Source organism: Marinobacterium sp. xm-d-564 (assembly GCF_013283345.1).
Classification (GTDB): domain Bacteria; phylum Pseudomonadota; class Gammaproteobacteria; order Pseudomonadales; family Balneatricaceae; genus Marinobacterium_E.
The window spans coordinates 57,672-114,860 of record NZ_WBYO01000004.1 but is presented as its reverse complement, the minus strand read 5'-3'; the positions used below and the strand labels follow the sequence as shown (position 1 = coordinate 114,860).

The following is a 57,189-nucleotide window of genomic DNA, read 5'->3' as shown; positions in this document are numbered from 1 at the left end:
GTATAGTGGCTCTGGCTTGGGCGGCTTTTTTGCACAGCGCCGCAACCTCCTCTCTTTTAAACATTGGGGTCTACTTCGTGAGATCTTAGCTTTTTACAAAGATTCTGATCGACTCCATAACGACCCTAGTCTGGCCGAATTAACGCTTGGACAGCTTTTGGAGCGCGAGGGTTACAGTCAAACCTTCATTAATGAGCACCTTCTGCCCATGAGCGCTGCAATCTGGTCAACGCCCATGGATAAGATGCTGGACTACCCTGCAGAGACCTTTATGCGTTTCTGCATGAACCATGGTCTCGTTCAAGTGAAGGACCGCCCACAGTGGCGTACAGTGATAGGTGGTAGTCGCCAATACGTTAATAAAATCGCTGAGCAACTGGGTGATGGCGTCATCTTGAATGCTCGCGTACACCGTGTCGAACGCGATGCTGACGGAGTTACTCTGATCGATCACCACGGACAGAAGCGTCGCTTCGACCAGGTGGTATTTGCCTGTCATGCTGATCAGACCCTTGAGATGCTGTCTGACGCAACACCGGAAGAGCAGCGACTTCTGAGCGCCTTTCCTTACCAACGCAATCGTGCGCTGTTACACACTGACACTAACCAGATGCCAGTCCGTAAAGGTGCTTGGTCAGCTTGGAACTATCTGGCCTCAAGCGATCAAGGCGAAGGTGAGCTTGCAGTGACCTATTGGATGAACGCACTGCAGCCTCTGCAAACCAAACAAGATGTGTTTGTCACACTCAATCCTATCGAAGAACCTAAAGCCGATAAGATTCTTGGCAGTTTCCTATACGACCACCCTGCGTTTGATCAACGTTCCATTGAGGCACAGAAGGAGATTTGGGCCATTCAAGGTCAACAACGCAGTTGGTTCTGCGGTGCTTGGATGGGCTATGGTTTCCACGAAGATGGTATCCAATCAGGCCTCGCAGTTGCGGAACAGCTCGGAGGCGCTTTGCGACCTTGGACCGTCGACAACCCCAATGGACGTATTCATGTTCAAGAGCCCGTTAGAACAACGCAAACATCCGAGAGCGCAGCCTAATGTTTAGCTCCGCGCTCTATGAAGGCAAGGTGATGCATCACCGCTTCAAGCCTAAGCGTCACCGTTTCATCTACTCAGTTGCCTCAATGTTGATTGACCTTGATGAGCTAGATAGCCTCGACGCTAATCTGACTCTGTTCTCAAAAGAGCGTTGGAATCTATTTAGCTTTAAAAACCGTGATCATGGCGAAGGGAGCGACCGAGACCTCGCTGAACAGGTGAGAGAGCAGCTGCTGCAATACGAGCTGTCTGAGTATGGTCACAGTATCAAATTACTCTGCTACCCCAGAATGTTTGGGTACGTCTTTAATCCACTCAGTGTCTTCTACTGTTACGACTGTGACGGCAACCTTGGTGTCATTCTTTACGAAGTAAACAACACCTTCGGTGAACGACACAGCTACCTGATCCCAACCAACAGTAAGAGTGATCAGATTCGTCAAAGCAGTGAAAAGAGCTTTTACGTCTCTCCATTTATGCCTATGAAGGCGCCCTATCAGTTTCGCATGCTGGCACCCCATCAGCGAGTCTCTGTCTGCATTCGACAGTCCGACTCAGAAGGGTCCCTTCTGCACGCCACCTTTACTGGTAAACGAACTGAGCTGACGAACAGAACACTGCTAAAAGTCCTGTTTAAATACCCTTTGATGACCTTAAAAGTGATTGCTGGCATTCATTGGGAAGCGCTCCAACTCTGGCTTAAACGCGTACCACTTCAAAAACGAGTCAAAGGTACGACTCATCAAGTGGTTTTAATCGATAATAAAACGAGGGTTTCTGATGCGTCCTTCTGAATACACTACGACCCTTTCCAACCAGCAGCTGTCGTCTCTCGGTTGGTTCAACCGTCGCGCATTGAATCTGTTGCACAAAACACTCGATGGACAGATTAAAGGGCGACTGACTCTTGAGCTACCCAACGGCATGATTCATGACTTTGGCCAGCAGACAGATAATGAACATCACGCCATCATTAAGATTAATAGCTTTAAATCCTTGCGTCGTCTTGTCCGAGGTGGATCTATCGGCTTTGCAGAGAGCTTTATGGATGGCGAGTGGCAAACACCCGATGAGGTCAGCGTTATTCGCTGGGCTCTAGCCAACGAAAACTTAGTGAATGACATCCTAAAGGGCCACCCCCTTCTGCGTTTATTCAATCGTTTAAGCCACTTAGGCCGTGCGAATACGAAAAAGGGCAGCCGCAAAAATATTGCTTACCACTACGACCTAGGCAACGACTTCTATGCTCAGTGGTTAGACCCAAGCTTCACCTACTCCTCAGCTCTGTTTGAGAGTGATGAGACACTGGAAGAGGCACAACTCAACAAGTACCGAACCATTTGCCAGATGTTAGATCTTAAGGCCGGTGAGCATGTGCTTGAGATCGGATGTGGCTGGGGTGGTTTTGCTGAGGTAGCGACCAAAGAGTTTGGCGCCAAGGTAACAGGAATCACTCTATCAAAAGAGCAGCTCGCATTTGCCAAAGATCGAATGAGTCGCTTAGGTTTAAACAATCAGGCGGACCTACAGCTTATCGATTACCGTGACATCCAAGGTGAATACGATCACATTGTCTCAATAGAGATGTTTGAAGCGGTCGGCGAAGAGCACTGGCCAACCTACTTCGAGACACTCAAAAAGCGTCTTAAAAAAGGGGGAAGCGCGGTCCTGCAGATTATTAGCATTGCCGATGATCGTTTTGAACAGTACCGCAGCTCTGCCGACTTCATTCAGCGCTACATTTTCCCTGGCGGCATGCTGCCAAGCCCTACCGCGCTAGAGGGAGAAATCTTGTTAGCGGATCTAAAACTCTGTGAACAGAAGTTGTTTGGTTTGGATTATGCCAAGACCCTAGAGATTTGGCGCCGAAACTTCTTAAACGCTTGGCCAAGCATCAAGGCGACCGAAGCGTTCGATGAGCGCTTTAGACGCATGTGGGTTTACTATCTAGCTTACTGTGAGGGTGGGTTTAGAGAGGGTTCGATTGATGTCGGACTCTACAAAGTACAGCACTAAGCTATCGAAGAGCCAGATAGGATTTTATGCCCTTCCGGCTCTTCCGCTCTCACTTCCAACTCTAGCGCTCTATATCAACCTACCCACTTGGTACCACGAACACTGGGGCTTATCGCTTGGTCTGATTGCACTGATTCTGTTTTTTGCAAGAGTGTCAGACCTCCTCGTAGATCCCTTTATAGGGAGGTTGAACGACCGACTATCAGACACAACTCAAAGATCGGTCATCATCGCAGGTGGGTTGATTTGTATCCCGTCTGCACTGCTGCTGATTTACCCAGCTGAATCCTATACTGCCATCTCGCTGAGTCTGGGATTAATCGGTCTCTTTTTTGGCTGGACGCTGATTCAAATCCCCTACCTAAGCTGGCTAGTACGTCTAAGCAGCGATGCACAAGAGCGCATAACGATCGCTTCGTTTAGGGAGTTTTTGGGGTTGATAGGCCTTCTGCTCTCCGCGCTCATACCTGCACTGATGGTCTATCTTGGTTACTCAAGCACCGAAGCACTCAGAGCCGTTGTTTGGATTGCACTGCTACTGGGGGCCATCACACTGACACTATTGATGGCTAAGGTTCGTTTAAAACCCTTAACTAGAAAAGAGGATTCTCAAACAGATCCAGCCTCCAAATGGCGGCCGATTCAACGAAATCGCTTAGCCAAGAGACTAGCAATCTCTTGGTTTTTTAATGGTTTAGCGAATGGCGTTCCTGCGACGCTGTTTCCGCTCTACATCACAATGGTTCTGTTATTGCCAGAGAGTGACCGAACACTCTACATTGCGATCTACTTTCTCGCTTGTATCATCTCAATCCCAGTATGGATTAAGCTGACGCGAACCCTAGACCGAATAGACCTTTGGCGAGCTGGCATGTTTATCAGTGCCGTCGTATTTGTACCCGCCAGCCTGCTGGGTAGTGACACTGCTTGGTTGTTCGTTCCTATCTGTCTATTAACAGGTGCGATGCTGGGAGCTGATCTGGCGATACCCCATGCGATTCAGGCTGACGTCGCTGATTACCATCACTGGCGATTTGGACAATCACAAACGAATTTGCTCTTTGCACTGTGGAACATGATCACAAAACTGGCACTGGCACTTTCAGCCACCCTCGCCTTTGGTCTGCTTGAACTGGTGGGTCAAACACCCTTAGCGCTCGCATTGATCTACGCTCTTATCCCCAGCGTATTTAAAGTCATAGCCGTGTTAGTGGTTCGCGACTTTAGGTTGAGCGCCAACACACATAAGAGAATTAAAAAGCGTTTGGAGACCATCCGTTGAAAAAAGCGATAGCAGTTTTACTGATGGTTATGTTGAGTGGGTGTTCACAGATGCAGATCGATCAAATCAGTCAATCGCAGCCAGAATTGAAGATAGAGGAGTACTTCAATGGCAAAGTCTATGCTTGGGGTATCTTCGAAGATCGTTTTGGTACCATCAGACGTCAATTTCAAGTTGAGATTGATGGAAACTGGGATGGCCAAAGGCTCACCTTAGATGAACAGTTCCTCTATGATGACGGCGAGCGCGATCAGCGCATTTGGGAGATCACATCATCCAATCCAGGTCGTTATGAAGGCCGAGCAGATGACGTTATTGGTTCAGCAACCGGAACCAGCCAGGGGAATGCCTTGAACTGGCAGTATGACATCGATTTAAAAGTAGGTGACGGCAACTGGCGTGTCACCTTCGATGATTGGATGTTGCTGCAACAAGGCGGAGTACTGATCAACAGAGCCTATGTCAAAAAATGGGGATTCACGATTGGTACCGTCACCCTCAGCTTTATGCGCGGCGATGCTATGAAGGAAGCGCCATTCTCGCTCTGATCGAGCGCAGAATTCGACCTAACAGGGGTAGTTTCATGTACAAAGGTGCACTATCCCAATAGTCTAAATGCTCGGCAATCAATCCGCTCTCATTAATAGAGAGACGACTGACCCCCTCTGTTGTAAACACCCCCAATACTGGCAACTTCGCACGGAACTCCCAACGAACATAAGCCGCTCCAGGCTGTTCAAACCATTCAAAGACGGTAAACGATGGATCCTCTGAGCGCTCAAACATATCGGTCAGAATTTCACACATCTTCGAAAATCCACGAACATCATTAAACGGATCGGCGAAGCGAACATCTGGAGTCACCAGTGATTCAAACTGAGTGACACTGTCCGGTGTTAAGTTCTCAAAAAGCTCAACGTATTGTTGTACCGATGTTTGATTCATCGTTTAGTGACTCGTTTTACCAGAGGGAAATAGAGTTTGTAGGGCAAGTGCCGCAACAAGGCAAGTGTAGCAGCAAAGAGTTTAGGAAAGCGGATCTCAAAACTACGCCCTTTCAGCCCTTTCACAATCTCCGCAGCGGCTTGCTCAGGCGATATCAACGCGGGCATTTGAAATTGATTCTTGTCGGTGAGGGGCGTCTTAACAAAGCCCGGATTAATCAACCGTATATCGACCTTAGAATCCTCTAGCTCAACTCTCAAGGACTCGCACAAATTGATCAGCGCAGCTTTAGAAGCACCGTAGGATGATGCATAAGGGAGTCCTCGATAGCCTGCTAGTGAGGAGATGACACCAATTTGCCCACCTGATTTATGATAGGTAGGCAGTATCGCCTCCAGCAAGTAGACCACCCCGAAATAATTGACCTGCATTAGCGATTCACAGTTCTCTGCATTAAATTCAGTGGCGGGCATCTCTTGGTGCGTACCCGAACTGATGATGACTTTATCGGGCATGCACTCTTGGCAAATATCGGCCCAAGCCTTAATACAGGAATCGCGATCTGTCACATCCAATGGCATGGATTGGCAGCCAATAGACTCGGCTAAGGTAACTAAACGCTCTTCATTTCGAGCGCTGATTAGAACTTGATAGCCCTCATCTAGGTAAGCCTTAGCCAGCGCAGCGCCAATTCCAGTACTGCCTCCAATTATCCAAATTCGACTAGCCACGCTACTCCCTATTCTGAGCTAGAGAGGTCTCTTTAATCAGCTGACCTCCACTCCATATAACCTGAATATCAGACCCATCCTTGGCTCTAAACTCAAGGGCTCGCCATCGCCCATCGCTATCGTACCAACTGACCGTTCTATCCAGATCACCGCCAAGGCGATAGCCATCCAATTGAACGGTTTCACCTCGGGCATCTAACAGCGCAGAGCCCACAGACTGTGGTGCAATCTCATCCATATTACCGGTGATACTATTCAATACCTGCTTCTGATCAAGTATCTGTCGATACCAGTGATGGGTCGTCATTAACTCCGCTGGGTAGGCATGCACTCGCCCTTTTTTATCCACTGTCTCTAAAACATCGGATTTTTGGACGGCCGTGACCGATGACTCTTTTTTGTTGCTAACCGTTTTCACCTTTAGCTGCGTGAGTCGATCATTTTGCCAAACCTCTTTAGCCTGGTATCGGTACTCATAGTTAAAAAAACCAAAGACTTTCGCCGTTAACTCCATCTCGATCTCGGCGGCTACCCGATCGTCGGTGATATCACTGAAACGAAGTGTGTAGTGACCGACCGGCTCACCTTTGCGATAGACATCGTAAGTGATGACTTCTGGGTAGAGCTTGGCCTGACCAACCAATTGAGAGGCATTCAGGATAGGCGCTAAAAAAAGCCCCATCACAAAAACAGACTGTCTAATTATTAACATCATAGTCTGGATTACGACACCGAGAGAAAAGTGGTTCTCAGCCGGCAAGAAATTGGGTAGTCTTAGACTAAAGAATTAGTATAAAACGACTTGGAGATAATCGATGCGTTTCAAGAACAATCTGTTCATCGCTTCACTTGTTCTAACCGCTCCGCTGGCTTTTGCTGGTCCTAAGGTAGTGATGCAGACCAGCATGGGAGAGATCAAATTTGAACTCAACGATGAGAAAGCCCCCATCTCTACCGAAAACTTTCTGAACTATGTCGACAAAGATCATTATGAGGGTTTGGTTTTTCACCGAGTCATTCCAGGCTTCATGATTCAAGGCGGTGGTATGGATGCCGAGATGCGTGAGAGAAACACGGGCAGCCCGATTAAGAATGAGTCGATGAATGGGCTGAGCAATGTTCGAGGTTCCATTGCCATGGCCCGAACCCAAGCACCTGATAGCGCCACAGCGCAGTTCTATATCAACACAGTTGATAACTTAGGTCTTGATGGACGAACCAATCGCCCTGGATATGCGGTGTTCGGCAAAGTCATAGAAGGGATGGAGGTCGTCGATAAGATTTCCGCGGTACAAACCGGCAATGTCAGTTACTACCGGAATGTACCAAGAGAGCCGATCACAATTTTGAGCCTAGAACGTATCGATTAGCGCGATAGGTTCACTTGGTTCAGCCTGCGCGCATTGGCAACGACCGTCACTGACGACAGTGCCATCGCTGCGCCGGCGATCATCGGATTGAGTAAAAGACCAAACACGGGATATAGAATACCCGCAGCAACAGGAATCGCCGCGACATTGTAGAAAAATGCGCCGAACAAATTCTGTTTGATATTGTTGACCGTTAATCGCGACAACTGAATCGCATCCGCTACCGCATGCAAAGAGTTCTGCATCAGTGCTACATCAGCAGAAGCTAACGCCACATCAGTACCACCACCCATTGCATAACCAACATCCGCTTGCGCCAGCGCTGGGGCGTCATTAATACCATCCCCAACCATAGCAACCACCTCACCCTCGGCCTGAAGTTGGGCGATTGTCTGCAGTTTTTGCTCAGGCTGAACACCGGCAATGACTTCACTAATGCCTGCTTGTTTGGCGATCGCTTCAGCCGCCACTGAGTGATCGCCCGACAGTAGTACTAATCGAAGACCCATCACTTTGAAACGCTCGACGGCAGATTGACTATCATCACGAAGGGCATCATTCAAAGCAAACAGGGCTAAGACTCGGCTGCTATTAAACAACCAGACCAATGAGGCGCCCTCTTCACTCCACGCTTCTGCATCACAGACAAAATCGGATGAATCGATATCAAAGGTTTCCATCCATTGCCCGCTACCCAAACGATAGGTTTCATCGTCAATGACCGCTTCCACACCAGAACCAGAGATCGATCTGAATTGATCAACCTCGCAAGCGCCTCCCTCGAGTGAATGACTTAAGGCTTTAGAGAGTGGATGCTCAGAGTGTGAAGCAAGCGTTTTGGCGATTGCTGCATACTCAGGTGCAGCATGCTGATGAGTCAGTGAGGGTTTGCCTTGAGTCAATGTGCCGGTCTTATCCATGACGACACAGGTCAGGTCTTGTGATCGCTGCAGGGCATCGCCCTCTCGAATAAGCACACCCATTTTAGCAGCACGACCCACACCCACCATCACTGCCATTGGGGTCGCCAGACCCAACGCACAAGGGCAGGCCACAATTAATACGGTCATGCTGGCTAGAGTGGCATAAGACCAAGTCGGTTCTGGACCAACAAACCACCAAATTGTGAACACCAACAGAGCAATAAAAATGACGACGGGCACAAAGATAGAGGCAATTTTATCCGCCAACTTACCCAGTGCAGGTTTGCTGTTTTGCGCCTCTCTAACAGAGGATAGGATTTGAGCCAGACGAGTCTTCTGTCCAACTTCGGTCACACGAACCAGTAGAACCCCCTCACCATTGAGCGTGCCTCCGGTCACTTGGTCATCTATCTGACGTTGAACTGGAACAGATTCTCCGGTCAGCATCGATTCGTCAACATAGCTACTGCCTTCAACTACTAGTGCATCAACCGGTATCGTCTGTCCTGGTAGGACTCGGACCAGATCACCAGGCAGCAGGAGTTGAATAGAGACCTCTTTGGCTTCACCTTCAATCACTTTTAGCGCTGTTTTCGGTTGTAAATTCATTAGGTGACGCAAGGCTTCTGCGGTCTGATTTCGCCCCTTAGCCTCTAAGGCTTGACCCAGCAGGATGAAGCCAATAATCATAACTGAGGCTTCAAAGTAGAGGTGTCTGGCTTGCGTGGGGATCGACTCTGGAATCCATTGAATGAACATCAGCAGAAGTGCTGAATAGAGCCAGGCTACCCCGGTGCCCAAGGCAATCAGTGTATCCATATTAAAATCGAGACGTTTAAAACTCTGAAGCGCCCCTCGGAAAATATGGCCACCTGAGTGGAACATCACCATCGCGGAGAGTGTAGCCGTGATTAGGCCATTCACCAGACCCTCTGAACTCTCCACCGGCGGCATGAGGCCTGCCAACATCTGAACCATCAAAAATGCACCCAGGCCAATCGCAACCCAGGCATGAGTGAAGGTCTGTTTTAGCTCTTGTTGATTCTGTTGATCACGAGCCGCAAGATCCTCTTCATTCTCTATAAGAGCGGCACCGTAGCCAGCATTGATGATCAGTTGTTCAACCTCAGTGGTTGGAAGATTCGACTCAACAGTAGCTGTTCGATCGGCGAAGTTGATCGCAAAATCAGAGATATCATCAGAAGCATTCAAGGCCTTTTCGATTGATCGAACACAGCCGGCACAACTGACTTTTGACAAAGCATATTGATGGATCGTCATGACACACTCCTATCGCTGTATAGCGGCGTAATCACCCTGCAGTTCAAACACTGTCTGCTCATTACCCACGGCGACGCTGATTGGTAGCCGCGCACGCTGTTTCTCTTGAAAACGCTGCCAGAACTGCTCAACGACAGCGTCATCTGGCAGTGTCGCAACCGCTTTCAGGCGATCGGTGACAGGGGCTAAATAGCGCTGTTCGCTTTTGGCAATCATAACATCGGCATCAATCCCACGCTCTCTGAGCCATAAGGTCAGCAGACACCAACCGCTCAGTGTCGCGATGGAGGCTATGGAACCCGCAAAGCCCGTTCCCTTATCGTTCAGATTCGGTTCTAGCGGTGCACTAAGTTGAAGTTGATTGCCAGTGTAATCGATCTCATCAATCTGCATAGCAGCCGTTAATGGAATGGCCTGATGCAGCCAACTAAGAAACGCCTGATCACTCACCCGTCCACTCCGCAACATATAGGGACTGATCCATTTCTGGAGCTTGGCGATCTCGCATTGGTTGACCTAAATAGATGAAGCCGACGATCTCTTCATTGTCATTAAGACCCAATCCCTTCTGCACATTCGCATCAAACATCAGATCACCCGAACGCCACATAGCTCCGACACCTTGTGCGTAAGCTGCCTGAACCACAGCTTGCGCGGCACAGGCGGCTGTCATTACCTGCTCAATCTCAGGCACTTTAGGGTGCTGTTGTATCACCGCAATCGCGACCACGATCATCGGTGCTCGAAGAGGCATATTCAGTAGGCGATTTCGTTGCGCCTCTTCAATATCAGGATTCTTAACTAAGGATGCATCAAGGTAGAGCTGGCCTAAACGATCAAGCGCAGATCCTTGAATGGTTAGGAAGCGGTAAGGTCGAAGCAGACCGTGATCGGGCGCTCGCGATGCGGCCTGAAACATCAGCTCCAGCTGCTTTGCTGTAGGCGCAGGCGCTTCCAACATGCCACAAGAGGTACGCTGGGTTAACAGTTCAATCGCATCCATCACAGGGCTCCTTATTGTCGGCTTAATCGTGGATTTTTTGGCAAAGTATCGAGCGTACTACGGTAAGGGTTGATATCCAGACCGCCTCGGCGCACGTAACGCGCATAAACCGTCAACTCTTCGGGCTGACAACGCTCTAAAATATCCATAAAGATCGTCTCTACACACTGCTCATGGAAATCGCCGTGTTCACGGTAGGAGATCAGATAGCCTAGCAGACCCTCCTCATCTATTTTCGGTCCACTATAACTGATTTGAACGCTCGCCCAATCGGGCTGACCTGTCACTGGACAGTTGGATTTAAGCAGGTGAGAAATCAGTGTCTCGGTGACGTTTTCACCTTGACTTGATAGTAGCTCAGGAGCTGGTTCGTAGTGAGCCACCGTGATATCAAGATCATCAATGCAACGACCGTCAAAGGATTCAATCTGCACCGCATCTTGAGGAGAGGTCAACGTCACCCGAACCTGACCGCCCGCCGCGTCTGATAGATCTTTAGCCATCTGAGCAGCCACCTCATCAGCAGAGTCAAAGCGACTCAGATTGTAGGAGTTTAGGTAGAGCTTAAATGACTTAGACTCGACGATATGCGTCGACGTTGCTGGGATATGAAACTGAGCCAGTGCAACAATCGGTTTGCCCTTAGCGTTCAACCAACTGATCTCATAACTGTTCCAGATATCTTCCCCAAAAAAGGGCAAGGTGGAGCGATCAACGCCGCGCGCTTGCCAATTGATATCTCGCTCTATGGGGTAAAGCAGTGAGGGATCGTACTGATTGGCGTAGACCGTCTCTTTACCTAGGGGTGAGTGGAGGACCTTTTCTGGTTCGTTCATTAGCTTCGAATCCCCTTACCTGTGTTTAGAAGGTGCAGCGCAAAGCCACCTAACACTGCAATAAACAGAATGATCATGCCAAACGCAAAGGTGACGTCAATATCACTAACGCCCAAGATTCCATAACGGAATGTATTCACCATGTAGAGAATGGGGTTGAGCTGAGAGACCCCCTGCCAAAACTCAGGCAACAGTGAGATTGAGTAAAACACGCCACCTAAATAGGTTAGAGGCGTCAGAATAAAGGTTGGCACCACCGCAATATCATCGAACGAATTCGCGTAGATCGCATTGATGAAGCCACCCAATGAGAAGACGACAGCAGTCAAAAACAGAATGCTGAGCGTTACAAAGGGGTGCGCTAACGTCAGATCAGTGAAGAACAGCGACAATAGAGTGACGATGAATCCAACGGCTAAACCACGAGCAACACCACCGATGACGTAACCGGCCAAAATCACCCAGTTAGGCACCGGTGCGACGAGCAGCTCTTCAATGTGACGTTGAAATTTAGTACCGAAAAATGACGAGACGACGTTTCCGTAAGAGTTGGTAATCACCGACATCATAATCAGACCCGGCACGATGAACTGCATGTAGTCGAATCCATCCATCTCACCGATCCGAGAGCCAACCAGATTCCCGAAGATAATAAAGTAGAGCGTCATGGTGATCGCAGGCGGAATCAGTGTCTGAACCCAAATTCGAGTAAAGCGTCGAACCTCTTTCACTACGATTGTTGAGAAGGCAACCCAAAGAAGATTTCCGTTCATTATTTAGCCCCCTTGTGTTCAACCAGTTCGACAAACAACTCTTCAAGACGGTTGGCTTTATTACGCATACTAAGCACGGCGATGTTTTGCGCTGTTAACTGCGCGAATACGCTGTTGAGACCATGCCCCTTAGGCAGATCGACTTCCAGGGTATGCTCATCGACTAAACGCGCCTCCAAGCCATAGAGATCGGGGAGACTCTTAAGATCTCGATCAAGATCTAGAATAAAGGTCTCGTTATTCAGTTTAGCCAACAACGATTTCATTGAACTATTTTGAATAATTTCACCCTGATCGATGATCGCGATATTGCGACAGAGTGACTCAGCCTCTTCAAGGTAGTGAGTCGTCAGGATGATCGTCGTGCCCTCTTCGTTGATCTTGGTAAGAAACTCCCACATCGATCGACGTAGCTCAATATCCACGCCTGCAGTCGGCTCATCCAGAATCAGCAATTTAGGGTTATGAACCAACGCACGAGCAATCATCAGACGACGTTTCATACCACCTGAGAGTTGGCGTGCTCGATTGTCACGTTTATCCCATAAACCCAAGGCTTTTAGGTAGTGCTCTGCACGCTCTTTGGCGATAGAAGAGGGGATCCCGTAGTAACCCGCTTGAGTCACAACGATGTCTTCAACTTTCTCAAAGAAGTTGAAGTTAAACTCCTGAGGGACAATGCCCATGCAGAGCTTTGCTTGGGTCAGGTCAGAATCAATATTGTGGCCAAAGACTGACACACTACCATCCGTTTTATTGACCAAGGATGTGACGATACCCAAGGTGGTCGATTTACCCGCCCCATTGGGACCTAGCAGAGCGAAAAAATCGCCCTGCTTTACATCCAGATCGATCCCTTTAAGCGCTTTAAAGCCATTCCCGTAGGTTTTTTCCAACCCACGAATTTGAAGAGCAAGTTCCATTCAGTGCTAACCTTTGAGAAAATTAACTCAGTAACGTATTCATAGTTAAACGCAAATTATACAGACAAACAGGGACTATCCGTTGACCGATTTTCATCAATTTCATCTAAATCTACTGAAGCTTGGCTATAACAACCTGATAAAGCAGCCACCTTTCAACAGTGACGAAACCTTAACAACGGAGTCCGATGAGCTGCTTGCGCTGTTTGAACAGACAATCGCTGCCTACGAAGAGCACTCAGCGGACGCGTTTGAACTGGGCCAGACCCTAATGACGCGAATCGTGGGAGCATTCCCACAACACCTACCCCTGCTATCTCGCGATTTACTCTGGCTATTTGGCGGTGATTGTATTCACTATCTGGGCGATGAGGAGATTGCACAGTACCAAGCACTCGACGAAGCACGATTCGAGCAAGAGTCACAAGATGCAACAATCGACTATCTTCAGCTACGAAATATGATGATTACGCCGTTAGACGATAAGAGACATTAAGAAGAGGAGATTGGAGCGGGAAACGAGGCTCGAACTCGCGACCTCAACCTTGGCAAGGTTGCGCTCTACCAACTGAGCTATTCCCGCAAAAATGGCGTCCCATAGGGGGTTCGAACCCCTGTTACCGCCGTGAAAGGGCGGTGTCCTAGGCCACTAGACGAATGGGACGTCGTAGACAATACATTGGAGCGGGAAACGAGGCTCGAACTCGCGACCTCAACCTTGGCAAGGTTGCGCTCTACCAACTGAGCTATTCCCGCGGATGGCGTCCCATAGGGGGTTCGAACCCCTGTTACCGCCGTGAAAGGGCGGTGTCCTAGGCCACTAGACGAATGGGACAACACTTAATGTATTGCGTTCCTCTGTGAGGAGGCGCAAATAATACGGAGCACCCTATTAGCCGTCAACCCCTCATTTCGAAAAAATTACAATTTTCCTCGAATATTTGAGTCAACTGATTAAATTCTAGGCACCCTCCCCGTTAAAACCTCTAACCTGTCAAACGGTTGGCACGATAATCGGCAATCGCCTGCTCTATCTCATCCGTTGTATTCATGACAAACGGACCATACTGTGCAATTGGCTCACCGATCGCTTCACCCGCAATCAACATCAGTCTCGCCCCCTCTGCACCCGCTGTCAGTTGAATCGCATCACCGTCGGACAACTCGGCTGCCTCATGGATCTCTAGCTTATCATCAGCAAGATAACCCGTCCCTTCGAATAGATAGACAAAACCTGACAGGTTCTCAGCGACAGGCAGTTCAAGCTCGGCATTCGGTGATAAACGAACCTCCATAAAAATGGGCTGACGACTGATCCCTGACACTGGCCCAGTGTAGTGCTGACCATCAAACTCAAACGAACCCGCCACCAATCGAATGAAGGCATTAGGTAGTTGAATCTCGGTGATCTCCTCGGGTTCAATATTTTGATAAGCCGCCGGCTTCATCTTCTCGCTTGCAGGTAGATTGACCCATAACTGGAATCCGCGCATTAAGCCGTTCTCTTGCTGAGGCATCTCTTCATGAATCACACCGCGCCCCGCTGTCATCCACTGCACACTCCCTGGACGCAGGATCCCCTCATTACCCATATGGTCACGATGTTTCATTAAGCCATCGAGCATGTAGGTGACTGTCTCAAAACCACGGTGCGGATGGGCAGGAAAACCGGCAATGTAGTCATCAGGATCGTCTGACGAGAAGCAATCCAACATCAGAAATGGATCGATGCGAGCGAATTGGCTTTTGCCTACACTGCGACGAATCCGAACCCCAGCACCATCCATACTGTCGACGCCGGGCACTCGACGCTTAATCACTCGGTTCATAACGATTCTCCTTTTTATTGTCGTTTCAGCCGTTTACACAAACGCTGCTCGAGCCTGTTCTAGTGACTGATCTCGATGCGTATCCATCGCGAGCCCTTCAGCCAAAACAAGACGAGTATCTTTAAGCCCAATAAAGCCTAGGAACTGTTTTACAAAATCAACCTGGAAATCCTGACCCTGCTCTGCGTAAAGACCACCACGAGTTGCAACTAGGTATACGGGTTTATCTTCGATTAGACCTACTGGGCCTTGTTCTGTGTAATGGAACGTCACCCCAGCACGAGCCAGGTGATCAAACCAGGATTTAAGCTGACTTGGAATATTGAAATTGTACATTGGCAAACCGATAACAATCGTATCAGCCGATTTAACTTCAGCAAGCAGTGCGTCAGCAAACTCAACGATAGCACTCTGTTCAGCGTCACGCTCTTCAGCCGGACTATTCAATGCTGTTACTCGGTAAGCATCCAAATGAGGTACAGGATCACTAGCTAGATCACGCTCGATGACCACGCCATCACTGTTTTCATCCAGCCATTTATCAACAAAGCTTTTCGCCAGTTGCGCTGACTGACCATTGTCACCAAATAGAGAGGTTTTAATATGAAGTAGAGTCGCCATTTCAATATCCTTTTAAAAAATTATCTGTTTGATGAGGTGATAATCTCATCTATAATTTCGATGATAAATAGCAAAATTTAGATTTATATGATCGATATATTAGATGAAATGAGATGATATCTTTAGAACAGTGGCAAGCTCTGATTGCTGTAGCGGATAGCGAAACCTTTGCGAAAGCAGCCGAATCAATCAATAAAAGCCAATCAACACTAAGTTATGCCATCAAACAGATTGAGCAGAGTACCGGCGTAATACTTTTCACCACTCAAGGTCGGCGTGCGGTCTTGACCACAGAGGGTGAACAGTTAGTTGTTCATGCCCGCGAGCTGATCGCACGAGCAACCCGCATTGAGACTCTCGCCAGTCAGTTTGCATTGGGCGCAGAGGCTCGTATCAAACTTCGTATTGAGGCAATTTACCCGAACAGCATCATTCTCGAGGCGCTAGAACGTTTTTCAAAACAGCAACCGCAGACCAAGATTGACTATCAACGCTCTGTTCTTAGCGGTTCTGAGCAGGCTCTGCTAGAGCGGAATGCCGATATAGTCATCGGTGGTCGCGTGCCACCAGGGTTTGTCGGTCAGAGTTTAGGACGATTTAGGTTTGTAGCGGCCGCTGCCCCCTCTCACCCACTGCATCAAATTGAGACACCCATTACCCTCGAAATGCTTCAAGAGCACCGACAACTCGTCGTGAGAGACACAGGCGTTCGTAATATTGATGCGGGGTGGCTCGGGGCCAATCAGCGTTGGACGCTCGATTCGCCCGATCTCTCTATTGAGGCTGCTATTAAGGGTATGGGGTTCGCCTGGTACGCCGAAGCGCTGATTGCAAATCACCTCGCCAGCGGAGCGTTAAAACCCCTCAATTTAGCAGAAGGCAACGAGCGCTTTGCAGAGCTTTATCTAATACTGACGCATGGAGAAACATCCACTCCAGGAGTAAAAGCGTTAGCGCACCTGATCACCGAGGTTCAATCAGAGTTTTGTTGAGGCTCAATTCTTACTGGGTCAGATGTGTCTGATGCGCCTGCTGTATAGGGAGATTCTAATTCAAGCGAGGCTTTTTCAACCAACTCCGCCGGTAGCTCTTTCTGAACAGAAACACCCAGCTCTTTAAACTCAGCCGCCTGTTTGATGAGGTTCCCCTTACCTGAGTAGAGCTGACCCAAGGCTTTATCATAACTGGTGCGAGCACTATCAAGCTTACGCCCCACATCTTGCATACTGACAAGAAAAGAGCTGAGTTTGCTGTACACTTTTTCAGCGCGATCTGCCAGCTGAGCACTGTGTTTGGATTGATCTTCAAAGCGCCATAACTGACGAACGATATTCAAAGCCGTTAATAGCGTCGTTGGCGTTGCCACCAGTACCTGCTTTTCAATCGCCTCTTGGAATAGCATCTCATTGTATTTGAGGGCTTCAACATAAGCCGACTCAATCGGCACAAACATCACAACCACCTCTGGCGAGTTGAGCCCATTGAGCTTGAAATAGCTTTTGTCGGATAGCTCTTTAATGCGCGCCTGCATCGCTTCAGCATGCTCTTTCAGCGCCTGAGTCCGTTCATGGGGATCCTCGGCATTAACATAGCGTGTGTAAGCAGACAGTGAGGTTTTGGCATCAATAATCAAATGCTTGTTCTGTGGAAGATAGACCACAACATCAGGGCGCTGTCTCCCCTCTTCAGTATTGATGCTGACTTCACGCTTGTAGTCTTTACCTCGGCGCAATCCACTGGAATCGAGGACATTTTCGAGCATCAGCTCACCCCAGTTACCCTGCATCTTCTTCTGACCCTGAAGCGCGGAACTGAGTCGCTCAGCTTCCGTAGTAATTTTCGCATTGAGATCTTTTAGCTGCTGCAGTTCCGTCGTCAGCTTGGAGCGCTGCTCGTTATCAAACTGGTGTATCTTCTCGATGCGCTCTTTGAACCCTTTCATCTCAGACGTCATCGGTTTTAACAGAGCGTCCAAACGCTGTTGGCTCTGCTCCTGAAAGCTCTTCCCTTTCGCTTCAAGAATCTCTTGCGCCAGCGCTTCGAACTCCCTTTTTAAAAGGGTACGACTCTCTTCCAGCTGTTTGATCTGCTGAGCGAAATGCACCTCTTTCTGCTCAAGTTCAGTGTCACGACGCGCTTTCTCTTCACCCAACTGCATTAGCTGGTTTCGTAACTGAGCCGACTGCTGCCTCTCAACCTCCAACTCGCCTTTTAACTCAGATAGACGGGACTCCTTTTCTGCAATCAGGGACCCTTTATAGGTCAGTTGAGACTCGACCACCGCCAACTTAGATTCAAGCTGCACTTGCTGTTGAGCCACCTCTGAAAGTCTATGGGCAAGGGATGAGCGGTGCCATAGATAACCCACAACTATGACAACAACACTGAAACCTAACGCGACTAACAACTCCAAAACCCACTCCTAAAACCGATCAAACAGCTTGTTCAAATTAAGGACACAGATTAACCTGTTTCAATAAGTGGACCCAAGCCCCGAGTTAAGAAATAGAGCATTTAATGACGATAAAAACCGCCATCATTGGCTATGGATTTGCAGCTAAAACCTTTCACGAGCCTTTTTTAAGAACACTTGATGGCTATGAACTGATTGCAGCTAGCGGATCTAATGCAACCGAGACCAAACAGTACTGGCCTGAGATGATCGCCTATCGCCACTATCAAGAGATGCTCGAATCGAGCAGTGCGGAACTCTACATTGTCACCACTCCAAACGATTCCCATTTTGAGATCACTCAGGCTCTGCTTAAAGCCGGAAAGCGGGTTATCCTCGACAAGCCCGCCTGCACATCGAGTTCACAGTTGAACGAGTTAATTCGTTTAGAGAAGGAATCATCGGGCTCGGTCAGCATCTTTCAAAACAGACGCTGGGATGGTGACTTTCTCACCCTTAAAAAGCTACTTAGGTCAGGTCGATTGGGTGAAATCAGACGTTTTGAGTCGCACTTTGATCGTGCCAGGCCAATCCCTAAAACTCGCTGGCGCGAACTTCCCGGTGAGGGAGCGGGCATCTGGTTTGATCTTGGGCCTCACCTTGTTGACCAAGCCTTGCAACTCTTTGGTAAACCCTCAGCCGTCACCGCGGATATCAGGACGTTAAGGGAGGGAGCTTCTGTTGATGACTATTTTGATGTACTGCTTCACTACTCAAACACAGTCGTTAAACTGCACAGCTCACCCTTCTGCTTTGGCCGCCCTCTAAGATTCGATGTTCAGGGAACCCAAGGTCGATTTGTGAAATATGCTATGGATCCCCAAGAGGCTCAACTCATTAACGGCAAAGCATTCTCTACGCCAAGTTGGGCCGCAGAGGAGTTTGCTAACTTTGGCAGACTGCATAACGAACAAGGCGATGAGAGGGTCACAACAGAGCTAGGCAATTACGCCCAGTTTTTTGAGCAGGTTAAAGGCTTTATAGAGGGTGTTGCAGACAACCCCGTACCTTTGGAATCTGTTGTCGATCAAATCGCCATTATTGAAGCGGGATTTCTATCCTCACAGGAACAGAAGAGTATCGAGCTCATTTAGAATGTATCGGTAGGTCCTGCACCTTCACGCACAATAACAACTTCGTCATTTGTCAGGTTTAGCACCGTCGTTGGATCCATACCACAGTAGCCGCCATCAATAACGAGATCAACCGCATGCTCTAGCAAGTCGCGAATGTCATAAGGATCGGTCAGGGGCATCTCTTCATCAGGCATGATCAGAGTCGTACTCATGATAGGTTCACCCAAAGTTTCTGCGATGGCCATGGCAATTTTATTATCCGGTATGCGAATCCCTATGGTACGGCGCTTAGGGTGCATTAAGCGTCTAGGCACTTCCGTCGTCGCGTTGAGAATGAAGGTATAAGCACCAGGAGTATGTGACTTAATAAAGCGGAACATACTGTTACCTAACTTTGCGTAGGTTCCAATCTCTGAGAGGTCACGACAGACCAGCGTGAAGTTATGCTTATCATCGAGCCTGCGAATACGCTGGATACGCTCCATGGCGTTCTTATCACCAAGGTGACAGCCTAGTGCGTAGCCTGAATCCGTCGGGTAGATAATCACTCCACCCTTATTCAGAATTTCAACAGCCTGTGACACCAATCGCGCTTGCGGGTTGTCGGGGTGAATCGAAAAGAACTGGCTCATAATAACTCCGTGCCGTTAGGCACATAACTGCTCAACGATGACTCGTTGCGCATCAAAATGGGGATAACGACCAAGTGCAGTCCAACGTTGATCCGGAGAGTGGAAGTCACTACCTGCTGAGACCCAACATCCCGCCCTATCAGCCAACTTAATCAGTTCATGCTGATGACCCGGTGTCACACCAGGATAGCTCACCTCTAACCCATCAGCCCCCGCTGAAAGCATGTCTGCCATCAGTTCACGAAGCTTAGTGAAGGTCATCTTGTACTTGGTGGGGTGAGCCAGAATCGCCACACCACCGGCCTCTTTAATCAGAGCAATACTCTGCTCGATGGCAGGCCATTCCGCTTTAACATCGCCCGCACAACCTTGACCTAAGTATTTATCAAAGGCCTCTTGCATCGACTCGACTTTACCCAGCTCTAATAGCGCCTGTGCAAAGTGGGGGCGACCAATTTGACCCTCTCCTGCATACTGTTTAGCGAGGTCAAACAGACCTCGAGCAACACCGCGCTTCTCTAATCGCTCTGCAATCTTCTCTGCACGTTGGTACCTGAGCTGGATTAAGTGATCCATATAACCGTCAAACTTGTCAGAACTGGGATCGAAGCCAAGTCCCACCAGATGAATAACGCGACCACGCCAGTCACAGGTCAACTCAACACCGTTTATAAACTGGATGCCGTGGCGATCTGCTTCCGCTTTCGCTTCAGCCAATCCACCTAAGGTATCGTGATCCGTCAATGCCATGACCTTCACATCGGTTTTGGAGATGCGCTGCACTAACTCCGTTGGACTTAAGGTGCCATCGGAAACATTACTGTGCATATGAAGGTCAAATTGACCGATTGCTGGAATCATCATTTTTAACTTTGCGTTTGAGCTTTTATACTGTGGCAAATTTTTTCAGAGGTTCTTTATGAAGATACTACTCGATTTTCTTCCAGTTATCGTCTTTTTTGCGGTCTATAAGTTCACCAATGACATTTTGTTGGCGACCGCTGTTCTAATACCGGCAACCCTTTTGCAGATGCTCTACTCTTGGAAAGTTCAAGGCAAGATCGAGAAAATGCAGCTTGTGACACTGGTCTTAGTGGTTCTACTGGGTGGTGCAACACTCGCCTTTCAAGACAAAGCGTTCATCCAGTGGAAGCCGACCATCGTTAACTGGCTATTTGCGGTAGGCTTTTTAGCCACTCAGTTCATTGGTGACAAGACCGTCGTTGAGCGTCTGATGGGCTCAAGCATGGAGTTACCCAAAGCGGTATGGTCACGTTTGAATCTTGCTTGGGTCGTTTTCTTTGTTGCAGTCGGCATTGTCAATCTCTACGTTGCCTACAACTTCAGTGAAGAGATCTGGGTCGATTTCAAACTCTTCGGTATGCTCGGTTTAACCATCCTTTTCATCATTCTTCAGGGCCTCTATATTGCAAAACATGCAAAAGAGCCTGAAGCACCCACCGAAAAATAGAGGTGTTTATGTACTACGCTATTATCTCTGAAGATAAACCTAATTCACTGGATCGCCGATTGGCTGCTCGCCCTGAGCACTTAGAGAGACTTAAAGCATTAAGTGCTGAAGGTCGACTTCTGGTTGCAGGCCCCCACCCTGCGATCGATTCTGAAGATCCGGGTGAAGCAGGGTTCACAGGCAGCCTAGTGATCGCTGAATTTGCCTCTCTGGAAGATGCAAAATCTTGGGCAGATGCGGATCCCTACGTCGCCGCTGATGTCTACGCAGAGGTTAAAGTAAAGCCGTACAAAAAAGTTTTACCTTAAATCACATTTTTTTAAATCTTGGTCTACAGTTAAATTAGGGTTAAGACTAGCCCAGTTAATATAGGCATTAAGACTTAACAACAGGTCGAACAAGATAGGAATTAGATAATGAAAAAGATCGCACTCGCTACAAGTATGTTACTAGCTATTGCTAGCGGTTCAGCAATGGCCCATGGCGAAAATGCTGGCTACCTAGTCTCTGCAACCGATGGCTCGTTTGTACGTGACGGTAATGGAAACTGCATCATGACTCCAAACTCAACACTTATGGAGCCGGCTACAGAATGTATGACTGCAGCTCCTGCTGTAGAAGAGGAGATCGCAAAACCAGCAGAACCAAAAATGGTCGAAGTCGAAGCTAAACGTAAATTTGCTGTCTACTTTGACTTCAACAGTACCAAAGTGGGCTCGCTTAGCAGCGTAATTGATTTTATTAAATCACTTTCATACCTTGAGAGCGTTAAGCTAGTAGGCTACGCAGACCGCATCGGTTCAGACGCTTACAACCAGAAGCTATCACTAGATCGTGCTACCGCTGTTGCATCAGAGCTTAAAGGCGCTGGCGTTACGGATTGGAAACTACGAGTGGATGCTAAAGGTGAAACAGCTCCGGTAGCGAACTGTACTGGCAAAGGCGCTCAACTAATCGCCTGTCTTCGTCCAGACCGCCGTGTCGACATCGAAGTAGCAGGTGAAAAAACTGAGAAGCAGATGTAATCTAAGAGTTACACACGCTTCAAGAGCCGGCGCGTAGCCGGCTTTTTTGTATTTAAGGTATCTGAAGATGTTTAAGACTTTCGCTCTGTTTGCTCTTTTATCCAGCCCCCTAGTCATGGCCAACGACTATGAGCCGCAAAAGGTGGTGTATCACATCAACTATGGGGATGAATCACGCATTGGTCACACCTTCAGCAACATCTCAAATCATATTAATGAATTGGGTGAGGACAGTGTCGAGATCAAAGCGGTTATCCATGGAGAGGCTATCGAATACTTCATGTCGGCGGTTGACGATACCGCTAAACAGGGCGCCATAGATACGCTGAAGTTTATGGGGACAGAGTTTGTCATTTGCGGAAACTCACTGACCGGATACAAAATAGGCTACGACGCACTTTACGATGTCAGTGAAGAGGACGTCGTCAAAGCCGGACTCCCTGAAATCGTCCGACTGCAGCAACAGGGTTATATCTACGTTAGACCCTAGATGCCAACATAAGCTTTAGATACAAAAAAGCCGCTTCAAGTATGAGCGGCTTTCTTATGAGCAGTGTTAACCCTCTGTCTTGGGAGGTTCTACTCCAAGACGCTGTGCAGCGATGACAGCTTGGGTCCGACTGTGGACACCCAACTTACGAAGAATCGCCGTCACGTGAGCTTTGATGGTGGCTTCAGAAACGTTTAAATCGTAAGCGATCTGTTTATTCAATAGTCCTTCCGTCAGCATCGTCAGTACACGGAACTGTTGTGGCGTCAAAGAGGCAATCGCTTCAGCAAACTTCTGATCCTCGTCTGTAACAAGGTCATCCATTGACTCTTCTAACTCCTCTGGCAACCACTCATCACCTTGAAGAACAGCAACAATCGCTTCTGAAATGGTCTCTAGCGGAGATGACTTAGGAATAAAGCCTGACGCGCCGTAATCGATCGCACGCTTCATAACATGAGTCTCTTCACTGCCTGAGACGACAATCACTGGAACACCAGGGTGTTGACCACGAAGGAATACCAGACCAGAGAAACCCTGAGCACCTGGCATATGGATATCCAAAAGCACCAAGTCAGCATCACCATGCTCTTCAACGGCATTCTGAACAGACTCAAGAGTATCCGCTTCGATAATCTCCACTCCGGAAACCGCTTGGGAAACCGCCTGTTTCAGCGCTGCACGAAACAGTGGGTGATCATCCGCAATGATAATTTTTTGAGCCAGTTGCATAGTATTCTCCGACAAGCCTAGAAAGGCAGTATAGCGCTTTTTTGTAGGGTATAAGTTAATCGAATAATGGATTAGTTTCCAGTTCAAATGGAAATAAAAAAACCCACGACGAGTCGTGGGTTTTTTAATAAGAGTGTTTAGCTCTTACGATTCATGCGGTTTTCGATCAGGTCATCCACCACACTTGGATCTGCCAAGGTAGAGGTATCACCAAGAGCACCGAAATCGTCTTCCGCAATCTTGCGAAGGATACGACGCATGATCTTACCAGAACGTGTCTTAGGTAGACCGGGTGCGAACTGAATCAAATCCGGTGATGCAATTGGACCAATCTCTGTACGTACCCAGTTACGCAGTGTCACTTTAAGCTCATCAGAAGCTTCCATGCCTTCCTGCAGCGTTACGTAACAGTAGATACCCTGACCTTTAAGATCGTGTGGGTAACCTACCACCGCAGCTTCAGCAACCGCTTCGTGAGCGACCAACGCAGACTCAACCTCTGCGGTACCCATACGGTGACCAGATACGTTGATTACATCGTCTACACGACCAGTGATCCAGTAGTAGCCGTCCTCATCACGACGTGCGCCATCGCCCGTTGTGTAGTAGCCAGAGAAACTAGAGAAGTAAGTCTGACCGAAACGTTCGTGGTCGCCCCAGATTGAGCGAGATTGACCAGGCCAAGAGTCCTTAATGACAAGGTTACCTTCACCTGCACCTTCAATCTCTTTGCCATCGTTATCCAGTAGCGCTGGCTGAACACCGAAGAATGGACGAGTTGCTGAACCCGGCTTAGTCGCTGTCGCACCAGGTAGAGGTACGATCATGATGCCGCCTGTCTCAGTCTGCCACCAAGTATCAACGATTGGGCACTTACCAGCACCCATGACACGGTTGTACCACTCCCAAGCTTCTGGGTTGATTGGCTCACCAACCGAACCTAGCAGTTTAAGAGAGGATAGATCAGAGTCGCCTAGAACATCTTCACCTTTCTGCATCAAGGCACGGATGGCCGTGGGCGCGGTGTAGAATTGGTTAACTTTGTGTTTTTCGATAACGCGACCGAAACGGCTCATATCTGGGTAGCTTGGAACACCTTCAAACATCAGGGTCGTTGCACCGTTTGCTAGTGGACCATAAACAATGTAGCTGTGACCTGTTACCCAACCCACATCGGCTGTACACCAGTAGATATCACCCTCTTGGTAATCAAAGACGTACTGATGGGTCATTGATGCGTAGACTAGGTAACCACCTGTGGTGTGCTTAAGACCTTTAGGCGCGCCAGTAGAGCCTGAAGTGTAAAGAATGAACAGTGGATCTTCAGCGTTCATCTCTTCAGGTGGGCAATCAGCAGAGGCTTTTGCCATCTCCTCTTCATACCAAACATCACGGCTCTCATGCCAAGCAACATCTTGATCAACGCGGTTTACAACAACCACTTTTTCACAGAACTTAGCTGCACCAGGGTGAGTCAGAGCTTCATCAACGTTCGCTTTAAGTGGAACCGCTTTACCACCACGAAGTGAGAAGTTAGAAGTCACAACCAGTTTAGAGTTAGCGCCTTCTATACGAGCTGCAAGCGCTTCTGGAGAGAAACCACCAAATACAATCGAGTGAACGGCACCAACACGAGCACAAGCCAGCATAGCGACAGCGGCTTCAGGGATCATTGGAAGGTAAAGAGTGACTACGTCACCTTTACTAATACCCTGCGCTTTAAGCACGTTGGCAAACTTACATACACGCTCGTGAAGATCGCGGTAAGTGATCTTTTCATCTTCTTCTGGGTTATCACCTTCCCAGATAATCGCAACCTGATCGCCACGAGTCTCTAAGTGGCGATCCAAACAGTTTGCTGCAACGTTCAACGTACCATCTTCGAACCAACGGATATCAACATTATGAGTATCAAACGATGTGTGCTTAACCTTAGTGAAAGGCTTGATCCAGTCGATACGCTTAGCTTGCTCAGACCAGAACGCATCTGGGTTCTCAACTGACTGCTGGTACATCTCGTTGTATTTAGCTTCATCAGCATGGGCGTTAGCAGCAAACTCTGCAGATACTGGGTAGATCTTATCGCTCATTAGTTCTTTCCCTTAGATTGATTGGGTACGGCAATCATTGCCACACTCTATTTATTAAAGTGCGATATTTATAACCTGAGCTACCCTAAGTCAGAATTAGACATTGGTCTGTTCAAAAGGACTCTTTAGTCTAAGTAATTCAACAGAATCCTATTGCATAGTCGAAATGAGGCTTTAGAATTCACTGCCAGTGCCCCAGTAGCTCAGCTGGATAGAGCAACCCCCTCCTAAGGGGTAGGTCGGACGTTCGAATCGTCTCTGGGGTGCCAGTCTCCTATCTCTCATTTCACAATGAAAAACAGATTATTTTTACTGATCAATTTGACAGATCCCAGACCCTAAACTATACCTTAAGTCATATGACATAAATGACCCGAAGGACAGTTGTACTGATGAGCTCTTTAGACAATAGCCGATACCTTGATCGGACCGAAGCCGCTAAGATTTTATGCGTGGATGATGAGGAGTCTGTCGTTAACTCGCTTCGCAGGGTGTTACGTTCAAGCCACTACGAAGTTATCGGTTTCACATCGGCACCGGAAGCCCTGAAGTACCTTGAGTCCAATGAAGTTGATCTGATTGTTTCTGACATGCGAATGCCTGAGATGAGAGGTGATGAATTCCTGGCAAAAACCATGTCGATCACACCCAATACGGTTCGTATTCTACTGACTGGTTATTCAGATTTTGATATGACGGTGAGTGCCATTAATGAAGGTAGAATTCACCGCTACATGTCCAAGCCCTGGGACAATAGTGAACTGCTTGCGATCATTAACGAAGAGCTCGTTCAAAAACAACGTGATGATGAGAAACGTAATTACGATGAGCTAGTGAAAAGCCTAACTGCGACTGATCCACTGACCGGTCTACTCAATAGAACGGCTCTGATGGAGCAAGTAGAGGCTCAAGCGATTGTTGGCACGGCCTTGCCAGGCGTTGCACCCTCCTACCTAATTCTCTTAGATGTAGATAATTTTAGCTCTATTGTTGAGTCTGTCGGGCCTCAAACCAGTGAGGACGTTTTAAAATTGGTCGGCAGACTATTAAGCTTTAATCTTCGCTCAGGCGATATCATTGCTCGTACCGAGGACGATGAGTTTGGCATCATGTTGAATCAGTATGCTCCCGAGGACTGTATTAACGGCATTATGGAACGGGTCAGAATGAAACTGGCCTCACGTAGCTATCTAGTGCGAAACCAGAAAGTCGACATACAAATCACTCTAGCAGCCAAGGCAATCGATATCGGTGATGACCCTGAAGAGCTCTATAAAGCAGCGAAAAAAGCGCTGAAATTCGCAAAATCCGAGGGAAAGAATCGCTCAGAAATCGCTGACTAAACGGCTAATGACAAAAAAAGCCCGCTAACAAACATTAGCGGGCTTTATTGTGGTTTGCTGTCTGAATAGCTGTTAAATATCTTCAGCTTTCGCCGCTGTTCCAACCAACTTATTGATCACTTCGACCAACTCATGATTATCAAACGGCTTATTCAAAATCGCATCGGCTCCCAAATCGATCGCCTTTTGGAGGGCTTCACTGCCCAATGCCGAGATGACCAATATTTTGGTTGAAGCTATTTCTGGAGTTTCGCGAACAAAACTCAGTACATCGTAACCACTTAGGCCCGGCATACTGAGATCCAAGGTCACCAGAATTGGGCGATCTTTCATCAGCTTGGTACCCGCTTGAAAACCATCAGCGGCCACCTCTGCGACCAAACCATGCTTACGTAACACTCGTTGTAATGCACGTGCGATGGCAGGCTCATCATCTACAACAAGAACCTTTCGACTATCTTCCTGCAGTTCAGCAGGAATCGGGATCTCATGCTCAACCAGAAAGGCTAAGAAGTCCTCTACGCGAACTCTGTTATTCCCTCGACCTGGAAGTTTAAAGCCCTTTAAAGCCCCTCGCTCGATCCAACGAATGACGGTTCGTAAATTAACGTCGCAAAGCTTAGCGATTTCACCTGTACTGAGCGTCTTCATTCTTCAATTCCTAAAGCGCAGATACTGCCTTTATACTGCGGGTCTATTTTCTTTCTCTATACACAGCATAGACGATAAAAAATAAAACGAAGTCACTTTTGTAAAAAAAGTTAGAGAATATTCAAAATTCACAATTGTCAGGTAACAAAAAAGCGCCCGAGGGCGCTTTTTATAATGGTTAATCAAAGATTAACCAACAAACTTAATCATGACACCTGCAGCAACCGCAGAGCCAATCACACCTGCTACGTTAGGGCCCATGGCATGCATCAGCAAGAAGTTTTGAGGGTTAGCCTCTAAACCGATCTTATTGGAAACACGAGCAGCCATAGGAACAGCAGAGACACCCGCTGAACCAATAAGTGGGTTGATTGCATTACCACCCTCAAGCTTATTCATCAGCTTAGCCATCAAGACACCTGCAGCTGTACCGATACCAAAAGCAACGATACCAAGGAGCAAAATGCCCAGTGTGTTCAAGTCCAGGAACTTATCAGCGCTCAACTTAGAGCCAACCGATAGACCTAGGAAGATCGTCACGATGTTGATTAGAGCATTCTGTGCTGTATCACTCAGACGGTCCACAACGCCACATTCACGCATCAGGTTACCGAAACAGAACATACCCAATAGTGGGGCTGCATCCGGAAGCAACAGTGCGACAAGAATCAACAGCGCTATCGGGAACATGATCTTCTCAGTCTTAGAGACATGACGAAGCTGGTGCATTGCGATCTTACGCTCCGATTCAGTCGTCAATGCACGCATGATTGGCGGTTGAATCATTGGCACTAGTGCCATGTATGAGTAGGCAGCTACAGCGATCGCACCCAGTAATTGAGGGGCAAGCATGCTGGCAACGTAAATAGCTGTTGGACCGTCAGCGCCACCTATGATACCGATTGCAGCTGCATCTTGAACTGTGAAGTCCATGATACCCATCGCTGAAAGACCCACAGCACCCAATACCGTTGCAAAGATGCCGAACTGAGCTGCAGCACCCAAGAATAGAGTCTTTGGATTAGCAAGGAGCGGACCAAAATCAGTCATCGCACCAACGCCCATAAAGATCAGTAGCGGAGCAACACCCGAAGCAATGGCTACAGAGTAGAAGTTATAGAGCATACCATTGCTGTAACCCGCGTCAGCAGCAACCATAGTGGCTGCATGATGCGTAGACGGATTAGAGCCGTGGTAAGCATGCAGTATCTCGTGAGGATCCACACTGGTAATATTCAATGAAGCAGCCAAACCCTGAAGCACTTCAGGTTTTGCAAAGTGAACCGCATTCTCTACTGCAGAAAACGCGAGTCCAGCCTCGGGAATATTCGCCATGATGCCACCAAAACCGATTGGCACAAGCAGCAGTGGCTCAAAGTTTTTGCGGATTGCCAAAAAGAGCAACAACAAACCAACAGCGATCATAGTTACCTGACCGGCTGAGATGTTGTAGATGCCCGAGGCTTCCCACAGTTGAAGGATCTTTTCCATTAAACCGTCACCTCAAATTAGGCAAGAGATACCAGAGAGTCGCCAACCTGAACGGCATCGCCCTCTTTAACGTCAACTGAAGTCACTGTACCAGCACGCGCTGCACGAACTTCTGTCTCCATCTTCATCGCTTCCAAGATAACAAGCACATCGCCCTCTTGAACCGCTTGACCAGCAGAGACCTGAACTTTCCAGATGTTACCGGCCAGTGGAGCTGGCACAGGCTCACCTGAACCTGCAGGCGCAGCGGCTGGAGCGGCAGGTGCTGCAGCAGCAGGAGCAACGGCTGTAATGTCACCACCTTCAGCCACTTGAACAACGTAGTTCTGGCCATTGACTGTGATTGTGTAAACTTCTGGTCCTGATTTCTTAGGTGCTGACATAGCTAGCGCATCCTCTAAAGTGGGTACTGGTTCAAACGCGTCTGGGTTACCGCGATTTTCAAGGAATTTAAGGCCGATCTGAGGGAACAGAGCGTAAGTAAGCACGTCATCAATTTCACGCTCACCCGTTTCTAGCTCAATACCCTTTTCAACTGCGATCTCTTTAAGCTCTGCAACAAGCTTATCCATCTCTGGCTCGATGAGATCAGCTGGACGGCAAGTGATAGCCTCTGCTCCATCAAGAACTTTGGCCTGAAGCTCAGCATTGTATGGCGCAGGAGCTGCACCGTACTCACCTTTAAGGATACCCTGAACTTCTTTAGATATAGTTTTGTAACGCTCGCCAACGAGTACATTGATAACCGCTTGAGTACCAACGATCTGTGATGTTGGTGTCACCAGTGGAATGTAACCAAGATCTTCACGTACTCGTGGGATCTCAGCCAACACTTCATCAAACTTATCCGCTGCGCCCTGCTCTTTAAGTTGACTCTCCATGTTGGTCAACATACCACCAGGAACCTGAGCCACTAGAATGCGGCTGTCAGTACCACGCAGTGAGCCTTCAAATTTAGCGTACTTCTTACGAACTTCACGGAAGTAGGCTGCAATCTCTTCGAGTGCTTCTAGGTTTAGACCGGTATCACGATCCGTACCTGCTAGAGCCGCTACTACAGACTCTGTTGCTGTATGACCGTAGGTCATCGACATTGAAGAGATCGCTGTATCAACACGATCAATGCCCGCTTCGACCGCTTTCAGGATGGTCATATCAGACAGACCTGCCGTTGCGTGAGCATGCAGCTGAACTTCAAGCCCCGTCTGAGCTTTCAGACGAGATACAAGATCAAACGCACCGTAAGGGGTCAAAATGCCTGACATATCTTTGATGTTGATTGAATCAGCACCCATGTCTTCAAGGGTCTTAGCGTAATCCACCCACATGTCGATGGTGTGAACTGGGCTAGTAGTGTAAGAGATCGTACCCTGAGCGTGCTTACCAGTCGCTTTAACGGCCGCAATCGCTTTCTCAAGGTTACGAGGGTCATTCATCGCATCGAAGATACGGAATACGTCGATACCGCTCTCTGCTGAACGCTCAACAAAACGCTCGACCACATCATCACCGTAGTGGCGGTAACCTAATAGGTTTTGACCGCGCAGTAGCATCTGCTGGCGAGTGTTTGGCATTGCTGCTTTAAGTTGGCGAATACGATCCCAAGGATCTTCACCTAGATAACGAATACATGAGTCAAAAGTGGCACCACCCCAACTCTCTAGCGACCAGTAGCCAATCTTATCTAGCTTCTCAGCAATAGGAAGCATGTCATCGAGGCGAAGACGAGTCGCAAACAATGATTGGTGCGCATCACGTAAAACTACATCCGTGATACCAAGAGGCTTATTTGCATCAGACATAAACTTAAGTTCTCTCTTGTTAAAAGGCAGTGCCTAAAATTACTTACGGTATTTATGAACCGCTGCCGACAATACAGCCAACAACTCATCATTGTTGCCTGCAGCTTGAGGCGCAGACGCTTTGGCTTTTGGCTCTACAATCGGTTCTGGCAAAAACTTGTTTACCAGCTTAGACATCAATGTAGTGACAATGACCAGCAGCGTAAGGAATACGAAAACGAACCCCATACCATAGACCATAAGGTTGAGGCCTTCTGATATCAGACTATTCATCTACTCTACTCCAATAAAAATAATTCAAAGGGCTTGGCATAATCCTTGGATCTATGCGCAAAGTAACCCCTACCCAACAGCATAGGGAACAGTTATCCCATAGCCCCGCAGCCATATCAAGCCCACTTTGTATGTAGTGAATTTACAAAAAAGGTCGTTTTTTTAACTTACCAGTCAACTTACGAATGAAGCTGCAGTATTTACGCACTCTGTAACGGCGTATAAGTGTTAGTTTCGGAATGACTTTCATTGCGACTAAAGAATGAGAAAGTCTCAATTTGTTTTAAGGTGGGTAGTGGAGATGGTGCCCTGCGCTTCAGTCGAACGAGCACGCTGACTCGGCTGGACAAGTCCAGATCAAAAAAAATGCCACCATAAAGGTGGCATTTCTTTTGAATATGGCGCGCCCGGCACGATTCGAACGTGCGACCGCCTGGTTCGTAGCCAGGTACTCTATCCAGCTGAGCTACGGGCGCTGAAGTATTGCGTGATTCTGAAATGGCGCGCCCGGCACGATTCGAACGTGCGACCGCCTGGTTCGTAGCCAGGTACTCTATCCAGCTGAGCTACGGGCGCTTATTTCAGATGTTGGTCGATGAAAACACTAAAGAAGTGAAAACTCAAGATTGGCGCGCCCGGCACGATTCGAACGTGCGACCGCCTGGTTCGTAGCCAGGTACTCTATCCAGCTGAGCTACGGGCGCTTAATCTTGATGGCGGAGCGAGAGGGATTCGAACCCTCGATACGCGTAAACGTATACACCCTTAGCAGGGGTGCGCCTTCAGCCACTCGGCCACCGCTCCTGATCAACGGCGCGTATAGTACAAGAGAGGTGACTAAAGTTAAACCCTAAAAGGGAAAAACTTACGACTTTCCGCTATTTTCCTGCTCTTTTTCATCCAAGATCCTTTGGTAGATCTCTTCACGATGAATGGAAACATCTTTTGGTGCATTCACACCGATTCGCACCTGATTACCTTTGACACCAAGAACAGTGACACTGATATTGTCACCAATCATTAGAGTTTCACCAACTCGCCTTGTCAGTATTAGCATCAGCTTCTCCTAAATCCATTTAAGATAGGCGACCAAGTGATCGCCATGTGCGAATCCAATTATGCTAGATAGCGATTATTCAGCGACGCTGTCTGCTTGATCGAGTTCAAACGCACTGTGCAGTGCACGAACCGCTAGCTCCATATACTTCTCTGAGATTACTACAGAGACCTTGATCTCGGAAGTTGAGATCATCTGAATATTGATATTCTCTTTAGCCAGGGTTGTGAACATATTGCTTGCAACGCCTGCGTGAGAACGCATACCCACACCCACGATAGAGACTTTAGCAATCTTATTGTCGCCTTTCACTTCACGCGCACCTAGCTCGTTAGCCGTCTCTTCAAGGATAACCAAGGCTTTATCGTAATCATTACGGTGTACTGTGAATGTAAAGTCGGTAGTCTGATCGGCTGCTACGTTTTGAACGATCATATCTACTTCGATATTGGCAGACGAGACAGGACCTAGGATACGTGATGCAATACCTGGAAGGTCAGGCACACCCAACACCGTCAGTTTTGCTTCGTCACGGTTAAACGCGATGCCTGAAATAATTGGATTTTCCACGCTATCAGTTTCCTCTGTAGTAATAAGTGTACCGCCACCATCTTGGAAGCTAGACAATACACGTAATGGAACATTGTATTTACCTGCAAATTCAACCGAGCGAATCTGCAAAACCTTTGAACCGAGACTGGCCATCTCTAGCATCTCTTCAAAGGTGATTTTATCGAGACGACGGGCACCTTCTACCACGCGCGGGTCTGTCGTGTAGACGCCGTCGACATCCGTATAGATCTGACACTCATCAGCTTTTAAAGCAGCCGCCAGAGCAACACCCGTTGTATCAGAACCACCGCGACCTAGGGTCGTGATATTGCCGTCATCATCCATGCCCTGGAAGCCGGCTACAACTATGACGTTACCTTCATCAAGATCTGAACGCATTTTGCTGGTATCGATGCTTTGGATACGCGCTTTGGTGTGTGAGCTATCAGTATGGATACGAACCTGACCGCCAGTGTAAGACTTCGCACCTAGACCACGCTTTTTCAGAGCCATAGAGAGCAGTGAAATCGTCACCTGCTCACCCGTTGATACCAAAACATCGTATTCACGTGGATCTGGATTATCAGTGATATCTTTAGCAAGACCGATAAGACGATTGGTCTCACCGCTCATTGCAGAGACAACCACGACAATGTCGTGACCCTGATCCTTAAATCGTTTTACTTTGTCAGCGACTGCTTCAATACGCTCTACTGAACCTACTGAGGTACCGCCATATTTTTGTACAAATAAAGCCATCTATCTCTATTTCCAATTAACGCTGCACGATTAAAGTGCAGCTCTAACTAATTCCGGTACCGCAGCAATCGCCTGAGGAAGAGCCGCTATATCGGTGCCACCGCCCTGAGCCATATCGGGTCGACCACCGCCTTTACCGCCAAGTTGAGTGGCAAGCTCACGAATCAGATCACCCGCTTTTACTTGACCAGTAAGATCTTTCGTCACACCCGCGACAAGGCTAACCTTTTCACCATCGTGTGCTGCAAGCACAACCACACCGCTACCCAACTTATTCTTAAGCTGATCCAGCATGTCGCGAAGTGATTTAGGGTCAACACCTTGAACTTCTGTTGCCAAAACCTTGATACCGTTGATCTCAACCGCCGACGAGAGCAGCTCACCACTCTGGGCAGCCGCCAGTTTTGCATTCAATCGTTCAATCTCTTTCTCAAGGGAACGGCTACGTTCGTTCAATGCTTGGAATTTCTCTAGCAGTGAATCTCGAGAACCTTTAACCATTACGCCGAGTTCACCCAGTAGTGACTCACTCTCTTCAAACCAGTTGAGAGCAGCAAGACCGGTAATCGCCTCGATACGACGCACGCCTGATGCAATACCCGACTCAGAGACAATCTTCATCATACCGATATCACCCGTACGAGAAGCATGAGTACCACCACAAAGCTCTACTGAGAAGTCGCCACCCATGGATAGAACACGTACTTCATCATCGTACTTTTCACCAAATAGGGCTTGAGCTCCGCGCTCCTTCGCAGCATCAATCGCCATGATTTCGGTTTCTACTGACGTATTTGCACGAATCTGTTCATTGACCATCTGTTCAACGGTTTTGAGCTCTTCGTCAGTAACCGCTTCAAAGTGTGAGAAGTCAAAACGGAGACGTTCATCATTACACAGCGAGCCTTTCTGCTGCACATGCTCTCCGAGCACGCGACGAAGCGCTTCATGTAAAAGGTGCGTAGCTGAGTGGTTAAGAGCCGCAGCTTGACGACGAGCTTTGTTAACCAGTGCGTTAACTTGGTCTCCGACCTTTAAAACGCCCTCAGTCACAGAGCCGTGATGGACATGGCTCTTACCCTCTTTTGTACAGTTTGCCACATCAAACGTACCGCGATCCCAAACCAGCTGACCAGTATCACCGACCTGACCACCCGATTCAGCGTAGAAAGGTGTACGAGTCATAACCACAAGACCGGACTCTCCAGCAGATAGCTCTGTGACTGATTCGCCCTCTTTGAAGATCGCTTCAATCTCAACACGATCTTCCAGAAGCTCATAACCAGAGAACTCGGTAACGCCATCGATCTCTAGCTTATCGTTGTAATCCACATTGAAAGATCCTGATGCACGAGCGCGCTCACGCTGATCAGCCATTGCTGCTTCAAAGCCTTCCATGTCAATGGTCAGTTCACGCTCGCGCGCAACGTCGGCGGTCAAGTCAACCGGGAAACCATAAGTGTCATAGAGTTTGAATACTGCTGAGCCAGGAACGACCGTACCCTGAAGATTTGCAATCTCCTCTTCAAGAAGTGCCAGTCCTTTGTCTAGGGTACGAGCAAACTGCTCCTCCTCTTTAAGAAGCACTCGCTCAACCTGTTCCTGCATTTTTGCAAGCTCAGGATAGGCTTCGCCCATCTCTTTAACTAGGGGCGCAACCAATTTGTAGAAGAAGGTTCCTTGAGCACCGAGTTTATTACCGTGACGAATGGCGCGGCGCATAATACGACGAAGAACATAGCCACGCCCTTCGTTTGAAGGCGTCACGCCATCAGTGATTAAGAATGAACATGAACGGATATGGTCAGCGATTACGCGAAGTGATTTGTTATCGCGATCCTTGGTACCAATTACTTCAGCTGTCGCTGCAAGTAGGTTTTGGAACAGATCAATTTCGTAGTTCGAATGAACGCCCTGCATAACGGCAGCAATACGTTCAAGACCCATACCGGTATCAATTGAAGGGCGCTCTAGCGGTGTCATTTCACCATCAGCAGAACGGTTGTACTGCATAAAGACAACGTTCCAGATCTCGATGTATCGATCCCCATCTTCCTCTGGGCTTCCTGGTGGGCCACCCCAAACATCAGGACCATGATCGAAGAAAATCTCTGTACATGGACCACAAGGACCTGTATCACCCATCGCCCAGAAGTTATCTTCATCAAGCTTAGAGAAACGCTCTGGGTCGATACCCATGGTCTCTTTCCAGATACGTTCTGCCTCATCATCACTGTGGTGAACGGTTACCCATAGACGCTCTTTTGGAAGACCCAAGGTTTCCGTTAAGAAGGTCCAAGCAAATAGAATGGCATCTTCTTTAAAGTAATCGCCAAAGCTGAAGTTACCCAACATTTCAAAGAAAGTGTGGTGACGAGCAGTGTAGCCTACGTTCTCTAGGTCATTGTGTTTACCACCGGCACGAACACAACGTTGCGAGGTTGTTGCTCGAGAGTAGTTGCGTTTATCGCTACCCAGGAATACGTCTTTAAACTGAACCATACCTGCGTTGGTGAAAAGCAGTGTGGCATCGTTGCCAGGGATCAGTGGGCTTGAAGAAACCACCTCATGTCCCTGACTAGCAAAATAGTCCAGAAATGCGTTTCGAATTTCAGCACTGGTCATCTTTTTCATAGAATCAGCCGAGTCTCTATCATCTTAAATTGACACCAAAATAGCCGTACCTAAATTGATACAGGTACAACCTTGGCAAAATAGCGGCTAAGTATATACAAACTAGAGTGAAACTCGTAGGGGGTAGTGCGGGGGAATTGACCAAATTAACGGTGATTAGTCGTAATCGGGATCACTATTTTGATAACGAAATGCGTATTCGATTTCACCATAGTTGAAACCACGTCCAGCCATATGTCTAAACCATTTTGCTTTCACTTTCATATCTTCAGGAGGCTCTTCACCAAATTTGCGTTTTAGATACTCAAGCGCGACCTGCTTGGGATCGTCTTTGCGACTATCTAATAACTCTTCGATTAATTGCTTAGAAATTCCTTTACGACTCAGATCGAAAGCTATTTTCTTACCACCTTGCCCCTGATCGGATTTCACTCGAATGTAGCTCTCTGCAAAGCGGCTATCAGATTGATACCCCTCTTCAACAAGGTAAGTTAACACCCTCTCTATGAGTTCAGGTTTTTCACATCTTTTTGCAAGACGCTCACGTAATTGACTCTGCGAATACTCTTGCCTAGCCAAATAACTGAAGGCAAAGGACCTTAGCTCGGATTCTGTTTCTATAGGTCTCTTTTGTCGTTTTTGCATAGAAATAAAAAAGGGGCCGAAGCCCCTCTATTCTGTGATTAAAATTCTAACTCTGCATTAGTTTCAGAACCTTCATCACCTTTTTCAGGCTTGGCTGGTACAGATAGCAACTCTTTACGAATTTGTGACTCAATTTCGTTAGCGATCTCTGGATTTTCTTCCAGGAACTTGGCTGCATTCGCTTTACCCTGCCCGATCTTATCGCCATTGTATGCGTACCAAGCACCACTCTTATCAATCAGCTTTTGCTGCACACCTAGGTCGATTACTTCGCCCATGTGATAGATACCTTTGCCGTACATAATCTGGAATTCTGCTTGGCGGAATGGCGGAGCAACTTTGTTTTTAACAACTTTTACACGAGTCTCGTTACCGATAATCTCATCACCCTGCTTTACCGCACCAGTTCGGCGAATATCCAAACGAACTGAAGAGTAAAACTTAAGCGCATTACCACCCGTAGTCGTTTCAGGGTTACCAAACATGACACCGATTTTCATTCGAATCTGGTTGATGAAGACTAGCAAACAACCTGACTGTTTAACGGTACCCGTCAGTTTACGAAGTGCTTGAGACATCAAGCGTGCTTGCAAACCGACGTGCGAATCACCCATATCACCTTCGATTTCAGCTTTAGGCGTCAATGCAGCAACCGAATCGACAATGATCACATCAACAGCGCCCGAGCGAGTTAGCATGTCGGTAATTTCAAGTGCTTGTTCACCTGTGTCCGGCTGAGAAACAAGAAGCGAGTCGACATCAACACCAAGTTTCTCAGCATAAATCGGATCTAAAGCGTGTTCAGCATCCACGAATGCACAAGTTTTACCCTGCTTTTGAGCTTCAGCTATCACTTGCAGGGTTAGTGTTGTTTTACCAGAGGACTCTGGACCGTAGATCTCTACAACACGTCCGTAAGGAAGACCGCCTATACCTAGGGCAATATCCAATCCTAGTGAGCCAGTTGAAACTGCAGGGATAGCCTCACGAGGCTGCTCACCCATGCGCATGACTGCGCCTTTACCGAACTGTCGTTCTATTTGTGAGAGTGCTGCGTCTAATGCTTTCTTACGATTCTGATCCATGAGAAATTCCTTGAGCTGTCTACTGGCTAACTACTGTATTAATAACCAGTATTAAAGCACAGGTAAAAAATATGTCAAACAGGAATACGAAAATAATTTCACAAACGCTCTAAGAGCCCCGTAATAGCTGCACTTATGGTCGCCTGCCGAATTACGGAACGATCTCCATCGAACTTAAAACAGCGCGCTTCTGACTGTTTATTAGGTATCTTCCAGGCAATCCATACAGTACCGACAGGCTTATCTTTACTACCACCAGTGGGACCAGCTATACCAGTCACAGCGACCGCCAAATCCACGCCCTCTTGATTTGCCGCCCCTTCAGCCATCGACTTAGCAACGGGCTCACTTACTGCACCCCACTGATCAATCAATTCGTTTGGAACACCCAATAAACGCTGCTTAGCTTCATTGGAGTAGGTAACTAGACCACTATCAAACCACTGTGATGAGCCCGATATATCAGTGAGCGCCTGAGCAATACCACCGCCGGTGCAAGACTCTGCCGTCGCCATCATTAATCGTGCATCAATCAGCTTTTTAGCCAACAGATCAATTTGCTTATTCATCACTCTTCACAGTCAAAGCTTTCATTAAAATTTATTGTTCTCGTCACTCGATAATCAAACAGATTCAAGTAGAATCTGATCTTTAGCTCGCTTTAATAATTGTAAATTTTATGTCCAATAGTCCACAAGATCTTTCCCAGCACACGCCAATGATGCAACAGTATTTACGCATCAAAGCCGATCACCCACATGAATTTCTGTTCTATCGCATGGGGGATTTTTATGAGCTTTTTTACGACGATGCTAAACGAGCTGCCGAGCTGTTGGACATTTCGCTAACTGCACGTGGCAAATCGGGCGGTGAGCCCATTCCAATGGCCGGAGTCCCTTTTCATTCAGCCGAGGGCTACGTCGCCAGGCTGGTTAGACTGGGTGAGTCCGTTGTCATCTGCGAGCAAGTAGGTGATCCAGCCACCAGCAAGGGGCCGGTTGAGCGTCAAGTTGCTCGAATCATCACACCTGGCACATTGACAGACGAGGCGTTTCTAGAGGAGCGTCGTGATAATCTTTTAGCCGCCATTTATGAACATAAAAATCGATATGGCCTAGCAGTACTGGACATTAGCGCAGGTCGCTTTCATGTCTCTGAACTCGACACTTCAGCATTCGCACACTCCGAAATCGAGCGACTAAAGCCTGCAGAGCTGCTTGTCTCAGATGAGCTTGCTGAGCAAGAGTGGATCCAGTCGCTTCGTGGTCTTGGCCTGAGGCGCCAGCCACCTTGGGCGTTTGAGATTGAGACCGCACATCGAATCCTAAACGAGCAATTCAAAACTCGAGACCTAGTGGGGTTTGGCTGTGATGGCATGTCACTTGCTGTTGCGGCGGCTGGCTGTTTAATGCAATACGCTAAAGATACTCAGCGAAGCGCTCTACCCCACATCAACAGTTTAATCGTAGATAAGGGTAACGAGGCGGTTCATATCGACGCCGCTACACGTAAAAATCTTGAGATCGATGTCAACCTCAATGGTGGTAGCGAGCAAACCCTGGTCTCTGTTTTAGATAGAACTAAGACACCTATGGCTGCCAGAATGCTGCGCCGATGGCTGCACAGACCCCTTCGTAATATCACTGCTCTACAAGAACGACAGCAAGCCATCCAATGGATGCTGGATCAGTTCCGTTTTGAAGCCTTTGACGATGTCATGCGCTCAATTGGCGATATAGAGCGAATTCTGTCACGTGTTGCTCTGCGCTCAGCTCGACCAAGGGATCTAGAGCGTCTCAAATTGGCACTGAATGCGCTACCAGACATCCAAGAATTACTGACAGATTGCGAAGGCAATCGACTCATCCACCTCAAACAGGCTGTCTCTTCCTTTCCGGATCTAGCCTCGCTTTTGAGCCGAGCTATTAAAGTGAATCCTCCCGTTGTCATTCGTGAAGGCGGTGTCATTGCCAGTGGCTACGATGCTGAGCTTGATGAGCTTCAGGGCCTGAGTGAAAACGCAGGTAGCTATCTAATTGACCTCGAGGAACGTGAACGAGTTCGCACAGGCATCGCCACACTTAAGGTTGGCTACAATCGCGTGCACGGCTACTTTATTGAGGTCGGTAAAGCCCAACAGTTTGAACCTCCAGTAGAGTATCAACGCCGTCAGACTCTTAAGAACGCAGAGCGTTTTATAACACCGGAACTTAAAGAGTTTGAGGATAAAGCACTTAGCGCGAAAAGCCGTGCATTGGCCCGCGAAAAAGCCCTCTATGATGAGCTGCTCGATCTACTTGCCGAACAGCTTACTCCTCTTCGTTCATCAGCCGAGGCACTGGCAGAGTTAGATTTGCTCCGCAACCTCGCTGAACGCGCCTCTACTTTGGAATACAGCTGCCCAGCTTTGATTAATTCGGCTAGTTTAAGGATTACTGAAGGTCGCCACCCTGTTGTTGAACAGGTGTTAGACACGCCCTTTGTCGCCAACAATGCCGAACTCAATTCAGAACGACAGATGCTGATGGTGACCGGTCCAAATATGGGTGGTAAATCCACCTATATGCGACAAATAGCCATCATTACCTTAATGGCTCAGATTGGCTCCTTTGTTCCGGCCAGCAGCGCGGAAATTGGCATCGTCGATCAAATCTTCACTCGAATGGGTAGCTCCGATGACCTGGCGGGCGGACGCTCTACCTTCATGGTTGAGATGACCGAAACGGCTAACATACTGCATAACGCAACAGAGCGCTCTTTAGTTCTAATGGATGAGGTAGGAAGAGGCACAAGCACCTTTGATGGCCTATCACTTGCATGGTCCGCAGCAGAGTATTTAGCTAAAGAGTGTAAAGCTTTGACGCTATTCGCAACCCACTATTTTGAACTGACACAACTATCAGAGCTTATTGACGGCGTCGTCAATGTGCACTTAACGGCTGTTGAACATAACGACCATATTGTCTTTATGCATGAGGTCCAAGAGGGGCCTGCAAGCCAGAGTTACGGTCTGCAAGTTGCTCAATTGGCAGGTGTACCTCGCTCAGTGATTCAAAGTGCCCGATCAAAACTGATTCAGCTCGAAGAGGGGAGCCAATCTCAACCTCTTACTTCAACCAGCCTCAAAACAGCTGGAGCGGCATCACCACAACAAAACGATCTCTTTATCGCTCCTATTCCATCTGAGAGCGACTTAAAGTTAAAAGCATTGGATCCTGACTCACTCACACCCAGAGAGGCATTGGACCTAATCTATGAGCTCAAACAGTTAGTTGAGAAATACTGATCCGCTTAATCTATACTCAATAGAAAGCTGATGGGAGGTAACACATGACGTTTATCGTGACCGAAAACTGTATCAAGTGTAAGTATACGGATTGTGTCGATGTGTGCCCCGTGGATTGTTTTTACGAAGGCCCCAATTTCTTAGTGATACATCCTGATGAGTGTATCGATTGCGCACTGTGCGAACCTGAATGCCCTGCTCAAGCTATTAAACATGAGGATGACCTTCTCCCACAGGAGGATATCTACTACAAACTCAATGCCGAACTGAGTGAGCAGTGGCCAAACATCCGTTACCGGAAGGCACCACTCTCTGATGCTGAAGAGTGGAATGGAAAAACCGACAAGCTAGCGTTACTAGAGCGTTAGCTACAGCCTAAACAGCGAATCGACGTTAAGACCATTCTCTAAACAGATCGCTCTAAGCTTTTTGAGTCCTTCCACCTGAATCTGTCGTACCCTTTCGCGAGTCAGGCCGATTTCATTACCCACCATTTCCAGGGTCTGAGCATCAAAACCACGCAAGCCGAAGCGTCGAGAGATAACCTCGCAATGTTTTTCTGGAAGCGTGCCTATCCAATATTCTAGATTCTTGTGAAGGTCTTCATCGGCGTTATGGTCATCGGGGGACTTAACATTTTCATCCGAAATGACTTCCGTTAGCGATCGACCATCCTCTGTTGCCACAATATCCAAAGACCCAACGCGTTGATTCAACCGCATAATCTTTTCAACATTCTCCAGAGGCTCATCTAGATGACGAGCCACATCTTCTGGGGTCGGCTCACGATCCAGTGTAAGAGAGAGCTCACGTGCAACGCGAAGATAGTTGTTCAACTCTTTAAGAATATGGATGGGTAGACGTATGGTTCGCGTCTGGTTCATGACCCCACGTTCAACCGCTTGGCGAATCCACCAAGTGGCATAGGTGGAAAAACGAAAGCCTTTTTCAGGGTCAAACTTTTCTACTGCACGAATAAGTCCAAGATTACCCTCTTCAACGAGATCCATCAGTGATAAGCCGCGATTTTGGTAACGACGCGCAATGTTAACCACCAACCTCAGATTAGCCTCGATCATTCGCGCACGGGATTTCATGCACCCCTCTTGTTGGATCGCTCTACCCAAAGATTTCTCTTCATCGGGCGTCAACAGCGAGGCAGCACCAATTTCATTGAGGTAGAGTTGGGTCGAGTCCAGCTGAACTGCTGAGATTAAATCTTCATGAGCGACACCGTCTTTACCACGACGAGAGTCGACGACTGTCTCATGCTCATTTTGATTATTATTCTGTTCGCCATCTAAAAGATCTAAATCATCTGACAACTCATCATTGAACTCAATCTTGCTGTCTGAATTCATACTGCACTCACTTCATCAAGCTATTGGGTGAGGGCTTGTTGAAACGTTCGGGCTATCGTTTGGGTAGATAGCGCAACGGATCAACCGGCTTACCGTCTTTTCGAATCTCAAAGTGAAGCATGGGAACCGTTGCTCCGCTGCTTCCAAGCTCAGCAATCACTTGCCCCGCTTTTACCTGCTGATTCTCTTTAACCAGAATTTTACTGTTGTGCGCATAGGCACTCAAAAACTCTTGGCTATGACTGATAATGACAAGATTTCCGTATCCTAGCAAACCGCTGCCGGCATATACCACCTGCCCAGGTGCTGCTGCTTTAACTGCATCACCCAGTTTGCCAGAGATATCCAAACCTTTATTGCCACCCTCTTTAGCTGAATACCTAGCAAGAATCTTGCCAGAATGTGGCCAACCCCAAGAAAAATTTGTCACGACTGGCGCAACTCTCTTTTTAGGTGATGGGGTTTTGTTGACTGATTGCTTAGCAACCGCTCTAGAGGGGGGCTTTGAAGGAGTAGCAACAGGGCTGCCTTGAGTTTTTAAAACCTGGCCGGCGTATATTAGATCTTTATCTTTAATGCCATTGATTGCGGCCAATCTTCTGTGATCGATCCCTAATTTAAAGGCGATACCAATCAAAGTATCACCCGATCGAACACGATACTCACCCGCACCGATGGTGGGTCGCTGAAGACCTAGTGACTGATCTGAAACTGGGGCATACCCTGTGCTGCAAGCAGAGAGAAGTAGCGCAAATGCAAGTAAAGCAGTGAGCCGCAAACAGTTAGCCTCTCGATGGCAGTCTATCGATTAACAGAACAACCGCTAAGCCAAACAGCATCAATAGAATGGCCAACACTAATTGAGATGGTTCACCCGTAAGATCTGTAAAGGCTGTTGGGGTAACATTCTGCTCCACGAGCGGCACCTGATGCCCTTTAGAGTTGATGGTGTAAGAGAGTGTGTACTTCCATGGCCACACCTTATTGAGTGAACCCAGCAAAAAACCTGACAACAGCGCTAAAGTCATTGAGCGATAATGATTGAAAGCCCAACTCAATACTCGAGAAAACGCCAATAAACCAGAGGCCGCACCAGCGGCAAACAGTGCGATAACAGCAAAATCAAACTCTTTAATCGCTGTCAGAATGGTCGTATACATCCCTAATAGAAGCAGAATAAAGCTACCTGAGATACCTGGAAGAATCATGGCACAGATGGCAATCATCCCTGCAAAAAAGACCATCAGCGCCGAATCAGGCACACTACTGGGCGACATGGAGGTCAACAAATAGGCCAACACCGCGCCAAGAACAAAGACGGACATCCGATTGGCGCACCAACCTGCAACATGACGAGCCACACTCCATGTTGACGCAAGAATCAAACCAAAGAAGAACGACCACAACAGAACCGGGTACTCGTCTAGGAGAAACAGAACCGTCTTCGCCAATAAGATGATACTGAGCGCGATACCGGCTACAAGGACCAACAAGAAGGTTCCGTTAACCTGTTTCCAGGCAGCCACTAAGCCTTTCTTAAAAAGAACATTCAGTGCTTTCAAATCGAAGCGACGAATCGAGTGAATGAGCTCTTCATAGATACCGGTAATGAAGGCAATAGTTCCACCTGAAACACCAGGAACAGCATCAGCCGCACCCATCAACATCCCTTTCAATAACAACTTAAAATATTGAAACGCTGTGCGCTGCTTATTTAAATGATCCATTGTCTATTAACTTACCAACCCATTGAGTAGAGGAACAAACTTAACCGGCTCTATCACTTTGGTCTCAAAATGCGAATCACTGCGTCGCAAAATGCGAACCAGTTTTTGCTCTTCATCTCCAACAGGGGCCACTAAAACGCCACCCACCTTCAATTGCTTCTTCAAAGATTCGGGAATAACTGAGGGGGCTGCCGTTACCATAATGGCATCAAACGGTGCCTCATGCTCGAGCCCCATTCCACCATCAGTGTGAAAAAGAGAGACATTACTCAATCCCAAGTAGCCCAGTACAGATGCAGCTCGCTCTTGTAACGGAAGAATTCTTTCTACACTGAAAACCTGCTGACAGAGCTGAGCAAGAACTGCTGTCTGATAGCCAGATCCCGTGCCAACTTCTAACACCTTATCTTTAGCACCAAACTCCAACAGCAACTCGCTCATTCTAGCGACAGTGTAGGGTTGAGAGATGGTTTGGTTATATCCAATTGGCAGCGCGGTGTCTTCATAGGCTTTATGCGATAGCGCTTCATCAATGAAGAGATGACGGGGCGTTTCAACGATCGTCTCTAATACCGCTTTATCGGTGATCCCTTGATCCTGCAAGCGATTGAGAAGCCTCTCTCTTGTTCGGCGTGAAGTCATTCCGATCCCTTCACGTAAAAGCTGTTGGGACACTATTACTGCTCCAACCAATCAGCCACCTGATCAAGATCAGAGTAGCGAGTCATATCCAGCTGCAGAGGGGTGACCGCAACATAGCCATTTTCAACCGCATAGAAATCGGTACCTTCAACACGATCTTTGGCTTCACCGACGGCGGCAATCCAATAGCGAGTTCGACCTCGTGGGTCTTGAGTAGGTAGTGGCGGTTCGCCAGCACTGCGGTGGCCCAAACGGGTAATTTGCACACCCTTTAATTGATCCATAGGGAGATCAGGAACATTCACATTAATGACGGTTCTCGGTGCAACCTTCAAGGATTCAATATTCGCGACCAGATCAGCCACTACCTGTGCGGCCGTTTCATAGTGTTTAGGGTGAAAATTGCAGGTCGATACTGCTATAGGTGGTAGTGTCAAATGACGACCTTCGGTTGCCGCAGCCACGGTACCTGAATAGACAATATCGTCACCCAAGTTTGCACCCGCATTGATACCGGAAACGACGATATCAGGGATATCACCATCTGAGAAAATCCCAGAAACCCCTAAATGCACACAATCGGTTGGCGTTCCATCGACTCCAAAATAACCACTACTATGCACAATTGCATCAAGAGGACGATCCAAGGTTAACGAGTTACTAGCACCGCTTCTATTACGATCAGGTGCTACAACCGTACAGCGGTGACCTGCCTCTTTTAGACGTTCAGCAAGAACCCGCAACCCCGGTGCGTAAACACCATCATCATTGGAAACCAAAATATGCATCTAGTTATCTCTTATCTATTATTGGCTCAATCCTAAGTGGAAAGGGTTACCAGACACACAGCTCACGCAAAACACTCGTGGCAAACGAGCCTGATGGAAGAGAGAAACTGAGTTTTACGACCTGCTCTTCTAGCACTTCCACATGCAAATCTCTTGGGACCAATCGCATACTGCGACGCTCTTGTCTAAGCCCAAGCGTTTCCAACCCCTCAGATATTTGAGGATACCCCGCGACGACCGACTTTTCTATCATCTGAGCCTTATCCAGGGAGTATAATTCGCCTTTACCCCACATCGGCGCAGTCAAATGCAGATCGCACTGATCGAAACGGGCTTTTTGATCAGGATCATTAGCGTCGTAACGATGAACTTTTTGCGTGAAGTCTTCGATCAAGACATCCCCATCGAGAGGGCTATCCCAGGTGCCTTGATCTATACGAGTGGAGATCACTCGATTGAATAGATAGGAACGCAGTGCCGAAATGTACATGCTGCGTTTGTTGCGCTGACGTTCAACCAACTCACCCGACAGGATAGCCAATCCTGAGTGAAGATTACCGAACGACTGACCAAATCGCTGCTCACCAAAGTAGTTAGGAACCCCTGATTCAAGAGACGTCGCTTTATGCAGAAGTCGATTTACATCAGAGACCTCTCTGAGGGTAATCTCAAATCGGTTACCCTTAAGATGACCGAGTTTAATCTTGCGACGATGTTTACTCGACTTGAGAACATTGATCGTATCACCACCGAATAACGCCCAGTTAAGCACACGTCGAGATCCGGGCAGATGGACACTGAACCACTGCTCAGTTACGGCATGGCGATCTTTTTTACCTGCGTAGGCCACATCTCTGGGGCTGACCTGGCAGAAGTTAGCTAGCTGACGCGCCACCCAATCGGTGTTTTCACCGCGTTTCTGAATGTATAGGTAGTGATGTTCGCCTTCACCCTCTGGTTCATACCCCAAATCTTCAACAACACGAAAATCCTCTGGTGCAGAACGAAGCTGTGCCTTCACATCGGGTTGGCCGTTCACATAGCTGAAAGGCTCTACAACAAATTCAGTCACTATCCATCTCCGATGGTGTCAAAGGCTTAACCACCTGATAAAAAGTCTCCTCTTTACCGATCATTCCCATTTCAGATCGGGCTCTCTCTTCGAGTGCTGACAAGCCGCGTTTTAGATCTTGCACTTCAGCTTCCAGCTCTGAGTTTCGCTCCAACAGCCTCTGGTTAATCTTGCGCTGCTCTTCAATATCGCTCTGTACCTGCCAAATTTGAGGCAAGCTTGGCTCTCCGAACCAGAGTCGATACTGAAGCGCCACTGCCATTAGGAGCAGAATTAACCAAAACCAACGCAAGCTGTTTTTCTCCACAAAAAAAGGGCCTAAGGCCCTTTTATATCATGTTTCTATTAACCCTGGCCTTTAATCTCAACTAGGCCTCGGTATGCTGCTGCAGCACCCAACTCCTCTTCGATACGAATGAGGCGGTTGTACTTAGCAACACGGTCCGAGCGACAAAGTGAACCGGTCTTAATTTGCCCAGCGGCTGTTCCCACTGCAAGGTCAGCAATGGTTGTATCTTCAGTTTCGCCAGAACGGTGTGAGATAACTGCCGTGAAGCCAGCATCCTGAGCCATTTTAATCGCATCCAAGGTTTCAGACAGTGAACCGATCTGGTTGAACTTAATCAAGATCGAGTTACCGATGCTCTGTTCGATACCACGAGATAGAATCTTAGTGTTGGTTACGAATAGATCGTCACCAACTAGCTGAACCTTATTGCCGATCTTGCTTGTCAGGCTCGCCCAACCATCCCAATCAGACTCATCCATGCCATCTTCAATAGAGACAATTGGGTAGTTTTCAGTCAATGCTTTAAGGTAGTCACCGAATCCTTCTGAATCAAACTTCTTACCTTCACCCGCAAGATCGTACATACCCTCTTTATAGAACTCAGACGATGCACAGTCTAGAGCCAGAGTAACATCTTTACCTAACTCGTAACCTGCGTTAGCGATCGCCTCTTTAATAACAACCAGAGCCTCTTCGTTAGACGCAAGGTTTGGCGCAAAACCACCTTCGTCACCAACCGCTGTATTAAGGCCTTTAGCTTTAAGCACCGCTTTTAACGCGTGGAAAATTTCAGCACCGCAACGAAGTGCTTCGGCAAAACTTGATACGCCAACCGGCTGCACCATGAACTCTTGGATATCAACGTTGTTATCCGCGTGCTCACCACCGTTCAAGATATTCATCATTGGCACAGGCATAGAGTAGCGACCTGGAGTACCATTGATCTCTGCGATGTGTTGGTAAAGTGGAATGTTTTTAGCTTGCGCAGCCGCTTTAGCAGCAGCAAGTGAAACAGCAAGAATGGCGTTCGCACCAAATTTGCTCTTATTCTCAGTACCGTCAAGCTCAAGCATCTTGTTATCCAGAGCGCGTTGATCAGTCACATCCATACCAACAAGGGCATCTTTGATTTCGCCGTTCACGGCAGCGACAGCTTTAAGCACGCCTTTGCCTAGGTAGCGAGATTTATCACCATCACGTAGCTCTAGTGCTTCACGTGAACCAGTTGATGCACCCGATGGCGCACAAGCAGACCCCATGATGCCGTTCTCAAGAACAACGTCCGCTTCAACCGTTGGGTTACCACGTGAATCCAATACTTCACGAGCTTTGATGTTTGCAATTGTAGTCATTTCCCTAACTCCTAATTAGCTGTTCGCTTGGTACTCAAGCGCAGCGCCAATAAATCCTTTAAATAGACCGTGTCCATCACGTGGCGTAGAGGTGAACTCTGGGTGGAACTGACAAGCCACAAACCACGGATGATCTGGTGCCTCCACAACCTCGACTAACTCACCATCCGTTGAACGACCTGAGATAACAAGTCCGGCAGCTTCTAGCTGGGCAACGTAATTATTGTTCACTTCATAACGATGGCGGTGACGTTCAACAACTTCAGTTGAACCATAGGCTTCAGAAACATGCGTGCCCGCTTTAAGATGACATAACTGAGCACCTAGGCGCATAGTGCCACCTAGATCTGAATCATCAGTACGCTGTTCAACTTCACCGGTGTGATCGGTCCACTCAGTAATCAAACCGATAACAGGGTGTTCAGCTTCTGTGTTGAACTCCGACGAGGTTGCACCCGCCAAGCCAGCAACGTTACGTGCATACTCAATAACAGCAACCTGCATGCCTAGACAGATACCTAGGTAAGGGACTTTGTTTTCACGAGCGTAACGTACCGCCTCGATCTTGCCCTCAACACCACGCTCACCAAATCCACCAGGTACTAGAATCGCGCTGAAGTCCTTAAGGATCTCAACCCCTTCACGCTCAACACGTTCAGAATCGATGTATTCAATTTTTACTTTCTTACGATGTGAGATGCCTGCGTGTGAAATCGCTTCGATAAGAGACTTGTAGGCATCCAGAAGCTCCATGTATTTACCGACCATCGCGATGGTCACTTCACCCTCTGGATTCAAAAACGCATCAGCTACCGCATTCCATTCACCTAGATCAGCCTTAGGGCAATCCAAGTTGAATCGTTCAACAACGATCTGATCCAAGCCTTGTGCTTCAAGCATCGCAGGAATTTTGTAGATGGTATTTGCATCAGGCAATGAAATAACAGCGCGCTCTTCTACGTTGGTAAACATAGAGAGTTTTTTAGCTTGTGATTCAGGCAGCGCAAAATCAGAGCGGCATACCAGAATATCAGGCTGAATACCGATAGAGCGCAGCTCTTTCACGGAGTGCTGTGAAGGTTTAGTTTTAATCTCACCGGCCGTAGCAATATAAGGTACAAGTGTGAGGTGCATGAACATAGCGCGGTTTGAGCCCAGCTCCACTTTCAGCTGACGAACAGCTTCCAAGAACGGCAAGGACTCAATATCACCAACGGTACCGCCAATCTCACAGAGAGCGATATCAGCATCACCTGCACCTTCGATAACGCGGCGCTTAATCTCATCAGTGATGTGAGGAATAACCTGAACAGTTCCGCCTAGGTAATCACCACGGCGCTCTTTACGAAGAACGTGTTGATAAACACGGCCTGTCGTAAAGTTGTTTCGCTTGCCCATGGTCGTACGAATAAAACGCTCGTAGTGGCCAAGGTCCAAATCGGTTTCAGCACCATCTTCGGTGACAAATACCTCACCATGCTGAAACGGACTCATGGTACCCGGATCCACGTTAATGTATGGATCGAGCTTAAGCATGGTGACTTTAAGACCACGCGCTTCCAAAATTGCCGCGAGAGAGGCCGAAGCAATGCCTTTGCCCAATGAGGAAACAACACCACCGGTGACGAAAATATAGCGCGTCATGCAGAACCTGTCAGATAGAGTTTGTAGGGAGTTCTAGCGAACTCAAGATGGGAAATCAGTCTACCAAAAGAGCGCTTTGGTAACAAACATCAAACGACCCAATTTAGTAAAAATCCGTCTTTAACGCAGACTTTTTCATCCAGCCATATTTCAGGAATCGCCACCACCTGACCCGATGAACAGACAATTGGCCAACACTCTCTTAACCAAGGCGGGATTCGATGCTCATTCATCAGTTTTTTAATACTGACATGCCCCCCGCGAGACTCAATGTAAACAGACTCACCTGGCTCTCGAGCTCGAAGAGTTAGTTTCATATCTACCGGCAGACCAGCCTCAGATCTAATGGCGCTCAACTGACCAGGACCAAATGTCACTGTCTCATCAGAGACCACCCACTCAATGGACTCACAGGGTTGACGTTCAATATCAGGTGATAAAAATAACTTCTCATCATAGGCGCGCAAAATCACTGTGGAAAATTGCCACTCACCCTTTGCCTTAACATCCAGCTTTGCAATCGATTCCAGCTGTTTCTCCGAGCCTACCCTCTGGCCAGCAGAACTTAACCAGTGATAGAGAAGATTTTTCTTACGTGCCAGTGAGAGCTGCAACAGGAGTGCTAAGGAGAGAACCCCCTCCTCTAGCTGACAACGTTCAAGATCCATCTGCGCCAGCGCTTCATGCAATTGACTCGCTTCGCTCAAGCGTGACGCTGTTTTAGCCAGCGTAGATTTCCAGTCAGGCCATTGAGCGCTCAAAACAACCGACAAATCTCTACGAATCCAGTTTCTGGTAAAGCTTGTATCGAGATTACTGGGATCATCCACCCAAGCAATCTGCAACTCTTTGGCCGCTGACTCGATATCAGACTTTGTCGTATTCAGAAGCGGTCTGAAAAGTTCTCCTTCCCCAACTCTCCTATTTGAAGCAATTCCCGAAAGCCCATTAACACCTGAGCCTCTAAAGAGGTTAAAGAGGACCGTTTCGGCTTGATCATCTTGGTGGTGGGCTAGCAGCAAAGCCTCTTTGGGCTTTAAACGCTTGTTAAATGTAGAGTAACGCGCCTGCCTTGCGCTCTCTTCAGACGAGGAGTCACAGGTCACTTTTTCTGATTCAAAAGAGACACCCCATTCGGATGCTGATTCAGCACAAAATCGCTCCCAGCTATCAGAGCCGCTTTGCAGCTGATGATTAACATGCAGTGCTGACAAGCGATCAGGAGGGAGTATGTCAGAGCAGAGCTTAAGAAGCAGACTTGAGTCTAGACCGCCGCTGTAGGCAACGACCCAATGCTCAATATGGGGATGTTGTAGAAAAAAAAGCCGCAGACTCTCTCGAATATCTGCGGCTGTTTTATTGCTCATTAACGACCAATGGCGCCGTAAGAGAGAATTCGCTGATAACGTTGATCCAGCAACTCTTGATCAGCTAGGCCAGTCAGTTTTTTCAGTGAGGCTTGCAACTGCTGCTTAAGACTAGCGGCCATCAACGCGGGATCACGGTGCGCACCACCCAGCGGTTCAGCAACAATCTGATCAACCAGACCCAGTTCGTGGAGACGCTCAGACGTGATACCCATCGCTTTAGCTGCGTCTGAAGCACGCTCTGCGCTTTTCCATAGAATTGAAGCACAGCCTTCTGGAGAGATGACTGAGTAAGTTGAGTACTGAAGCATTAGTAGCTCATCGCAGATACCGATAGCCAATGCACCACCAGAACCCCCTTCACCAATCACTGTTGCGATAATAGGCGTCTTCAACTTAGACATTTTCGCAAGGTTGAATGCAATCGCTTCGGATTGACCACGCTCTTCAGCATCGATGCCTGGGTAGGCTCCTGGAGTATCGATAAAGGTAAGAATCGGCATGTTGAATCGCTCTGCCATCTCCATCACACGGAGTGCTTTACGGTAACCTTCTGGACGAGGCATACCAAAGTTGCGACGAACCTTCTCTTTGACTTCACGACCTTTCTGATGACCAATCACAGCAACAGGCTGACCATCCAAACGACCAATACCACACACAATCGCCTGATCATCAGCAAAATGACGATCGCCATGAATCTCTTCAAACTCATCGATGATGTATTTGATGTAGTCCAGAGTGTATGGGCGTTGCGGATGGCGAGCTAATTGAGAAACCTGCCAAGCACTCAGGTCAGAGAAGATTGAACGAGTCAGAGAGTGACTTTTTTCACGAAGGCGCGATACCTCGTCAGAGAGATTGATACTCTCATTATCTTCGCCAACGTGTTTAAGTTCATTGATCTTTGCTTCCAGATCAGCAATTGGCTGTTCAAAATCAAGGTAGTTGGGGTTCATACAATTCGCTTCTAAAAGATAAAACTGATTGTTGAATTCTACCGCGCACGCAAAAAAGTAGCCACCCTAGGTGGCTAAATACTGTCAGGAAAACTAGTAGATCAGCGAGACGCTCTGATTACCAAACTGCTCGCGAAGTGATTGCATCAGGTCGTCATCAGGAGAGACAATCCACTCTGAGCCAAGCTCAATCCGACCCTTCGCCTCAGCACAGCTATAGTCAATCACAACAGGCATACCCTGCTGATAAGCGCGTGCTTTTTTCAAAGAGTCCTGCAACATTCTCAAGCTTTGTTGAGTTAATCCCTTTGCGTCGGCCTTAATCGTTAACGACTTCGCATAACGAATACGGGCATCCGCGACACTTAATACCTGCTGCCCACGCACCTTGAGGCCACCGTTATAGTCGTCTTGAGCCACCTCTCCTTCCACCACAATCACCTGATCTTTTTGAATCAGACGACGCGCTTCATCATAGGTTTCACCAAACAGACTCACATCGATACGAGCAGATCGATCATCCAAGGTTACAAAGCAGAGATTTTCGCCTCGCTTGGTCTTTTTAACACGCAGGTCGACAACCAAGCCGGCCATTTTTTGAGCTCGCCCTCTAGCCGGTTGAAGCTCTTGTAGTTTGCGAGAAACAAAGTGTTTTAATTCAGACTCATACTCATCAATAGGATGGCCCGTCACGTAAAGACCGAGGGTATCCTTCTCGCCATTCAGACGCTCTTTGTCGCTCCACTCGCGAGCATTCATGAACTGCTCGAAAGGATCGGCATCGACAACCTCTTCGGACTCACCAAACAGGTCGAACATTCCCGCATCTTGATTGCGCGCATCTTGATCGGCCGACTGTAAAGCTGCAGGTATAGCGGCCCACAACACCGCTCGATTGGGACCTAAGGCATCAACAGCACCAGAGCGTACTAAGGATTCAAGCACTCGCTTGTTGAGTTTTTTAGACCCTACTCGCTTACAGAAATCGAACAGATCTTTAAACGCTCCCGATTTCCGAGCCTCCATGATCGCCTCAACAGGACCTTCACCTACGCCTTTAACCGCTCCAAGCCCGTAGACAACCTCCTGATTTGGACCCACCGTAAATTTGAACTCACTCAAATTAACGTCGGGAAGCAGTACTTTAAGCTTCATCTGACGACACTCTTCAATGAAGATCACCACCTTGTCGGTGTTCTGCATATCAGAGGACATAACAGCAGCCATGAATGGCGCTGGGTAGTAGGTTTTCAGCCAAGCTGTTTGGTAAGAGACCAGTGCGTAGGCAGCGGAGTGGGATTTGTTAAATCCGTAACCCGCGAATTTTTCAACCAGATCAAAGATATTACCGGCCAGCTTTTCATCAATGCCCTGAGCGCTTGAGCCCTCAATGAATAGATGTCGCTGTTTCGCCATCTCCTCTGGTTTTTTCTTACCCATCGCTCGACGCAGCATATCCGCTCCGCCCAGCGTATAACCCGCCATCACCTGAGCGATCTGCATGACCTGCTCTTGATAGAGAATAATGCCGTAAGTCGGCTCCAATACCGGTTGAAGAGAATCCAACTGGTAATCAGGGTGAGGCCAAGCCATCTCAGCGCGGCCATGCTTACGGTTAATAAAGTCATCAACCATGCCCGATTGCAAAGGACCGGGACGGAACAGTGCCACCAGTGCGACGATATCTTCGAAACGTGACGGCAAAAGACGACGAATCAAATCTTTCATACCACTGGATTCGAGCTGGAAAACCGCCGTAGTCTCTGCACGCTTGAGTAGAGCGTAGACCTCAGGATCCTCTAAATCGATCGCTTCAATTCGCAGCGGCTCTTCACCTTCAATCTCTTTCTGTTTATTGATGGTCTCAAGTGCCCAGTCAATGATAGTCAGGGTTCTAAGGCCCAAGAAGTCGAACTTAACGAGACCCGCCTCTTCAACATCATTCTTATCAAACTGGGTCACCAAGCCCTGACCTTCAGCATCACAATAGGTAGCCGAGAAATCGGTCAGTTTGGTTGGAGAGATCACCACACCACCGGCGTGCTTACCTACATTTCGAGTAACCCCCTCGAGTTTGTAGGCCATCTCCATAATCTCTTGAGCCTCTTCACTGCCTTCAACGAACTCGCGAAGCGCCTCTTCCTGCTCCCAAGCTTTATTGAGTGTCATTCCCACTTCAAATGGGATCAATTTAGAGAGGCGGTCAGCAAGACCGAAGGGCTTACCTTGAACACGCGCCACATCTCGAACCACCGCTTTAGCCGCCATGGTACCGAAGGTAATGATTTGCGAAACGGCATCGCGCCCATAGGTTTGAGCGACGTAGTCAATGACTTGATCTCGATTATCCATACAGAAATCGATATCAAAGTCCGGCATCGAAACACGTTCCGGGTTAAGGAAACGTTCGAACAGAAGATCGTACTCAAGTGGGTCAAGGTCGGTAATTTTAAGGACATAGGCGACCAATGAGCCGGCACCCGAACCACGCCCTGGCCCTACAGGAATACCATTCTCTTTAGCCCATTTAATGAAGTCCATGACGATCAGGAAGTAACCTGGGAAACCCATCTGGATGATGATATCCAGCTCAAACTTCAACCGCTCATCATAAGCCTTACGAATCTCAGCAAACTCTTCTGAGTTTCGATCAAAAAGAAAATCGAGGCGCTCTTCTAAACCGACTTCAGACACTCTCCTGAAGTAGTCATCCATCAACACCCCTTCAGGTATTGGGAATCTTGGCAGGTAGTAAGTTCCAAGTTCAATCTCGATGCTGCATCGTTTGGCGATTTCAACGCTGTTTTCGATCGCTGAGGGAATATCAGAGAAGAGCTCAATCATCTCCTCAGATGATTTGAAATACTGCTGATCAGAGTAATCTCTTGGACGCGTCGGATCATCCAAAGTGCGCCCCTGGTTAATACAGACTCGCGCTTCATGAGCATCAAAGTCATCCTCGCGGACAAACATCACTTCATTGGTTGCAACGACAGGACAACCCAGCGACTGGGCAAGCTCGATACTTTTATGGATGACCGTCTCTTCATCAGAGCGCCCTGTTCTAACCAATTCCAGATAGAAGGCATCTGGAAAAAGATCCATCCAATATTGCAGACGAGCCTCTAAATCCGCCTGACCTGACAGGATCGCCTGACCTATCTCCCCACGACGACCACCCGAGAGCGCGATTACACCCTCAGACTTTTCAGCAACCCAGCTTTTGTAGATCAGTGCCCGTTCAGGGTCGAGTGACTGACCTTCGGCATAGGCTCTAGAGACCAGTTCGGTGAGATTACGATAACCCAAGCCGTTTTTAACAAGCAGTGTCAACTGGGTCGGTGGCGACTCCGGATCGGCATCATCTACAACCCAAAAATCGACCCCACAGATAGGCTTAACACCCGCCGCAGTTGCCGCTTTGAAGAACTTAACTAAAGCATAAAAGTTGGTCTGATCGGTTAACGCAACAGCGGGCATCTGCGCCTGTGCAGCATGCTTAACCAGCTCTTTAACACGAACCAGACCATCATAGAGTGAGAACTCAGAGTGCGCACGAAGATGGACGAACGATGCGTCAGTCATTCTACTGATTCCCCTCTATTAGGCGCCTTACCGGCGCAAATGAACGACGATATTCCGGTAATACCCCGTGCTCTTGTATCAATTGAAGATGAGCCGGCGTCGGGTAGCCTTTATGTTTGGCAAATTGATACTGCGGAAATTGTGCGTCCAATTCTAGCATTTGATGATCACGATGTACCTTAGCAATGATAGAAGCCGCACTGATCTCTGCGACTTTTGAGTCACCTTTCACTACCGCTTCAACAGAGTAAGGAATCTCGGGGCATCGATTACCGTCCACATAGACATGATCAGGCACTTGGGATAAACCCAACACCGCTCGCTTCATCGCCAGCATTGTCGCGTGCAAAATATTCAATTCATCAATCTCTTGCGGCGTTGCAACCGCGATTGACCAGCACAACGCTCGCTCTTTAATTTCAATGGACAAAGCTTCACGACGCTTTTCAGACAGCTTTTTCGAATCCATCAACCCCTCAATAGGATTGTTAGGATCGAGAATCACTGCTGCTGCAACCACATCGCCAACAAGCGGTCCTCGCCCTACTTCGTCCACACCGGCAAAGAGAGAGTGCTCAGCAAAGTTAAATTCTTGAGGCTGCATCAGCTTCTAAACTCCAATAGTGTGGATACAGCTTCTGCCGCTTGCTCATCGGCATCTTGGCGAATTAGCCCAGACAGATCAGAAAATTCCTGCTGCAGCGATTGAATGTAATGGCTATCCGTCAGACTTTGTAAAACCAGAGGCTCTAATACCTCGACCCTCACATCAGACTGAAAAATCTCGGGAACCAATGCTCTGCCTGCCAATAGGTTAGGCAGGGATACATAGGGAGTTTTTAGCATTCGAGAAATAATCGCATAACTCAGCGGGGCCATTTTGTAGGCCACCACCATAGGCGTTGAACAGAGCATCGCTTCCAGTGTTGCCGTACCGGACGAAATCAAAACTGAGTCTGCCGCCATCAAACACTCCTGCGAGGAGCCTTGAACAAGTTTAATCTTACTCTCTGCCTGAGCCTCTCGAATTAACAGGGCTATCTGCTGATAACGGGCTTCGTTAGCGGCTGGAAGGATGACCTGAAGATTGGGAATCTTACTGCAAAGCGCGAGTGCCGTTTCAATGAACGGGGGTGCCAACTTACCCACTTCAGAACTGCGACTTCCTGGCATCAGAGCCAATACGGGACTCGCATCACTCAGACCAAGAGCCGTTTTGGCTTGGCTTTGACTAATAGAGAGTGGCAGCTGAGTGGCTAATGGATGGCCAATA

Annotated in this window: 56 protein-coding genes and 9 tRNA genes (2 of these 65 running past the window's edge); 17 read left to right on the top strand and 48 right to left on the bottom strand. The window is 48.0% G+C overall.

The genetic code is table 11. The features are described from left to right. The 5 genes in view from XMD564_RS06165 to XMD564_RS06145 are tightly spaced (each overlapping or abutting the next) and all read left to right on the top strand, a layout consistent with a single transcriptional unit that may run on beyond the window. Positions 1-1,051, top strand: the 3' portion of a protein-coding gene (locus XMD564_RS06165; RefSeq protein WP_173484610.1) for an NAD(P)/FAD-dependent oxidoreductase. Its footprint begins 308 nt before the window's first position; 1,051 of the gene's 1,359 nt are visible here — the last part of the coding sequence; its start codon lies beyond the left edge, outside the window; its stop codon occupies positions 1,049-1,051. Then, complete coding sequence (locus XMD564_RS06160; protein WP_173507994.1) at positions 1,051-1,845, top strand: DUF1365 domain-containing protein; 795 nt, start codon at positions 1,051-1,053, stop codon at positions 1,843-1,845. The genes XMD564_RS06165 and XMD564_RS06160 overlap by 1 nt, the downstream gene beginning before the upstream one ends. Beyond that, positions 1,832-3,067 carry a cyclopropane-fatty-acyl-phospholipid synthase family protein gene (locus XMD564_RS06155; protein ID WP_173481381.1) on the top strand — a complete coding sequence of 412 codons (1,236 nt, stop codon included), beginning with the start codon at positions 1,832-1,834 and terminating at the stop codon, positions 3,065-3,067. The genes XMD564_RS06160 and XMD564_RS06155 overlap by 14 nt, the downstream gene beginning before the upstream one ends. Then, positions 3,039-4,349: an MFS transporter gene (locus XMD564_RS06150; protein ID WP_173498382.1), complete on the top strand. Its 1,311-nt coding sequence runs from the start codon at positions 3,039-3,041 to the stop codon at positions 4,347-4,349. Before XMD564_RS06155 ends, XMD564_RS06150 begins: the two co-directional genes overlap by 29 nt. After that, positions 4,346-4,897: a DUF3833 domain-containing protein gene (locus XMD564_RS06145; RefSeq protein WP_254445592.1), complete on the top strand. Its 552-nt coding sequence runs from the start codon at positions 4,346-4,348 to the stop codon at positions 4,895-4,897. The genes XMD564_RS06150 and XMD564_RS06145 overlap by 4 nt, the downstream gene beginning before the upstream one ends. Here the strand turns inward: XMD564_RS06145 and XMD564_RS06140 are convergent. From XMD564_RS06140 to XMD564_RS06130, 3 genes are read right to left on the bottom strand one after another with little or no spacing between them, the layout of a single operon-like run. Then, positions 4,869-5,294 (bottom strand): nuclear transport factor 2 family protein, encoded by a 426-nt coding sequence (locus XMD564_RS06140; RefSeq protein ID WP_173507993.1) that lies wholly within the window; start codon positions 5,292-5,294, stop codon positions 4,869-4,871. The two genes, XMD564_RS06145 and XMD564_RS06140, sit on opposite strands and share 29 nt — an antisense overlap. Beyond that, positions 5,291-6,025 (bottom strand): SDR family NAD(P)-dependent oxidoreductase, encoded by a 735-nt coding sequence (locus XMD564_RS06135; RefSeq protein WP_371740253.1) that lies wholly within the window; start codon positions 6,023-6,025, stop codon positions 5,291-5,293. Before XMD564_RS06135 ends, XMD564_RS06140 begins: the two co-directional genes overlap by 4 nt. Position 6,026: 1 nt before the next feature. Then, a complete protein-coding gene (locus XMD564_RS06130; RefSeq protein WP_173507992.1) occupies positions 6,027-6,740 on the bottom strand; it encodes a DUF6134 family protein in 714 nt (237 codons plus the stop codon). Between the two features lie 100 nt (positions 6,741-6,840). Between XMD564_RS06130 and XMD564_RS06125 the strand changes: the two genes are divergently transcribed. After that, a complete protein-coding gene (locus XMD564_RS06125) occupies positions 6,841-7,395 on the top strand; it encodes a peptidylprolyl isomerase (protein ID WP_173481386.1) in 555 nt (184 codons plus the stop codon). On the opposite strand, the gene XMD564_RS06120 is transcribed toward XMD564_RS06125, so the two are convergent. From XMD564_RS06120 to XMD564_RS06095, 6 genes are read right to left on the bottom strand one after another with little or no spacing between them, the layout of a single operon-like run. Beyond that, positions 7,392-9,599 carry a heavy metal translocating P-type ATPase gene (locus tag XMD564_RS06120; RefSeq protein WP_173507991.1) on the bottom strand — a complete coding sequence of 736 codons (2,208 nt, stop codon included), beginning with the start codon at positions 9,597-9,599 and terminating at the stop codon, positions 7,392-7,394. The two genes, XMD564_RS06125 and XMD564_RS06120, sit on opposite strands and share 4 nt — an antisense overlap. A gap of 9 nt (positions 9,600-9,608) precedes the next feature. Beyond that, positions 9,609-10,049 (bottom strand): YiiD C-terminal domain-containing protein, encoded by a 441-nt coding sequence (locus XMD564_RS06115; protein WP_173481388.1) that lies wholly within the window; start codon positions 10,047-10,049, stop codon positions 9,609-9,611. Next, complete coding sequence (locus XMD564_RS06110; protein ID WP_173481389.1) at positions 10,042-10,602, bottom strand: nitroreductase family protein; 561 nt, start codon at positions 10,600-10,602, stop codon at positions 10,042-10,044. The genes XMD564_RS06115 and XMD564_RS06110 overlap by 8 nt, the downstream gene beginning before the upstream one ends. Positions 10,603-10,613: 11 nt before the next feature. Next, positions 10,614-11,438 carry an NADPH-dependent 7-cyano-7-deazaguanine reductase QueF gene (gene queF, locus XMD564_RS06105; protein ID WP_173481390.1) on the bottom strand — a complete coding sequence of 275 codons (825 nt, stop codon included), beginning with the start codon at positions 11,436-11,438 and terminating at the stop codon, positions 10,614-10,616. Then, on the bottom strand, positions 11,438-12,211 hold the full coding sequence (locus XMD564_RS06100) for an ABC transporter permease (RefSeq protein WP_173483389.1): 774 nt from the start codon (positions 12,209-12,211) through the stop codon (positions 11,438-11,440). The genes queF and XMD564_RS06100 overlap by 1 nt, the downstream gene beginning before the upstream one ends. Next, positions 12,211-13,134: an ABC transporter ATP-binding protein gene (locus XMD564_RS06095; protein ID WP_173507990.1), complete on the bottom strand. Its 924-nt coding sequence runs from the start codon at positions 13,132-13,134 to the stop codon at positions 12,211-12,213. Before XMD564_RS06095 ends, XMD564_RS06100 begins: the two co-directional genes overlap by 1 nt. A gap of 82 nt (positions 13,135-13,216) precedes the next feature. Here XMD564_RS06095 and XMD564_RS06090 point away from each other — a divergent pair, with 82 nt between their 5' ends. Then, a complete protein-coding gene (locus tag XMD564_RS06090) occupies positions 13,217-13,630 on the top strand; it encodes a PA2817 family protein (protein ID WP_173481393.1) in 414 nt (137 codons plus the stop codon). Between the two features lie 11 nt (positions 13,631-13,641). Here the strand turns inward: XMD564_RS06090 and XMD564_RS06085 are convergent. From XMD564_RS06085 to XMD564_RS06060, 6 genes are all read right to left on the bottom strand, one after another. Next, positions 13,642-13,717: transfer RNA gene (locus XMD564_RS06085), tRNA-Gly, on the bottom strand. A gap of 5 nt (positions 13,718-13,722) precedes the next feature. Beyond that, positions 13,723-13,798, bottom strand: a tRNA-Glu gene (locus tag XMD564_RS06080). Positions 13,799-13,814: 16 nt separating this feature from the next. Continuing rightward, positions 13,815-13,890, bottom strand: a tRNA-Gly gene (locus XMD564_RS06075). A 3-nt stretch (positions 13,891-13,893) separates the two neighbouring features. Continuing rightward, a tRNA-Glu gene (locus XMD564_RS06070) sits at positions 13,894-13,969 on the bottom strand. A 151-nt stretch (positions 13,970-14,120) separates the two neighbouring features. Continuing rightward, positions 14,121-14,963, bottom strand: a complete 843-nt coding sequence (locus XMD564_RS06065; protein WP_173481394.1) for a pirin family protein — start codon at positions 14,961-14,963, stop codon at positions 14,121-14,123. A gap of 33 nt (positions 14,964-14,996) precedes the next feature. Then, complete coding sequence (locus XMD564_RS06060) at positions 14,997-15,584, bottom strand: FMN-dependent NADH-azoreductase (protein ID WP_173481395.1); 588 nt, start codon at positions 15,582-15,584, stop codon at positions 14,997-14,999. Between the two features lie 113 nt (positions 15,585-15,697). On the opposite strand from XMD564_RS06060, the gene XMD564_RS06055 reads away from it, so the two are divergent. Next, positions 15,698-16,576 carry a LysR family transcriptional regulator gene (locus XMD564_RS06055; RefSeq protein ID WP_173481396.1) on the top strand — a complete coding sequence of 293 codons (879 nt, stop codon included), beginning with the start codon at positions 15,698-15,700 and terminating at the stop codon, positions 16,574-16,576. On the opposite strand, the gene rmuC is transcribed toward XMD564_RS06055, so the two are convergent. Then, complete coding sequence (gene rmuC / locus XMD564_RS06050) at positions 16,558-17,997, bottom strand: DNA recombination protein RmuC (RefSeq protein ID WP_254445591.1); 1,440 nt, start codon at positions 17,995-17,997, stop codon at positions 16,558-16,560. The two genes, XMD564_RS06055 and rmuC, sit on opposite strands and share 19 nt — an antisense overlap. Before the next feature lie 104 nt (positions 17,998-18,101). On the opposite strand from rmuC, the gene XMD564_RS06045 reads away from it, so the two are divergent. After that, positions 18,102-19,130, top strand: a complete 1,029-nt coding sequence (locus XMD564_RS06045; RefSeq protein ID WP_173507989.1) for a Gfo/Idh/MocA family oxidoreductase — start codon at positions 18,102-18,104, stop codon at positions 19,128-19,130. Here XMD564_RS06045 and XMD564_RS06040 read toward each other — a convergent pair. Further along, a complete protein-coding gene (locus XMD564_RS06040; RefSeq protein ID WP_173494822.1) occupies positions 19,127-19,744 on the bottom strand; it encodes an L-threonylcarbamoyladenylate synthase in 618 nt (205 codons plus the stop codon). The genes XMD564_RS06045 and XMD564_RS06040 overlap by 4 nt on opposite strands. Positions 19,745-19,759: 15 nt before the next feature. Continuing rightward, a complete protein-coding gene (locus XMD564_RS06035; protein WP_173507988.1) occupies positions 19,760-20,608 on the bottom strand; it encodes a PHP domain-containing protein in 849 nt (282 codons plus the stop codon). A 55-nt stretch (positions 20,609-20,663) separates the two neighbouring features. Here XMD564_RS06035 and XMD564_RS06030 point away from each other — a divergent pair, with 55 nt between their 5' ends. The 4 genes from XMD564_RS06030 (at position 20,664) to XMD564_RS06015 (ending at position 22,730) form a co-directional block, all read left to right on the top strand. Continuing rightward, entirely contained in the window at positions 20,664-21,215 is a 552-nt protein-coding gene (locus XMD564_RS06030; RefSeq protein WP_173481401.1) for a septation protein A, read from the top strand. Between the two features lie 8 nt (positions 21,216-21,223). Next, positions 21,224-21,523 (top strand): YciI family protein, encoded by a 300-nt coding sequence (locus XMD564_RS06025; RefSeq protein WP_173481402.1) that lies wholly within the window; start codon positions 21,224-21,226, stop codon positions 21,521-21,523. 108 nt (positions 21,524-21,631) lie between these two features. Further along, positions 21,632-22,240, top strand: coding sequence for an OmpA family protein (locus XMD564_RS06020; RefSeq protein ID WP_173484601.1), 609 nt, complete (start codon positions 21,632-21,634; stop codon positions 22,238-22,240). Between the two features lie 67 nt (positions 22,241-22,307). Then, a complete protein-coding gene (locus tag XMD564_RS06015; RefSeq protein WP_173481404.1) occupies positions 22,308-22,730 on the top strand; it encodes a DsrE family protein in 423 nt (140 codons plus the stop codon). Between the two features lie 66 nt (positions 22,731-22,796). Here XMD564_RS06015 and XMD564_RS06010 read toward each other — a convergent pair whose 3' ends face one another. Then, on the bottom strand, positions 22,797-23,462 hold the full coding sequence (locus tag XMD564_RS06010; RefSeq protein WP_173481405.1) for a response regulator transcription factor: 666 nt from the start codon (positions 23,460-23,462) through the stop codon (positions 22,797-22,799). Positions 23,463-23,599: 137 nt separating this feature from the next. Then, a complete protein-coding gene (gene acs / locus XMD564_RS06005) occupies positions 23,600-25,552 on the bottom strand; it encodes an acetate--CoA ligase (protein WP_173484600.1) in 1,953 nt (650 codons plus the stop codon). A gap of 192 nt (positions 25,553-25,744) precedes the next feature. Here acs and XMD564_RS06000 point away from each other — a divergent pair. Both XMD564_RS06000 and XMD564_RS05995 read left to right on the top strand, forming a co-directional pair. Continuing rightward, positions 25,745-25,821, top strand: a tRNA-Arg gene (locus tag XMD564_RS06000). A gap of 123 nt (positions 25,822-25,944) precedes the next feature. After that, entirely contained in the window at positions 25,945-26,895 is a 951-nt protein-coding gene (locus XMD564_RS05995; protein ID WP_173481407.1) for a diguanylate cyclase domain-containing protein, read from the top strand. 72 nt (positions 26,896-26,967) lie between these two features. Here XMD564_RS05995 and XMD564_RS05990 read toward each other — a convergent pair whose 3' ends face one another. From XMD564_RS05990 to XMD564_RS05925, 14 genes are all read right to left on the bottom strand, one after another. Further along, the gene (locus XMD564_RS05990; protein WP_173484598.1) at positions 26,968-27,546 is read right to left on the bottom strand and encodes a response regulator; all 579 of its coding nucleotides are present in this window, start codon (positions 27,544-27,546) and stop codon (positions 26,968-26,970) included. Positions 27,547-27,735: 189 nt separating this feature from the next. Further along, a complete protein-coding gene (locus XMD564_RS05985; protein WP_173484597.1) occupies positions 27,736-29,037 on the bottom strand; it encodes a sodium ion-translocating decarboxylase subunit beta in 1,302 nt (433 codons plus the stop codon). 17 nt (positions 29,038-29,054) lie between these two features. Continuing rightward, a complete protein-coding gene (oadA, locus tag XMD564_RS05980; RefSeq protein WP_173507987.1) occupies positions 29,055-30,839 on the bottom strand; it encodes a sodium-extruding oxaloacetate decarboxylase subunit alpha in 1,785 nt (594 codons plus the stop codon). A 39-nt stretch (positions 30,840-30,878) separates the two neighbouring features. Further along, entirely contained in the window at positions 30,879-31,112 is a 234-nt protein-coding gene (locus XMD564_RS05975) for an OadG family protein (RefSeq protein ID WP_173481411.1), read from the bottom strand. 399 nt (positions 31,113-31,511) lie between these two features. Beyond that, positions 31,512-31,588 (bottom strand) — tRNA-Arg (locus XMD564_RS05970). 23 nt (positions 31,589-31,611) lie between these two features. Then, a tRNA-Arg gene (locus XMD564_RS05965) sits at positions 31,612-31,688 on the bottom strand. A 51-nt stretch (positions 31,689-31,739) separates the two neighbouring features. Beyond that, positions 31,740-31,816: transfer RNA gene (locus XMD564_RS05960), tRNA-Arg, on the bottom strand. Positions 31,817-31,826: 10 nt separating this feature from the next. Next, a tRNA-Ser gene (locus XMD564_RS05955) sits at positions 31,827-31,916 on the bottom strand. Positions 31,917-31,977: 61 nt separating this feature from the next. Further along, positions 31,978-32,169, bottom strand: coding sequence for a carbon storage regulator CsrA (gene csrA / locus XMD564_RS05950; protein WP_173481412.1), 192 nt, complete (start codon positions 32,167-32,169; stop codon positions 31,978-31,980). A gap of 75 nt (positions 32,170-32,244) precedes the next feature. Continuing rightward, positions 32,245-33,480: an aspartate kinase gene (locus tag XMD564_RS05945; RefSeq protein ID WP_173481413.1), complete on the bottom strand. Its 1,236-nt coding sequence runs from the start codon at positions 33,478-33,480 to the stop codon at positions 32,245-32,247. 30 nt (positions 33,481-33,510) lie between these two features. Then, positions 33,511-36,105, bottom strand: coding sequence for an alanine--tRNA ligase (alaS, locus tag XMD564_RS05940; RefSeq protein WP_173508012.1), 2,595 nt, complete (start codon positions 36,103-36,105; stop codon positions 33,511-33,513). A 165-nt stretch (positions 36,106-36,270) separates the two neighbouring features. Continuing rightward, complete coding sequence (locus XMD564_RS05935; RefSeq protein WP_173495280.1) at positions 36,271-36,759, bottom strand: regulatory protein RecX; 489 nt, start codon at positions 36,757-36,759, stop codon at positions 36,271-36,273. Positions 36,760-36,797: 38 nt separating this feature from the next. Then, entirely contained in the window at positions 36,798-37,844 is a 1,047-nt protein-coding gene (gene recA / locus XMD564_RS05930) for a recombinase RecA (protein WP_173483400.1), read from the bottom strand. Between the two features lie 98 nt (positions 37,845-37,942). Beyond that, a complete protein-coding gene (locus XMD564_RS05925) occupies positions 37,943-38,413 on the bottom strand; it encodes a CinA family protein (RefSeq protein ID WP_173484594.1) in 471 nt (156 codons plus the stop codon). Positions 38,414-38,562: 149 nt separating this feature from the next. Here XMD564_RS05925 and mutS point away from each other — a divergent pair, with 149 nt between their 5' ends. Both mutS and fdxA read left to right on the top strand, forming a co-directional pair. Continuing rightward, on the top strand, positions 38,563-41,130 hold the full coding sequence (gene mutS / locus XMD564_RS05920) for a DNA mismatch repair protein MutS (protein ID WP_254445590.1): 2,568 nt from the start codon (positions 38,563-38,565) through the stop codon (positions 41,128-41,130). 44 nt (positions 41,131-41,174) lie between these two features. After that, positions 41,175-41,498 (top strand): ferredoxin FdxA, encoded by a 324-nt coding sequence (gene fdxA, locus XMD564_RS05915; protein WP_173481434.1) that lies wholly within the window; start codon positions 41,175-41,177, stop codon positions 41,496-41,498. Here the strand turns inward: fdxA and rpoS are convergent, their stop codons facing one another. The 14 genes from rpoS to lpxB form a co-directional block, all read right to left on the bottom strand. Then, positions 41,499-42,491 carry an RNA polymerase sigma factor RpoS gene (gene rpoS / locus XMD564_RS05910; protein ID WP_173481435.1) on the bottom strand — a complete coding sequence of 331 codons (993 nt, stop codon included), beginning with the start codon at positions 42,489-42,491 and terminating at the stop codon, positions 41,499-41,501. It abuts the gene before it with no gap. A gap of 52 nt (positions 42,492-42,543) precedes the next feature. After that, positions 42,544-43,269: a peptidoglycan DD-metalloendopeptidase family protein gene (locus XMD564_RS05905; protein WP_217362076.1), complete on the bottom strand. Its 726-nt coding sequence runs from the start codon at positions 43,267-43,269 to the stop codon at positions 42,544-42,546. A 4-nt stretch (positions 43,270-43,273) separates the two neighbouring features. Then, entirely contained in the window at positions 43,274-44,218 is a 945-nt protein-coding gene (locus XMD564_RS05900) for a DUF368 domain-containing protein (protein ID WP_217362077.1), read from the bottom strand. Between the two features lie 6 nt (positions 44,219-44,224). After that, complete coding sequence (locus XMD564_RS05895) at positions 44,225-44,860, bottom strand: protein-L-isoaspartate(D-aspartate) O-methyltransferase (RefSeq protein ID WP_173481480.1); 636 nt, start codon at positions 44,858-44,860, stop codon at positions 44,225-44,227. A 35-nt stretch (positions 44,861-44,895) separates the two neighbouring features. Next, positions 44,896-45,648, bottom strand: coding sequence for a 5'/3'-nucleotidase SurE (gene surE, locus XMD564_RS05890; RefSeq protein WP_173481436.1), 753 nt, complete (start codon positions 45,646-45,648; stop codon positions 44,896-44,898). A gap of 46 nt (positions 45,649-45,694) precedes the next feature. Next, positions 45,695-46,720, bottom strand: a complete 1,026-nt coding sequence (gene truD / locus XMD564_RS11560) for a tRNA pseudouridine(13) synthase TruD (protein WP_173483411.1) — start codon at positions 46,718-46,720, stop codon at positions 45,695-45,697. After that, a complete protein-coding gene (ftsB, locus tag XMD564_RS05880) occupies positions 46,713-47,027 on the bottom strand; it encodes a cell division protein FtsB (protein ID WP_371731460.1) in 315 nt (104 codons plus the stop codon). The genes truD and ftsB overlap by 8 nt, the downstream gene beginning before the upstream one ends. A 38-nt stretch (positions 47,028-47,065) precedes the next feature. Beyond that, positions 47,066-48,361, bottom strand: coding sequence for a phosphopyruvate hydratase (eno, locus tag XMD564_RS05875; RefSeq protein WP_173506979.1), 1,296 nt, complete (start codon positions 48,359-48,361; stop codon positions 47,066-47,068). Between the two features lie 15 nt (positions 48,362-48,376). Continuing rightward, positions 48,377-50,005 (bottom strand): CTP synthase, encoded by a 1,629-nt coding sequence (locus XMD564_RS05870; protein WP_173481440.1) that lies wholly within the window; start codon positions 50,003-50,005, stop codon positions 48,377-48,379. An 89-nt stretch (positions 50,006-50,094) separates the two neighbouring features. Continuing rightward, entirely contained in the window at positions 50,095-51,372 is a 1,278-nt protein-coding gene (tilS, locus tag XMD564_RS05865) for a tRNA lysidine(34) synthetase TilS (RefSeq protein WP_173507985.1), read from the bottom strand. Then, a complete protein-coding gene (gene accA / locus XMD564_RS05860; RefSeq protein WP_173481442.1) occupies positions 51,372-52,331 on the bottom strand; it encodes an acetyl-CoA carboxylase carboxyl transferase subunit alpha in 960 nt (319 codons plus the stop codon). The genes tilS and accA overlap by 1 nt, the downstream gene beginning before the upstream one ends. Before the next feature lie 93 nt (positions 52,332-52,424). Further along, positions 52,425-55,916, bottom strand: coding sequence for a DNA polymerase III subunit alpha (dnaE, locus tag XMD564_RS05855; protein WP_173507984.1), 3,492 nt, complete (start codon positions 55,914-55,916; stop codon positions 52,425-52,427). Position 55,917: 1 nt separating this feature from the next. Beyond that, positions 55,918-56,520 carry a ribonuclease HII gene (gene rnhB, locus XMD564_RS05850; RefSeq protein WP_173483414.1) on the bottom strand — a complete coding sequence of 201 codons (603 nt, stop codon included), beginning with the start codon at positions 56,518-56,520 and terminating at the stop codon, positions 55,918-55,920. Further along, positions 56,520-57,189 carry the 3' portion of a lipid-A-disaccharide synthase gene (lpxB, locus tag XMD564_RS05845; RefSeq protein WP_217362078.1) on the bottom strand. Its footprint extends 524 nt past the window's final position, so the window shows 670 of its 1,194 coding nt (coding positions 525-1,194); the start codon falls outside the window, past its right edge; the stop codon is at positions 56,520-56,522. The genes rnhB and lpxB overlap by 1 nt, the downstream gene beginning before the upstream one ends.

What these genes read in the sequence shown, in the direction of transcription:
- XMD564_RS06010 (WP_173481405.1), bottom strand. Translation starts at nt 23,462, where the DNA reads ATGCAACTGGCTCAAAAAATTATCATTGCGGATGATCACCCACTGTTT.
- XMD564_RS06155 (WP_173481381.1), top strand. Translation starts at nt 1,832, where the DNA reads ATGCGTCCTTCTGAATACACTACGACCCTTTCCAACCAGCAGCTGTCG.
- acs (WP_173484600.1), bottom strand. Translation starts at nt 25,552, where the DNA reads ATGAGCGATAAGATCTACCCAGTATCTGCAGAGTTTGCTGCTAACGCC.
- surE (WP_173481436.1), bottom strand. Translation starts at nt 45,648, where the DNA reads ATGCATATTTTGGTTTCCAATGATGATGGTGTTTACGCACCGGGGTTG.
- XMD564_RS06045 (WP_173507989.1), top strand. Translation starts at nt 18,102, where the DNA reads ATGACGATAAAAACCGCCATCATTGGCTATGGATTTGCAGCTAAAACC.
- accA (WP_173481442.1), bottom strand. Translation starts at nt 52,331, where the DNA reads ATGAACCCCAACTACCTTGATTTTGAACAGCCAATTGCTGATCTGGAA.
- XMD564_RS06060 (WP_173481395.1), bottom strand. Translation starts at nt 15,584, where the DNA reads ATGGCGACTCTACTTCATATTAAAACCTCTCTATTTGGTGACAATGGT.
- XMD564_RS05975 (WP_173481411.1), bottom strand. Translation starts at nt 31,112, where the DNA reads ATGAATAGTCTGATATCAGAAGGCCTCAACCTTATGGTCTATGGTATG.
- XMD564_RS06125 (WP_173481386.1), top strand. Translation starts at nt 6,841, where the DNA reads ATGCGTTTCAAGAACAATCTGTTCATCGCTTCACTTGTTCTAACCGCT.
- dnaE (WP_173507984.1), bottom strand. Translation starts at nt 55,916, where the DNA reads ATGACTGACGCATCGTTCGTCCATCTTCGTGCGCACTCTGAGTTCTCA.
- tilS (WP_173507985.1), bottom strand. Translation starts at nt 51,372, where the DNA reads ATGAGCAATAAAACAGCCGCAGATATTCGAGAGAGTCTGCGGCTTTTT.
- XMD564_RS06120 (WP_173507991.1), bottom strand. Translation starts at nt 9,599, where the DNA reads ATGACGATCCATCAATATGCTTTGTCAAAAGTCAGTTGTGCCGGCTGT.
- rnhB (WP_173483414.1), bottom strand. Translation starts at nt 56,520, where the DNA reads ATGCAGCCTCAAGAATTTAACTTTGCTGAGCACTCTCTCTTTGCCGGT.
- rpoS (WP_173481435.1), bottom strand. Translation starts at nt 42,491, where the DNA reads ATGAATTCAGACAGCAAGATTGAGTTCAATGATGAGTTGTCAGATGAT.
- XMD564_RS06100 (WP_173483389.1), bottom strand. Translation starts at nt 12,211, where the DNA reads ATGAACGGAAATCTTCTTTGGGTTGCCTTCTCAACAATCGTAGTGAAA.
- eno (WP_173506979.1), bottom strand. Translation starts at nt 48,361, where the DNA reads ATGACTACAATTGCAAACATCAAAGCTCGTGAAGTATTGGATTCACGT.
- XMD564_RS05995 (WP_173481407.1), top strand. Translation starts at nt 25,945, where the DNA reads ATGAGCTCTTTAGACAATAGCCGATACCTTGATCGGACCGAAGCCGCT.
- recA (WP_173483400.1), bottom strand. Translation starts at nt 37,844, where the DNA reads ATGGATCAGAATCGTAAGAAAGCATTAGACGCAGCACTCTCACAAATA.
- XMD564_RS06065 (WP_173481394.1), bottom strand. Translation starts at nt 14,963, where the DNA reads ATGAACCGAGTGATTAAGCGTCGAGTGCCCGGCGTCGACAGTATGGAT.
- XMD564_RS06035 (WP_173507988.1), bottom strand. Translation starts at nt 20,608, where the DNA reads ATGATGATTCCAGCAATCGGTCAATTTGACCTTCATATGCACAGTAAT.
- XMD564_RS06150 (WP_173498382.1), top strand. Translation starts at nt 3,039, where the DNA reads ATGTCGGACTCTACAAAGTACAGCACTAAGCTATCGAAGAGCCAGATA.
- XMD564_RS06140 (WP_173507993.1), bottom strand. Translation starts at nt 5,294, where the DNA reads ATGAATCAAACATCGGTACAACAATACGTTGAGCTTTTTGAGAACTTA.
- XMD564_RS06025 (WP_173481402.1), top strand. Translation starts at nt 21,224, where the DNA reads ATGTACTACGCTATTATCTCTGAAGATAAACCTAATTCACTGGATCGC.
- oadA (WP_173507987.1), bottom strand. Translation starts at nt 30,839, where the DNA reads ATGTCTGATGCAAATAAGCCTCTTGGTATCACGGATGTAGTTTTACGT.
- XMD564_RS06160 (WP_173507994.1), top strand. Translation starts at nt 1,051, where the DNA reads ATGTTTAGCTCCGCGCTCTATGAAGGCAAGGTGATGCATCACCGCTTC.
- XMD564_RS05895 (WP_173481480.1), bottom strand. Translation starts at nt 44,860, where the DNA reads ATGACTTCACGCCGAACAAGAGAGAGGCTTCTCAATCGCTTGCAGGAT.
- XMD564_RS05935 (WP_173495280.1), bottom strand. Translation starts at nt 36,759, where the DNA reads ATGCAAAAACGACAAAAGAGACCTATAGAAACAGAATCCGAGCTAAGG.
- XMD564_RS06020 (WP_173484601.1), top strand. Translation starts at nt 21,632, where the DNA reads ATGAAAAAGATCGCACTCGCTACAAGTATGTTACTAGCTATTGCTAGC.
- XMD564_RS06015 (WP_173481404.1), top strand. Translation starts at nt 22,308, where the DNA reads ATGTTTAAGACTTTCGCTCTGTTTGCTCTTTTATCCAGCCCCCTAGTC.
- alaS (WP_173508012.1), bottom strand. Translation starts at nt 36,105, where the DNA reads ATGACCAGTGCTGAAATTCGAAACGCATTTCTGGACTATTTTGCTAGT.
- XMD564_RS06095 (WP_173507990.1), bottom strand. Translation starts at nt 13,134, where the DNA reads ATGGAACTTGCTCTTCAAATTCGTGGGTTGGAAAAAACCTACGGGAAT.
- XMD564_RS05945 (WP_173481413.1), bottom strand. Translation starts at nt 33,480, where the DNA reads ATGGCTTTATTTGTACAAAAATATGGCGGTACCTCAGTAGGTTCAGTA.
- XMD564_RS06110 (WP_173481389.1), bottom strand. Translation starts at nt 10,602, where the DNA reads ATGGATGCGATTGAACTGTTAACCCAGCGTACCTCTTGTGGCATGTTG.
- fdxA (WP_173481434.1), top strand. Translation starts at nt 41,175, where the DNA reads ATGACGTTTATCGTGACCGAAAACTGTATCAAGTGTAAGTATACGGAT.
- queF (WP_173481390.1), bottom strand. Translation starts at nt 11,438, where the DNA reads ATGAACGAACCAGAAAAGGTCCTCCACTCACCCCTAGGTAAAGAGACG.
- XMD564_RS05990 (WP_173484598.1), bottom strand. Translation starts at nt 27,546, where the DNA reads ATGAAGACGCTCAGTACAGGTGAAATCGCTAAGCTTTGCGACGTTAAT.
- XMD564_RS06040 (WP_173494822.1), bottom strand. Translation starts at nt 19,744, where the DNA reads ATGAGCCAGTTCTTTTCGATTCACCCCGACAACCCGCAAGCGCGATTG.
- XMD564_RS06055 (WP_173481396.1), top strand. Translation starts at nt 15,698, where the DNA reads ATGATATCTTTAGAACAGTGGCAAGCTCTGATTGCTGTAGCGGATAGC.
- XMD564_RS06030 (WP_173481401.1), top strand. Translation starts at nt 20,664, where the DNA reads ATGAAGATACTACTCGATTTTCTTCCAGTTATCGTCTTTTTTGCGGTC.
- XMD564_RS05985 (WP_173484597.1), bottom strand. Translation starts at nt 29,037, where the DNA reads ATGGAAAAGATCCTTCAACTGTGGGAAGCCTCGGGCATCTACAACATC.
- XMD564_RS05870 (WP_173481440.1), bottom strand. Translation starts at nt 50,005, where the DNA reads ATGACGCGCTATATTTTCGTCACCGGTGGTGTTGTTTCCTCATTGGGC.
- XMD564_RS05925 (WP_173484594.1), bottom strand. Translation starts at nt 38,413, where the DNA reads ATGAATAAGCAAATTGATCTGTTGGCTAAAAAGCTGATTGATGCACGA.
- XMD564_RS05900 (WP_217362077.1), bottom strand. Translation starts at nt 44,218, where the DNA reads ATGGATCATTTAAATAAGCAGCGCACAGCGTTTCAATATTTTAAGTTG.
- csrA (WP_173481412.1), bottom strand. Translation starts at nt 32,169, where the DNA reads ATGCTAATACTGACAAGGCGAGTTGGTGAAACTCTAATGATTGGTGAC.
- mutS (WP_254445590.1), top strand. Translation starts at nt 38,563, where the DNA reads ATGATGCAACAGTATTTACGCATCAAAGCCGATCACCCACATGAATTT.
- XMD564_RS06130 (WP_173507992.1), bottom strand. Translation starts at nt 6,740, where the DNA reads ATGATGTTAATAATTAGACAGTCTGTTTTTGTGATGGGGCTTTTTTTA.